This window comes from Vibrio sp. HENC-03 (genome assembly GCF_000305755.2).
GTDB lineage: Bacteria > Pseudomonadota > Gammaproteobacteria > Enterobacterales > Vibrionaceae > Vibrio > Vibrio owensii.
This window is the reverse complement of sequence record NZ_JH976132.1, coordinates 1-57,671: the sequence shown is the minus strand read 5'-3', so window position 1 is coordinate 57,671 and position 57,671 is coordinate 1. Positions and strand designations below refer to the sequence as shown.

51 protein-coding genes and 4 tRNA genes (1 of these 55 running past the window's edge) are annotated in these 57,671 nt (G+C 47.0%); 22 read left to right on the top strand and 33 right to left on the bottom strand.

Annotated features, from left to right (window positions below; translation table 11 throughout):
* Positions 1–112: the 5' portion of a DUF294 nucleotidyltransferase-like domain-containing protein gene (locus VCHENC03_RS01290; RefSeq protein WP_009707872.1), read on the bottom strand. 1,715 nt of this gene lie to the left of the window's left edge; 112 of the gene's 1,827 nt are visible here — the first part of the coding sequence; its start codon is at positions 110–112; its stop codon lies off the left edge, out of view.
* Positions 113–353: 241 nt separating this feature from the next.
* Here VCHENC03_RS01290 and VCHENC03_RS01295 point away from each other — a divergent pair, with 241 nt between their 5' ends.
* Both VCHENC03_RS01295 and VCHENC03_RS01300 read left to right on the top strand, forming a co-directional pair.
* Positions 354–1,544 (top strand): 3-phenylpropionate MFS transporter, encoded by a 1,191-nt coding sequence (locus VCHENC03_RS01295; RefSeq protein ID WP_009707871.1) that lies wholly within the window; start codon positions 354–356, stop codon positions 1,542–1,544.
* A 143-nt stretch (positions 1,545–1,687) separates the two neighbouring features.
* Positions 1,688–5,119 (top strand): hybrid sensor histidine kinase/response regulator, encoded by a 3,432-nt coding sequence (locus tag VCHENC03_RS01300; protein WP_009707870.1) that lies wholly within the window; start codon positions 1,688–1,690, stop codon positions 5,117–5,119.
* A gap of 56 nt (positions 5,120–5,175) precedes the next feature.
* Here VCHENC03_RS01300 and VCHENC03_RS01305 read toward each other — a convergent pair whose 3' ends face one another.
* From VCHENC03_RS01305 to aspA, 10 genes are all read right to left on the bottom strand, one after another.
* Positions 5,176–6,561 carry a class II fumarate hydratase gene (locus VCHENC03_RS01305; protein WP_009707869.1) on the bottom strand — a complete coding sequence of 462 codons (1,386 nt, stop codon included), beginning with the start codon at positions 6,559–6,561 and terminating at the stop codon, positions 5,176–5,178.
* Positions 6,562–6,577: 16 nt separating this feature from the next.
* A complete protein-coding gene (locus VCHENC03_RS01310) occupies positions 6,578–6,958 on the bottom strand; it encodes a hypothetical protein (RefSeq protein ID WP_005440416.1) in 381 nt (126 codons plus the stop codon).
* 215 nt (positions 6,959–7,173) lie between these two features.
* The gene (locus VCHENC03_RS01315; protein WP_009707868.1) at positions 7,174–7,659 is read right to left on the bottom strand and encodes a hypothetical protein; all 486 of its coding nucleotides are present in this window, start codon (positions 7,657–7,659) and stop codon (positions 7,174–7,176) included.
* A 94-nt stretch (positions 7,660–7,753) separates the two neighbouring features.
* A complete protein-coding gene (locus VCHENC03_RS01320; protein ID WP_005448271.1) occupies positions 7,754–9,481 on the bottom strand; it encodes a sodium:solute symporter family protein in 1,728 nt (575 codons plus the stop codon).
* A gap of 12 nt (positions 9,482–9,493) precedes the next feature.
* Entirely contained in the window at positions 9,494–9,757 is a 264-nt protein-coding gene (locus VCHENC03_RS01325) for a DUF4212 domain-containing protein (RefSeq protein ID WP_005448273.1), read from the bottom strand.
* 200 nt (positions 9,758–9,957) lie between these two features.
* A complete protein-coding gene (locus tag VCHENC03_RS01330; RefSeq protein ID WP_009707867.1) occupies positions 9,958–10,584 on the bottom strand; it encodes a MarC family protein in 627 nt (208 codons plus the stop codon).
* 128 nt (positions 10,585–10,712) lie between these two features.
* Positions 10,713–11,348 (bottom strand): response regulator, encoded by a 636-nt coding sequence (locus VCHENC03_RS01335; RefSeq protein ID WP_005440424.1) that lies wholly within the window; start codon positions 11,346–11,348, stop codon positions 10,713–10,715.
* A gap of 195 nt (positions 11,349–11,543) precedes the next feature.
* Complete coding sequence (locus VCHENC03_RS01340; RefSeq protein ID WP_009707866.1) at positions 11,544–13,379, bottom strand: protein-disulfide reductase DsbD; 1,836 nt, start codon at positions 13,377–13,379, stop codon at positions 11,544–11,546.
* Positions 13,380–13,540: 161 nt separating this feature from the next.
* Positions 13,541–14,848: an anaerobic C4-dicarboxylate transporter gene (locus VCHENC03_RS01345; RefSeq protein ID WP_009707865.1), complete on the bottom strand. Its 1,308-nt coding sequence runs from the start codon at positions 14,846–14,848 to the stop codon at positions 13,541–13,543.
* 176 nt (positions 14,849–15,024) lie between these two features.
* Positions 15,025–16,476 (bottom strand): aspartate ammonia-lyase, encoded by a 1,452-nt coding sequence (gene aspA, locus VCHENC03_RS01350; protein WP_009707864.1) that lies wholly within the window; start codon positions 16,474–16,476, stop codon positions 15,025–15,027.
* 424 nt (positions 16,477–16,900) lie between these two features.
* Here aspA and VCHENC03_RS01355 point away from each other — a divergent pair, with 424 nt between their 5' ends.
* Positions 16,901–17,419, top strand: a complete 519-nt coding sequence (locus VCHENC03_RS01355) for an FxsA family protein (protein WP_005448278.1) — start codon at positions 16,901–16,903, stop codon at positions 17,417–17,419.
* Between the two features lie 69 nt (positions 17,420–17,488).
* Here VCHENC03_RS01355 and trmL read toward each other — a convergent pair whose 3' ends face one another.
* The 4 genes from trmL to VCHENC03_RS01375 all read right to left on the bottom strand — a co-directional run bounded on the left by trmL (position 17,489) and on the right by VCHENC03_RS01375 (position 20,872).
* Positions 17,489–17,968, bottom strand: coding sequence for a tRNA (uridine(34)/cytosine(34)/5-carboxymethylaminomethyluridine(34)-2'-O)-methyltransferase TrmL (trmL, locus tag VCHENC03_RS01360; RefSeq protein ID WP_009707863.1), 480 nt, complete (start codon positions 17,966–17,968; stop codon positions 17,489–17,491).
* Between the two features lie 130 nt (positions 17,969–18,098).
* A complete protein-coding gene (locus VCHENC03_RS01365) occupies positions 18,099–18,707 on the bottom strand; it encodes a superoxide dismutase (RefSeq protein WP_009707862.1) in 609 nt (202 codons plus the stop codon).
* Between the two features lie 72 nt (positions 18,708–18,779).
* Positions 18,780–20,183: an envelope stress sensor histidine kinase CpxA gene (cpxA, locus tag VCHENC03_RS01370; protein WP_009707861.1), complete on the bottom strand. Its 1,404-nt coding sequence runs from the start codon at positions 20,181–20,183 to the stop codon at positions 18,780–18,782.
* A complete protein-coding gene (locus VCHENC03_RS01375) occupies positions 20,183–20,872 on the bottom strand; it encodes a response regulator (protein WP_009707860.1) in 690 nt (229 codons plus the stop codon). Before VCHENC03_RS01375 ends, cpxA begins: the two co-directional genes overlap by 1 nt.
* 191 nt (positions 20,873–21,063) lie before the next feature.
* Here VCHENC03_RS01375 and VCHENC03_RS01380 point away from each other — a divergent pair, with 191 nt between their 5' ends.
* From VCHENC03_RS01380 to pfkA, 3 genes are all read left to right on the top strand, one after another.
* Positions 21,064–21,573: a CpxP family protein gene (locus VCHENC03_RS01380; RefSeq protein WP_005440450.1), complete on the top strand. Its 510-nt coding sequence runs from the start codon at positions 21,064–21,066 to the stop codon at positions 21,571–21,573.
* Between the two features lie 123 nt (positions 21,574–21,696).
* Entirely contained in the window at positions 21,697–22,605 is a 909-nt protein-coding gene (gene fieF / locus VCHENC03_RS01385) for a CDF family cation-efflux transporter FieF (protein WP_009707859.1), read from the top strand.
* A 285-nt stretch (positions 22,606–22,890) separates the two neighbouring features.
* On the top strand, positions 22,891–23,853 hold the full coding sequence (gene pfkA / locus VCHENC03_RS01390) for a 6-phosphofructokinase (RefSeq protein WP_009707858.1): 963 nt from the start codon (positions 22,891–22,893) through the stop codon (positions 23,851–23,853).
* 106 nt (positions 23,854–23,959) lie between these two features.
* On the opposite strand, the gene VCHENC03_RS01395 is transcribed toward pfkA, so the two are convergent.
* Complete coding sequence (locus tag VCHENC03_RS01395) at positions 23,960–25,339, bottom strand: MATE family efflux transporter (RefSeq protein ID WP_009707857.1); 1,380 nt, start codon at positions 25,337–25,339, stop codon at positions 23,960–23,962.
* A gap of 228 nt (positions 25,340–25,567) precedes the next feature.
* On the opposite strand from VCHENC03_RS01395, the gene VCHENC03_RS01400 reads away from it, so the two are divergent.
* The 3 genes from VCHENC03_RS01400 (at position 25,568) to VCHENC03_RS01410 (ending at position 28,618) form a co-directional block, all read left to right on the top strand.
* Positions 25,568–25,858, top strand: a complete 291-nt coding sequence (locus tag VCHENC03_RS01400) for a co-chaperone GroES (protein WP_005440461.1) — start codon at positions 25,568–25,570, stop codon at positions 25,856–25,858.
* A 73-nt stretch (positions 25,859–25,931) separates the two neighbouring features.
* Positions 25,932–27,578 carry a chaperonin GroEL gene (gene groL, locus VCHENC03_RS01405; RefSeq protein WP_005440463.1) on the top strand — a complete coding sequence of 549 codons (1,647 nt, stop codon included), beginning with the start codon at positions 25,932–25,934 and terminating at the stop codon, positions 27,576–27,578.
* Between the two features lie 476 nt (positions 27,579–28,054).
* Positions 28,055–28,618 (top strand): VC2662 family protein, encoded by a 564-nt coding sequence (locus VCHENC03_RS01410; RefSeq protein ID WP_005425048.1) that lies wholly within the window; start codon positions 28,055–28,057, stop codon positions 28,616–28,618.
* Positions 28,619–28,715: 97 nt separating this feature from the next.
* Here VCHENC03_RS01410 and VCHENC03_RS01415 read toward each other — a convergent pair whose 3' ends face one another.
* Together VCHENC03_RS01415 and epmB are read right to left on the bottom strand one after the other, a co-directional pair.
* Positions 28,716–29,213 (bottom strand): MgtC/SapB family protein, encoded by a 498-nt coding sequence (locus tag VCHENC03_RS01415; RefSeq protein WP_005440468.1) that lies wholly within the window; start codon positions 29,211–29,213, stop codon positions 28,716–28,718.
* A gap of 94 nt (positions 29,214–29,307) precedes the next feature.
* Positions 29,308–30,330 carry an EF-P beta-lysylation protein EpmB gene (gene epmB, locus VCHENC03_RS01420; RefSeq protein ID WP_009707856.1) on the bottom strand — a complete coding sequence of 341 codons (1,023 nt, stop codon included), beginning with the start codon at positions 30,328–30,330 and terminating at the stop codon, positions 29,308–29,310.
* Between the two features lie 32 nt (positions 30,331–30,362).
* On the opposite strand from epmB, the gene efp reads away from it, so the two are divergent.
* From efp to VCHENC03_RS01435, 3 genes are all read left to right on the top strand, one after another.
* Complete coding sequence (gene efp / locus VCHENC03_RS01425) at positions 30,363–30,929, top strand: elongation factor P (protein ID WP_005440472.1); 567 nt, start codon at positions 30,363–30,365, stop codon at positions 30,927–30,929.
* Positions 30,930–31,202: 273 nt separating this feature from the next.
* Entirely contained in the window at positions 31,203–32,606 is a 1,404-nt protein-coding gene (locus VCHENC03_RS01430; RefSeq protein ID WP_005440474.1) for an SPFH domain-containing protein, read from the top strand.
* A 243-nt stretch (positions 32,607–32,849) separates the two neighbouring features.
* Positions 32,850–33,533, top strand: a complete 684-nt coding sequence (locus tag VCHENC03_RS01435; protein ID WP_009707854.1) for a nitroreductase family protein — start codon at positions 32,850–32,852, stop codon at positions 33,531–33,533.
* 91 nt (positions 33,534–33,624) lie between these two features.
* On the opposite strand, the gene frdD is transcribed toward VCHENC03_RS01435, so the two are convergent.
* Genes frdD through frdA form a run of 4 tightly spaced genes read right to left on the bottom strand, consistent with a single transcriptional unit; the run spans position 33,625 to position 36,979 of the window.
* A complete protein-coding gene (gene frdD / locus VCHENC03_RS01440) occupies positions 33,625–34,002 on the bottom strand; it encodes a fumarate reductase subunit FrdD (RefSeq protein ID WP_009707853.1) in 378 nt (125 codons plus the stop codon).
* A gap of 12 nt (positions 34,003–34,014) precedes the next feature.
* Positions 34,015–34,398: a fumarate reductase subunit FrdC gene (gene frdC / locus VCHENC03_RS01445; protein ID WP_005440480.1), complete on the bottom strand. Its 384-nt coding sequence runs from the start codon at positions 34,396–34,398 to the stop codon at positions 34,015–34,017.
* 2 nt (positions 34,399–34,400) lie between these two features.
* Positions 34,401–35,159 carry a succinate dehydrogenase/fumarate reductase iron-sulfur subunit gene (locus VCHENC03_RS01450; protein ID WP_005440483.1) on the bottom strand — a complete coding sequence of 253 codons (759 nt, stop codon included), beginning with the start codon at positions 35,157–35,159 and terminating at the stop codon, positions 34,401–34,403.
* Positions 35,159–36,979 carry a fumarate reductase (quinol) flavoprotein subunit gene (gene frdA / locus VCHENC03_RS01455; RefSeq protein WP_009707852.1) on the bottom strand — a complete coding sequence of 607 codons (1,821 nt, stop codon included), beginning with the start codon at positions 36,977–36,979 and terminating at the stop codon, positions 35,159–35,161. Before frdA ends, VCHENC03_RS01450 begins: the two co-directional genes overlap by 1 nt.
* Positions 36,980–37,428: 449 nt before the next feature.
* Here frdA and epmA point away from each other — a divergent pair, with 449 nt between their 5' ends.
* The 4 genes from epmA to VCHENC03_RS01475 all read left to right on the top strand — a co-directional run bounded on the left by epmA (position 37,429) and on the right by VCHENC03_RS01475 (position 40,584).
* Complete coding sequence (epmA, locus tag VCHENC03_RS01460) at positions 37,429–38,400, top strand: elongation factor P--(R)-beta-lysine ligase (RefSeq protein ID WP_009707851.1); 972 nt, start codon at positions 37,429–37,431, stop codon at positions 38,398–38,400.
* A 9-nt stretch (positions 38,401–38,409) separates the two neighbouring features.
* Positions 38,410–38,784, top strand: coding sequence for a VanZ family protein (locus VCHENC03_RS01465; RefSeq protein WP_009707850.1), 375 nt, complete (start codon positions 38,410–38,412; stop codon positions 38,782–38,784).
* Between the two features lie 21 nt (positions 38,785–38,805).
* Positions 38,806–39,441 carry a TetR/AcrR family transcriptional regulator gene (locus VCHENC03_RS01470; protein WP_005440488.1) on the top strand — a complete coding sequence of 212 codons (636 nt, stop codon included), beginning with the start codon at positions 38,806–38,808 and terminating at the stop codon, positions 39,439–39,441.
* 186 nt (positions 39,442–39,627) lie between these two features.
* The gene (locus VCHENC03_RS01475) at positions 39,628–40,584 is read left to right on the top strand and encodes an acetyltransferase (RefSeq protein ID WP_009707849.1); all 957 of its coding nucleotides are present in this window, start codon (positions 39,628–39,630) and stop codon (positions 40,582–40,584) included.
* A 96-nt stretch (positions 40,585–40,680) separates the two neighbouring features.
* Here the strand turns inward: VCHENC03_RS01475 and VCHENC03_RS01480 are convergent, their stop codons facing one another.
* The 5 genes from VCHENC03_RS01480 to VCHENC03_RS01500 form a co-directional block, all read right to left on the bottom strand.
* Positions 40,681–41,829: a murein hydrolase activator EnvC family protein gene (locus VCHENC03_RS01480; protein WP_032803124.1), complete on the bottom strand. Its 1,149-nt coding sequence runs from the start codon at positions 41,827–41,829 to the stop codon at positions 40,681–40,683.
* Positions 41,830–41,855: 26 nt separating this feature from the next.
* Positions 41,856–42,677, bottom strand: coding sequence for a serine O-acetyltransferase (gene cysE / locus VCHENC03_RS01485; RefSeq protein WP_005440502.1), 822 nt, complete (start codon positions 42,675–42,677; stop codon positions 41,856–41,858).
* A 78-nt stretch (positions 42,678–42,755) separates the two neighbouring features.
* A complete protein-coding gene (gpsA, locus tag VCHENC03_RS01490) occupies positions 42,756–43,793 on the bottom strand; it encodes an NAD(P)H-dependent glycerol-3-phosphate dehydrogenase (RefSeq protein WP_009707847.1) in 1,038 nt (345 codons plus the stop codon).
* A 205-nt stretch (positions 43,794–43,998) separates the two neighbouring features.
* Positions 43,999–44,463, bottom strand: coding sequence for a protein-export chaperone SecB (gene secB / locus VCHENC03_RS01495; protein WP_005440506.1), 465 nt, complete (start codon positions 44,461–44,463; stop codon positions 43,999–44,001).
* Positions 44,464–44,664: 201 nt separating this feature from the next.
* Positions 44,665–45,099 carry a rhodanese-like domain-containing protein gene (locus VCHENC03_RS01500; RefSeq protein WP_005425033.1) on the bottom strand — a complete coding sequence of 145 codons (435 nt, stop codon included), beginning with the start codon at positions 45,097–45,099 and terminating at the stop codon, positions 44,665–44,667.
* A 486-nt stretch (positions 45,100–45,585) separates the two neighbouring features.
* Here VCHENC03_RS01500 and gpmM point away from each other — a divergent pair, with 486 nt between their 5' ends.
* Positions 45,586–47,118, top strand: a complete 1,533-nt coding sequence (gene gpmM, locus VCHENC03_RS01505) for a 2,3-bisphosphoglycerate-independent phosphoglycerate mutase (RefSeq protein WP_009707846.1) — start codon at positions 45,586–45,588, stop codon at positions 47,116–47,118.
* Between the two features lie 136 nt (positions 47,119–47,254).
* Here gpmM and VCHENC03_RS01510 read toward each other — a convergent pair whose 3' ends face one another.
* The 6 genes from VCHENC03_RS01510 to rsgA form a co-directional block, all read right to left on the bottom strand.
* Positions 47,255–48,142 (bottom strand): DMT family transporter, encoded by an 888-nt coding sequence (locus VCHENC03_RS01510; RefSeq protein ID WP_009707845.1) that lies wholly within the window; start codon positions 48,140–48,142, stop codon positions 47,255–47,257.
* 122 nt (positions 48,143–48,264) lie between these two features.
* On the bottom strand, positions 48,265–50,145 hold the full coding sequence (locus VCHENC03_RS01515; protein WP_009707844.1) for a methyl-accepting chemotaxis protein: 1,881 nt from the start codon (positions 50,143–50,145) through the stop codon (positions 48,265–48,267).
* Between the two features lie 286 nt (positions 50,146–50,431).
* Positions 50,432–51,847, bottom strand: coding sequence for an SLC13 family permease (locus tag VCHENC03_RS01520; RefSeq protein ID WP_032803123.1), 1,416 nt, complete (start codon positions 51,845–51,847; stop codon positions 50,432–50,434).
* A gap of 173 nt (positions 51,848–52,020) precedes the next feature.
* Positions 52,021–54,075 carry a carboxypeptidase-like regulatory domain-containing protein gene (locus VCHENC03_RS01525; RefSeq protein ID WP_009707842.1) on the bottom strand — a complete coding sequence of 685 codons (2,055 nt, stop codon included), beginning with the start codon at positions 54,073–54,075 and terminating at the stop codon, positions 52,021–52,023.
* Positions 54,076–54,336: 261 nt separating this feature from the next.
* Positions 54,337–55,194, bottom strand: a complete 858-nt coding sequence (gene asd / locus VCHENC03_RS01530) for an archaetidylserine decarboxylase (protein ID WP_009707841.1) — start codon at positions 55,192–55,194, stop codon at positions 54,337–54,339.
* Between the two features lie 116 nt (positions 55,195–55,310).
* Positions 55,311–56,375, bottom strand: coding sequence for a small ribosomal subunit biogenesis GTPase RsgA (gene rsgA, locus VCHENC03_RS01535; protein ID WP_009707840.1), 1,065 nt, complete (start codon positions 56,373–56,375; stop codon positions 55,311–55,313).
* Positions 56,376–56,504: 129 nt separating this feature from the next.
* Between rsgA and orn the strand changes: the two genes are divergently transcribed.
* The 5 genes from orn to VCHENC03_RS01560 all read left to right on the top strand — a co-directional run bounded on the left by orn (position 56,505) and on the right by VCHENC03_RS01560 (position 57,615).
* Positions 56,505–57,050, top strand: coding sequence for an oligoribonuclease (orn, locus tag VCHENC03_RS01540; protein ID WP_005443758.1), 546 nt, complete (start codon positions 56,505–56,507; stop codon positions 57,048–57,050).
* A 156-nt stretch (positions 57,051–57,206) separates the two neighbouring features.
* Positions 57,207–57,282: transfer RNA gene (locus VCHENC03_RS01545), tRNA-Gly, on the top strand.
* Between the two features lie 43 nt (positions 57,283–57,325).
* Positions 57,326–57,402, top strand: a tRNA-Met gene (locus VCHENC03_RS01550).
* An 18-nt stretch (positions 57,403–57,420) separates the two neighbouring features.
* Positions 57,421–57,496 (top strand) — tRNA-Gly (locus tag VCHENC03_RS01555).
* A gap of 42 nt (positions 57,497–57,538) precedes the next feature.
* Positions 57,539–57,615, top strand: a tRNA-Met gene (locus tag VCHENC03_RS01560).
* Positions 57,616–57,671: the final 56 nt, after the last annotated feature.

Sequence of the window (57,671 nt, the reverse complement as noted above, 5' to 3'; positions counted from 1 at the left end):
TGACATCTCGCGTTCGGTAGTACGCCACATCAAGAGACGAGCGCAGTCGATTTTGCTGTGCGTCAGTCAGGCGATCGAACGGTGGAGATTGCATATTAAATTTGTCAGGCATGAGAGCACCTAAATTTGGTGGGAACACATTCTAAGTCTGACAAATTTCCCTGCCGAAGCCAGACGACTTTGGTCTAAATCGTCACAATCTAATTTTGCATTTCGAGACCCTGTGCCATTGAGGAAACGGTAAGTTGCCGATTCTTCCCTTTTTCTATTACGCATTGCGATCCATAATTCCGCGTCCCAAACGTTTACGTGGCGGAAGTCGTTAGTTTTTGTCGTTTTTTAGGATGTCAGTGATGTTGAAACCCTCTCCGTATGGCTGGATTTCCCAGTACTTTCTCGGATTCTTTTTTGCGTATGGCGTGTATCTGCCATTTTGGTCGTTGTGGTTTAAAGAGCAGGGCGTTTCTCCAACAGATATTGGTCTGTTAGTGGGTCTAGGTTTAGCGACGCGTTGTGTGGCGAACATGGTGCTTACCCCACGTTTGCATAAAGTCGAACACCTAATGCCTGCATTGCGCTGGTTGAGTTTTGCTGCCCTTATATTTGTTGGTTTCCACTTTTTCACTGGCGGCAACTTCTGGTTAATGGCGCTTGCCACTGTCTTGTTCAACTTGTGTTGTGGTCCTGTAGTGCCTCTGTCTGATGCGATGGCGAACTACTACGCTCGTTTGAAAATGCTCGATTACGGTCGTACCCGTTTGTGGGGCTCGGTTGCATTTATTGCAGGCTCGACTGTGGTGGGCTACTTGGTGGCAGAGTTTGGTTCTGACATGATTTTGTACACGGCGATGGTCGGTGTGTTTGTCTCGCTCTTATTTGCAATGCGTAACACCAATCCAATGCCAGTGACACGCGAAGGTCAACATTCTGAGCGTCCAAAACTCTCAGCGTTACTGACGGATAAACCGGTCGTGAAGTTCCTTGTGCTGATGGCGTTAATCCAAGGCAGCCATGCGGCGTACTACGGTTTTAGTGCGATTCACTGGAAAGCGGCTGGTCACTCAGAAGATGTGATTGGTTACTTGTGGAGCTTGGGCGTGGCAGCTGAAGTTGCTGTGTTTGCTCTGAGTAAGCGTCTATTCGCTGGCTGGTCTTTGCGCACTCTGTTTGTGGTTGCGGCTGGTGGTGTGATGCTACGTTGGGGAATGACTGCGTCTACGACCTCTATTTTGGCGTTGGTGGTAGTGCAAATGCTTCACGGCGTGACGTTTGCAATGGCGCACATTGCTGCCATTCAATACATCCAGAACTCAGCAGAGAACAAGATGGTGGCATTGCAGGCACTATATAACGCAATTCCACTGGGTGCGTTTATCGCGTTGATGACAGTGATCAGTGGTTGGGGCTACGAGCACTGGGGGGCGAATATCTTCTGGTTGATGGCGGCGATGGGCTTTATTGCACTGTTTATCAAAGTTGATCCTCAAAATGATGAAAGTAATGTGGTTGATCTCTCAGCCAATGCGCCTGAAGCACAGAATTAAGCTTCTGTGACAGAGATTAAAAACTAACCTTTGTCTCTGTTGTGAAAGCAGTGTTAAATGAAACCTCTCCCTTATGGAGAGGTTTTTTTATTCCTTGCTTTAAAAACAGCAAGAAAGGCAAGAAAAGTAAGAAAGGATATCGGATGCAAGGATGGCTAGTGATTCCCGTTTCTTTGGCGTATTTGGGAATCCTGTTTTTAATCGCTTGGTACGGTGACAAACAAAAGAGATGGTTAGCGCGTTGGCGACCATGGATCTACAGTTTGTCGATTGCGGTGTACTGTACGTCGTGGACCTTCTACGGCACGGTCGGACAGGCGAGCAACAATCCTTGGTCCTTCTTACCCATCTATATCGCGCCGATCATCGTGTTTACCATCGGCTGGCGCGTCCTCGCTCGGCTGATCTTGATTACCAAGCGCGAGCACATCACCTCCATTGCCGATTTCATTGCCGCCCGCTATGGTAAATCGCAAGGCTTGGCGGTGGTTGTCACCTTAATCGCGGTGGCAGGCATTCTTCCGTATATCGCTTTGCAATTGCGCGGCATCACCATGGGATTGGAGATCATCGCACCGGACTTGGCATCTGATCTCAGTTATCAAAACTACAGCGTATCTTGGTTTGTGGTTGGGGCGATGGCGATCTTCACCATGCTGTTTGGTACGCGTCATATCGATAACACCGAACATCACCGCGGCATGATGATGGCGATTGCGTTTGAATCAGTGCTCAAGTTGGTGGCGTTTTTAGTTGTGGGTGTGTTTATTGTTTGGCTCGCGATGGATACCGAGAGCTTCCACCTCGCTGATATCGCCGCTGAAACCTATGACTCACCCAACATTCCGACCTTGCTGATTCATACCATTCTGACCATGCTGGCGATTGTCTGTTTGCCACGTCAGTTCCACACCATGGTAGTCGAGAATGAACGCGCGCAAGACTTACACGTCGCACGTTGGTTATTCCCGCTGTATCTGATTCTGATGGGTATTTTCGTTCTGCCAATCGCATGGGTAGGGCAAAGTCTGTTGAGTGGCAGCCCTGCCGATACGTACGTGATCAGCGTGCCGATGGCGGTGGGCGCGAATGACATCGCCTTACTGGCATTTTTGGGCGGTACTTCCGCGGCAAGCGGCATGGTCATCGTCTCGACCATTGCTTTAGCGATCATGGTATCTAACGATTTGGTGATGCCGCTGATTCTGCGCCGAATGAAGTTATCAAAACGCAATCATCACCATTTCTCTACGCTGTTATTACGTATACGTCGCGGGCTTATTCTGCTTCTTTTGATTGGTGCATGGGGCTTTTATCAGGCTTTAGATAGTATCCACTCACTCTCTGCGATAGGTTTTCTCTCGTTTGCAGCGATTACCCAGTTCGCTCCCTCTCTGCTTGGCGGTATGTATTGGCGTCAGGGCAACAAGAAAGGCGTGTATGTCGGTCTGCTGGTGGGTTTCACCATTTGGTTGATTACTTTGATGAGCCAAACCGACATGCTGGCGGGTGACGCAAGCAACAACTTGCTGATTTGGTTGATCACTCCGCCTGATTTATTGGCAGGCTTTGGTATTGCTGTTTCCGACTGGGGCATGATCCTCAGCGTGGTGGCGAATACCGCGTGTTTTGTTGCGGTATCACTAGCTACGCGCCCAAGCATAAGTGAACGCTTACAATCGGCGTCATTCGTTGGTACGCCGTTGCCTGAGAGTGAAAACATCAGCTTGTATCAGAGCCGTGTAACGGTCAGTGAACTGGAGATGTTAGCGTCACGATTTGTGGGACGCACGCGAGTGAAATCCGCCTTTCAAACCTATTGGAGTCAGCAACGCGAGGAGCTGCTTCCCAACCAACAAGCTCCCTCTACCTTGATTCGACATACCGAGCGCGTACTTGCCGGTGTGTTTGGTGCCTCTTCAGCTAAGTTAGTACTTACTTCTGCTTTGCAAGGCAGAAATATGCAGCTTGAGGAAGTGGCGACCATCGTTGATGAAGCCTCAGAGCTGTACGATTTCAGTCGTGGCTTATTGCAAGGTGCGATTGAACACATTGGGCAAGGCATCGCAGTGGTCGACAAGCAACTAAGGCTGGTGGCGTGGAACCAACGTTATCTGGAGTTATTTGTTTTCCCGCCGGGTTTGATTCAGGTCGGGCGTCCGATTGCGGATGTGATTCGTCATAATGCTGAGCAAGGTTTATGTGGTCCGGGTGACCCTGAAGACCACGTTCGTCGCCGTGTTTATCACCTTGAGCAAGGGACACGACATACCTCTTCCCGTGTACGTCCTGACGGTCGCGTAATTGAAGTGCAAGGTAACCCGATGCCAGGTGGCGGCTTCGTGATGAGCTTTACCGATATCACCGTGTTCCGCGATGCAGAGCAAGCTCTGAAAGACGCTAATGAGACACTAGAAGAACGCGTTCGTGCCCGTACTCGTGAGTTGGAACAACTGAACAAACAACTGGTAGCAGCAACCCAACGCTCTGAGCATGAGTCGCAGTCCAAGTCGCGTTTCTTAGCTGCGGTAAGCCATGACTTGATGCAGCCGTTGAATGCTGCGCGGCTGTTTGCTTCTTCCTTGTCGGAAGTCGCCAAAGACAGTGAAACCCAAAAGCTGTCGACCCACATTGAGAGTGCATTAGGCGCAGCAGAAGATTTGATTGGTGATTTGCTGGATATTTCGCGTTTGGAGTCAGGCAAGTTGGACGTTAATGTGCATGGTTTTGCGGTCAATGATGTGTTGGCAAACTTGAATGCGGAATTCAGCGCATTGGCGAAACAACAAGGCATTGAGTTCACCATGATCCCATCGTCTTTGATGGTGAAGTCTGACCCGAAATTGCTACGCCGCGTGGTACAGAACTTCCTTACCAATGCGTTCCGATATAGCCCGAATGGCAAAGTGGCGCTAGGTGTGCGTCGCGTACAAGGGCGAGTGCGTATTGATGTATGGGACAACGGCATGGGCATCGAAGAAGAGAAGCAACAAGAGATCTTCGAAGAGTTTAATCGCGGTACTCAAGTTCGTTCTGACCAAGGTTTAGGGTTAGGCTTGGCTATTTCGAAAGGTATTGCTCAAGTGCTGGGGCATGAAATCTCGATGCGTTCTTGGTTTGGTCAAGGCAGCGTGTTCTCGATTACCTTAGATAAAGCAGAGAAGGTGCACATTCCGGCAGTCAAAGCAGTGAAGAGTGCACAATCTGACTTGAGCCATATTCGTGTGCTGTGTGTCGATAATGAGCCGGATATCCTAGTTGGAATGGAGAATCTACTCTCACGCTGGGGCTGTGATATTCGCATTGCGACCGATATCGTTGAGAGTCTGAAAGCGATCGAAGACGATTGGCTGCCGGATGTGATTTTCTCCGATTATCGTTTAGACAATGGTCGAACAGGATTAGAAGTGTTGCAGCAATGCCGCTTGCGTCTGGGTAATCGCTTTGAGGGGGTGATCATCAGTGCCGACCGAACCGATGACATGATGGAAGGCATTAAAGCCAATGGGTTTAGTTTTATCGCCAAACCTGTAAAGCCTTTGAAGCTGCGCTCGGTTCTCAATCGAGTCGCCTAGAAAAAAAGACCTCCGATTGGAGGTCTTTTGCTTTAAGGGGGTGATCGGTCGGTGGCTTATTCTGCAACGCCGCCTTGAGTCAGTTTGGCTGGATCGAGCAATCTTTCTAATGTTGCGCGATCTAAGTCCGTTTCTTCTTCCGCGACATCAATGATAGCGCGACCTTGTTTGTAGGCTTTCTTCGCTACTTCGGCTGCTTTTAGGTAGCCAATCACAGGGTTAAGTGCGGTGACCAGAATCGGGTTCTTCGCCAGTGCCACATCAAGGTTGTCTTGGCGCACTTCAAACGTCGCGATGGCTTTGTCTGCCAAAGCAACGGCGCTGTTCGACAGCAGTTCAATGCTTTCTAGTACATTGTGAGCAATCACTGGCAGCATCACGTTAAGTTGGAAGTTACCCGATTGACCTGCAACGGTAATTGTCGCGTCGTTACCAATCACTTGTGCCGACGCCATGGCCGCTGCTTCTGGAATCACAGGGTTCACTTTGCCCGGCATGATAGAAGAGCCCGGTTGTAAGCCTTGCAGTTCGATTTCACCTAAGCCGGCTAGTGGACCTGAGTTCATCCAACGAAGATCGTTTGCGATCTTCATGATCGCAACTGCTGTTGTTTTGAGCTGTCCCGATAGGGCGACGATCGCATCCTGACTGCTGAGATTGAAGAAGAAGTTTTTGCTTGAAGCAAACTCGATGCGCGTTGATTGGGTTAGGTTATCGGCAAAAAGATCGGCGAAGCGTGGATCGGCGTTGATCCCAGTCCCCACCGCTGTTCCGCCTTGGGCTAACGCTTTCACAGCTGGCAGTGTTTGCTCAATGGCTTGTTTAGCGTGTTCGATTTGGAACTGCCAGCCACCAAGCTCTTGGGCGAAGGTAATTGGCATCGCATCCATGAGGTGCGTACGACCTGTTTTCACTACATCTTTCAGAGCTTGCTGCTTAGTCTCTAGTGTTTCACTTAGGTGGGACAGTGCAGGCAGTAGCTGTTTTTCAATCGCAATTGCCGAGCTAACTTGAATCGCAGTAGGCACTACGTCGTTACTGCTTTGACCCATGTTGACGTGATCATTTGGATTGACCGTTCCGCCTAGGTGCTCAGACGCCAATGTTGCAATCACTTCATTGGCATTCATGTTGGAACTGGTGCCTGACCCGGTTTGGAATACATCGATAGGGAATTGGTTGAGGTGTTTACCATCAATAATTGCTTGCGCGGCATCGGCGATGGCATTGGCAATATCACCTTCTAGCAAGCCAAGTTGAGCATTGGTAAGCGCTGCGGTTTGTTTGATGTGAGCGAGTGCTTGGATAAACCCTGTCGGCATGGTGTGTTTGCTGAAAGCAAAGTTATCGACAGCGCGTTGAGTTTGGGCTTGATACAAAGCGTTGGCTGGGACTTTGACTTCGCCCATGCTGTCCGCTTCGATACGGAATTCCGTGGTCATGGTAGGTTCCTTTTGTTTAATCGAGTGGCGTCTGTATCAGACGTAATTGTTGTTGTAATGAGAGAAATTTCACATCGCCATCCTCAAATTGGTAGTAGTAACGTTTGAGACAAAGTAGCGGAGTGTGAATAGAATCGAGGCAGACTCGGCGGAAGATGCGACTACGAGTAGGGTCTTGAATCGCGTCGAGTAGATGGAAGTAGACTTGGCGCAAATACAGCTCGCACAGCAACAGGTTTTCGTGCTCTGCATCGTGATCGTAGATGGACGACAGCACCATACCCCAATGGATGTAATCATGAATCACATCGGGTTCGAAGCCGCTTGGCGCATACACATGAAGGAATCGGTCTTGCGCTTTAAAAAAGGCGTTGTAGATGGCTTGGCTGCTGTCCATAGTTACCTCGATATTTAGGATAATGATAATTATTATCAATTAATTGTCGATTAGCAACCACAGCTTTTTTGAGGAAATAACACAACAAAAAAAGCCGATACTCGGACTCAGTATCGGCTGAAGTGGGAGAGCTCAATCCCTACAATTAAGCTCGGTATTCTTTCGCGAGATAAGGTCGGCTCAAATGCGCCTTCAAGCCTTATGGAGCAGGTAACTTATTTGTCCGTAAACAGGGTTTCGTATTTCACAAACGCCGTTTGCGTTTCTCCGTAATAGAGTGTGCCTTCAGATTGAATCGCAACACGCAACCAGCTCTCGGCTGATGCAGGCTTAGGCAAAGTGATGGTCCAGTTTTGTCCGGCTTGATCCGCTGGCGTCATGTCAATTGGCTGTGCGTTTTGCTCTTGGCTATCCACGACGGAAACTTTCACCCCTTCCAGTGGATAAGCCGCATGTAAAGACAACTCTAGGCTATCTTGCGTCAGCTTTTCTGAGCGAAACTTCACTTTAAAGTCGCCGTTCTCCATATCACACAAGCCACTGGTATAACGGCAATTCGACTTGCTGGCCAGTTTGTAGCTTTCCCCTTCTTTAGCTGCATGAGGCTTTTCACTCAGAGCCATGTCTGTACCGAAATAAGCGATCAAAGACAGAATTGGGGCGATCAACAGAGCGATAATAAAGTGCTTGTTTTTGAACATGTTGGCTTCCTTGCTACAACTTCATAAGGTTAAATTAACCTAATCTAGCGAATAAAAAAGCCCCAAGCGGGGCTTTTGTGGTTTGCGTTATATTTTAGTGGTCTACCGCACCGCCAGCGCCTGCTGGTACACGTACGTGCTCGACTAGGTCTTTTACTTCTTGTGGTGTTTCTGCCGTTACTTTCGATACAGCGAATGCCACGATGAAGTTGAACACAGCGCCAATTGCACCAAATGCGTTTGGTTCGATGCCTAGGAACCAGTTCTGACCCCAGCTTTGTAGGTAAGTCCAGTCAGCAACAAATAGGATGCCTTTGTGCTGGAATACGTAGAATAGCGTGATACTGATACCTGCAATCATACCTGCGATTGCGCCTTCTTTGTTGATGCTCTTACTGAAGATACCCATCATCAACGCAGGGAAGATGGAGGATGCCGCCAGACCGAAGGCGAGCGCTACCGTACCGGCTGCAAACCCAGGCGGATTCAAGCCTAAGTAACCGGCGACTGCAATGGCAACTGCCATGGAGATTCGGCTCGCGAGCAGCTCTTTCTTCTCGGATATGTTCGGATTTATCACGCCTTTGATTAAGTCATGGGATATCGCGGACGAAATCGCCAGTAGTAGACCTGCAGCCGTCGATAGTGCTGCCGCCAGACCACCTGCTGCGACAAGTGCGATAACCCAGTTAGGTAGCTTAGCAATCTCTGGGTTTGCTAGTACCATGATGTCACGGTCAACTTTCAGTTCATTAGTTGCTGGGTTTGACGTGTACTCAATCAGACCGTCGCCGTTCTTATCATCAAAGCCTAGTAGACCTGTTTTCTCCCAGTTCTTGAACCAGTCAGGACGTTCATCATAAGCAAGGTGCTGACCCGGAGCTGGGTTAACGGTATCCATTAGGTTTAGACGCGCCATAGCAGATACTGCAGGTGCTGTTGTGTAAAGGATAGCGATGAAAACTAGAGCCCAACCTGCTGATGTACGTGCATCACGAACCTTAGGCACGGTAAAGAAACGGATGATTACGTGTGGTAGACCCGCCGTACCGATCATCAGTGACATGGTGTACACGAACATGTTTAGCGTGTCGCCACGGACTTGGGTGGTGTATTCACTAAAACCGAGCTCGGTGACCACTTGGTCGAGCCTATCGAGTAGATAAACATCGGTGCCTTGTATGGTACTACCTAAGCCGATCTGTGGTAGTGGGTTACCTGTTAGTTGCAGAGAGATAAAGATTGCAGGAATAGTGTAAGCAAGAATGAGTACGCAATATTGAGCAATCTGCGTGTAGGTAATGCCTTTCATGCCGCCCATTACGGCGTACATGAATACGATACACATACCGATCAGTAGACCTGTTGAGTAATCCACTTCTAGGAAACGACCAAACGCCACGCCCACGCCTTTCATCTGACCGATAACGTAAGTTACTGATGCGATGATAAGACACACAACCGCTACGATACGTGCTGCGTTAGAGTAGAAACGCTCACCTACGAATTCTGGCACAGTAAACTTACCGAACTTACGTAGGTATGGCGCAAGCAGAAGTGCAAGTAGTACGTAACCGCCTGTCCAGCCCATCAGGAATACCGAACCGCCGTAACCCATGAAGGCAATCAAGCCTGCCATTGAGATGAACGATGCTGCTGACATCCAGTCTGCTGCGGTTGCCATGCCGTTAGCGATAGGGTTGACACCGCCCCCTGCTACATAGAATTCTTTGGTTGAGCCCGCACGAGCCCAAATCGCAATACCGATGTAGAGGACGAACGTCGCGCCAACCACCAGATAGGTAATAGTTTTCAAATCCATCTGAGTTACTCCTTACTCATCTACGCCGAATTCACGGTCGATTTGGCGCATTTTCCACGCGTAGTAGAAAATAATACCTAGGAAGGCATAGATGGAGCCTTGTTGAGCAAACCAGAACCCGAGTTTGTATCCACCTAATTGAAATTGATTAAGTACGTCGACAAATAAAATGCCGCAGCCGAAAGACACTACGAACCAGATGACCATCAGGGTAATCATGAGCTTCACGTTCTTGTCCCAGTAGGCTTTGGCTCTTTCTTCGCTTTCAAATGCCATTGCCGTCTCCTTACGATTGGTATTGTTGTTAAAAAAATGTTTCAGCATGTACATTAGCAAGGCACTGGCAAGAACTCTTTTCAACTTTAGTCGGGACGCTAAAAAGCAAAAACGCCCGTTTTTAGGGCGTTTGAGAGGAGGTGGGAATAAAAGTGTGATGTTAATTTGATGTTAAATTAGCCAAAGGTCTAAGAGTTTTATCAATTAACATAGAAATCTTTTATACCAAGCAGCAAATTATTCAGTGCAACAGCAGCAAGGATAAGCCCCATTACGCGGCTGATGATGGCTGCGCCTACGTTACCAATCACTTTTTGAATCGTGTTTGCACCTAGTAACAAGAATAAGGTCACCAGAAGTACCGCAATCATGACGCCTGCGGTCATTGCTTGGTCGACAAAAGAGTATCGGTTGTTATCGGTGAGCATCACGATAGCCATCATTGCACCCGGCGATGCAATCGAAGGGATCGCAAGAGGGTAAACGGCTAAGTCAGCGAGATCGGAGTGGCTGACGTCTTCGCCCAGTTTTTGCTCTTGTTCTGGCTTGCTCTCACCAAAAATCATCGACAATGCAAACAGCAATAACACTAAGCCACCAGCGGCTTGGAACGCGGGCAACGGGATTTGCATTGCTTCCAGCAACAACTGACCGGCAATAAGAAAGAACAACAACACACCCATTGAAATGGCGATCGCTTTCAACGCGACGAGACGACGCTGTTTTGCCGTGAGGTGTTGAGTTTGTGATAGGTAAACGGGTACTGAACCAATCGGGTCGATGACGGCCCAGAGTACGACGAATTGAGTGACGAGAATACTTAGCAAAGTATGACCTCCCAGAGTTAGCGGTTTAACAGAGGGATGAAAAGGCTGTGTGTGACAGCCTTTTTATTTTAACGTCTGTTGTTCTTTTTGCGTCATATAAATGTGAATTAGATATATTTACTAACACATTACTGCTCGGGTTCCATTTGCTGCAATAGGATGACGGCTTGAGTTCGGTTCTTCACGCCCAGTTTGCGGAAAATTGCCGTCATGTGGGCTTTGATGGTGGCCTCAGAGACATTGAGCTCGTAAGCGATTTGCTTGTTGAGTAAGCCATCGGAAAGCATACCCAACACTTTGTATTGCTGGGGGGTAAGTGCGGCAATTTTCTCTGCCAAGTCATTACAGGCTGCGTTATTGGTGATCAAGCCTTCTGGGAAGTATGGGTCGCCATTAAGAACTTGGTTAAGGGCATTGACCAGCTCGCGCATGTCGCTCGATTTCGGAATAAATCCGAACGCACCGTGGCTCTTCACTTGTGTGACCACACTAGGCTCTTCACTGGCAGATACCACCACCACCGGAAGATCTGGGTATTCAGCACGAAGGTGAATCAAGCCCGACATGCCATTGGCGCCCGGCATCTTGAGATCTAACAACACCAAATCTGGCTCTTCTTCTTTTTCCAGCAACGCGAGTAGAGCGTCCAGCGTATCCGCTTCGAGAAGGTTGGCACCACTCACAGCCATGTGTACCGATTGGAACAAGGCATTGCGGAACAGCGGATGATCATCAGCGATGATAATGGTGTAGGTCGAATCCATGACGTTAAACACTTTTGACTATTTCGTTAATGGAATTATTGTCCACCTTTAAGAATGTGGACAATATTTATCCGCTAAAAGTCTGAACTAAATCGACTTTTATTAGAAAAATTGCATATAAACGCAACTTTCTTGGTTTTATTGAGACAACAAAAAACGCCAGTGAAAAATCACTGGCGTTTGAAAGATTCATCATCAGAATCGGTTGATATGCTCTAAGAAAGGCTCGGCTTGCATAAAGCCCGTCAAACGAGCGTTTGAAACATGTTCGCCATTGGCATCCCAGAACTCAATCGTTGGTAAACCAAGTACATTCATATGTTTAAGCAGCTCGATGTCTTGCACTTGGTTCTTAGTTACGTCCGCTTGCAGAAGAACGAAGTCTTGCAGTTTGGCTTCGACGCTTGGGTCATGGAAGGTGTACTTCTCGAACTCTTTACACGCCACACACCAGTCGGCGTAGAAATCCAGCATCACTGGTTTGCCGGCTTGTTTCGCTTGAGCAAGTGCAGCCTCAAGTTCAGCCACGTTAGCGATACGGGTAAAGCTCACTGTTGCTTGCTGAGTTTGTGTAGTGGTATTACCGCCAAACCAGTAGTTCAGTGCTGGTTGAGCAGAAGCAAACAAACCAAGCACAGCAATGATGCCTACTGCGCTTTGCTTCCAACCGCCAAATTCTAGGCTGTTTTTGATGTGGTATAGCCAACCAAAAGCCGCGATACCCAGTGCTGACCACAATGCCGTAGCCCACATGTCTGGCAAGATGCGCTCAAGTAGGAAGATAGGAGCTGCCAGTAGAATGAAACCGAACAGCGTCTTAACGCGATCCATCCAACCTCCTGCTTTTGGCAGAAGTTTGTTGCCGAATACTGCAACAAGAATGAGTGGAATACCCATACCCATTGCTAGTGCATAGAGCGCGATACCACCTGTCAGTAAGTCACCGCTTTGTGCAACGTAAAGTAGCGCACCAGACAGAGGAGCTGTGGTGCATGGGGAGCACACCAGACCAGAAATCGCACCCATGGCGAATACACCTGCGCTGCTACCACCTTGTTGTTTGTTGCTGAGGTTGTTTAACCACGTTTGTACGCCGCTTGGCAGTTGCAGGTTATAAACGCCAAACATAGACAATGCGAGTGTCACGAACAGCACACTCAAACCAATCAGCACATAAGGGTGTTGCATCGCTGCTTGGAATTGCATGCCCGCAGACGCCACCACAAGGCCCAGTAGGGTATAAGTCAGCGCCATGCCTTGTACGTAGACAAACGACAAGCCTAGCGCGCGGCGTTGGCTCAGTTTGCCACTGCCAAGCACGATGCTGGTCAAAATTGGGTACATCGGCAGCACACATGGTGTAAACGCCAAGCCCACACCAAGCGCCAAGAACAGAAGTGGCGTCCACCAATTATCAGCTAGGTTGGCGGCAAGGCTATCTTGTTGTGTTACTGGAGCCGATGATGTGTCGCTAGAACTAGATGATTGCGCCGCTGGTGGCGTTGCTTTTGGTGCTTGCTCTGCTTTTGGTGTTGTCGTCGCCGCTGTTGAATCTGAGCTCGACGAAGTAAACGCGCTGATAGGAATCACGCGAGTTTCTGGTGGGTAACAGAAGCCTGCTTTCGCACAACCTTGGTATTGCACTACCACGCGTGCACCGTCTTGCCAGTCGTGCATTGGGACGTTAACAAACAGAGGCTGAGTGTAGATATGTACGTCACCAAAGAATTCATCTTTATGCGGCGTTCCGTCTTCCATTTGCAGTTCGCCTAGCGATACTTTCTCACCCGCTACCGATAGGCGTTCTTGATACAGGTAGTAACCATCACGTACCTGCCAATCCAACATTAATTTGCCGTCTTGCTGGTAGTAGTTGAATGGGAAAGCCTGATCTACAGGTACAAAGGTATCGTTGCTGCTGCCAAAAGCGTTGCTTTGACTGTTGTTTAACTGATCATTGCCAAACAGCGCAAAAGAAGGCGCAGAAAAGGTAATAAGCCCTAAGAGTAAGACGGAAAATAATGCACGCATAAAAGGATCAATTCATCTTAGATAGTTGCCGTTAGTGTAACTCAATCAGACCTGCTGGCTAGCCAATAAGTTTCATGGAAGTGAAGATTTGTTAAGCGCTATCCAATGCGACAGACAATAAAAAAGGGAGCCGAAGCTCCCCGAGTAAGACTCTGTTTCTACTAGATCAGTAGACCACCAAATGCGAAGCCAAGTGCTACCGCTGAAGCGATGGTCACCACACCTGGTACGAAGAATGGGTGGTTGAATACGTACTTACCGATACGAGTTGAACCCGTGTCGTCCATCTCAACCGCTGCTAGAAGCGTTGGGTAAGTTGGCAGTACGAATAGCGCACTTACTGCTGCGAAAGACGCAACCGCAGTAAGAGGTGCCACACCGATTGCTAGTGCTGCTGGCATAAGCGCAACGGTAGTTGCACCTTGCGAGTAAAGCAGCATTGAAGCGAAGAATAGAACAAGTGCTAGCATCCATGGGTAGTCTGCTAGTAACGCACCAGCCACTTCTTTAATGCCGTCAACGTGCGCGTTAACGAACGTAGAACCTAGCCATGCCACACCAAGAACACACACACACGCTGTCATACCAGAGCGGAATGTTGCTGCTGCTGGGATTTTGCCAGCGTCGATTTTACAGCTCATTACGATAGCTGCCGCAGCTGCTAGCATAACCGTCATGATTGCTTCGTTACGACCTAGAGCAGGGTTCTCGATAAGGCCAACAGAGCCAGAGATTGCTGCTGCGTAACATACTACGAATGCGATAGCGCCTAGGAAGATGAAAGTTGCTTTCTTCGCTGTTGGTAGGATTTCACGCTTAGATTCTGTGTTTAGCTTGATCAAGCCTTTTGCTAGACGGTCTTGGTATTCAGGATCGTCTTTAAGCTCGCTACCCATGAAGTTCGCTACGAATGCACCGATCATACAAGCGATGAACGTTGTTGGGATACAGATTGCTAGTAGCGTTAGGTAATCAACACCAAATGGGTGAAGCATTGCTGCGAACGCTACAACAGCCGCAGAGATTGGCGACGCTGTGATAGCGATTTGCGATGCTACTACCGCAATTGACAGTGGACGAGAAGGACGAACACCTTGGCCTTTCGCTACTTCTGCAATAACAGGAAGAGTAGAGAATGCCGTGTGACCAGTACCCGCAAGTAGTGTCATTAGGAATGTCACGATAGGTGCGTAAAAGGTGATGCGTTCGGGATGTTTACGCAAAAAGTCTTCCGCAACCTGAACCATCCAGTCCAAACCACCCGCTACCTGCATTGCAGCGATAGCAGTAATTACAGACATGATGATCAGTATTACATCGACAGGGATGAAAGACTGGCTTGTCGGGACACCTAGGATTAAAGACAATGCAATTACCCCAGCACCACCAGCAAAACCAATGCCGATACCACCGATTCTTGCCCCCAAATAAATGAAGAGCAGAACCACGAAGAGTTCGACCATTACCATATTGATACCTCTTTTAGTTTTTAATGATTCTGATTTTTTGAGCACTCAGGAACAGGAGTAAGTGTTCAGAAAATCAGAACCCGAGCGGCTTACGGCAATAAAAAGCGCATAAAAATTGTGGTTAACCGTATTCGAGCCTAAAAAAGGGCCCCGTTAGGGACCCCTTTCACATGCGATTACTCGTAGCGTTTCGCTTTATAAGTCGGATGCATGAAGTTTTCAACCGATAAGATGTCATCTAGCTCTTCTTCAGTTAATAAACCGCGTTCTAGAACTACATCACGTACACTCTTACCTGTTTCTGCACAGATCTTACCAACGATATCGCCTTCGTGGTGGCCGATGTATGGGTTTAGGTAAGTTACGATACCGATAGAGTTGTAAACGTAGTTTTCGCAAACTTCTTTGTTCACAGTGATGCCATCGATACATTTATCGCGTAGGTTCACACATGCGTTGTGTAGTAGAGAGATAGACTCAAACACGCTTTGTGCGATAACTGGTTCCATTACGTTTAGCTGTAGCTGACCGCCTTCTGCTGCGAAAGAAACCGTGTTGTCGTTACCTAGAACTTTGAAGCAAACTTGGTTTACTACTTCTGGGATAACTGGGTTTACTTTAGCTGGCATGATTGAAGAGCCTGCTTGCATTTCTGGTAGGTTCAGTTCGTTAAGACCTGCACGTGGACCAGAAGAAAGTAGACGAAGGTCGTTACAGATCTTCGATAGTTTCACTGCTAGACGTTTCAGCGCACCGTGCGTCATTACGTAAGCACCACAGTCAGAAGTCGCTTCGATCAGGTCTTCTGCTGGTACCACTTCTAGCCCCGTTACTTCTGCTAGATGTTTTACTGCTAGCGCTTGGTAACCTGTTGGTGCGTTTAGACCAGTACCGATTGCTGTTGCACCTAGGTTGATTTCTAGTAGTAGCTTAGACGTGTAATCTAGAGCACGAATTTCTTCGTTTAGTGTTACAGCCCATGCGTGGAACTCTTGACCCACAGTCATAGGAACCGCATCTTGCAGCTGAGTACGACCCATCTTCAAGATGTCTTTGAATTCTTGTGCTTTAAGCTCGAATGCGCCTTTAAGGTATTCGATCGCTTCCATCAACTGATGAACACTGTTGTAAACCGCGATACGGAAACCCGTTGGGTACGCACAGTTTGTTGATTGGCTCTTGTTTACGTGATCGTTCGGGTTGATGAACTCATATTGGCCTTTTTCCTTGCCCATCAGTTCAAGTGCAACGTTCGCGATAACTTCGTTAGTGTTCATGTTCACTGACGTGCCTGCACCGCCTTGGAATACGTCTGAAGGGAACTGATCCATGCACTTACCTGTTTCAAGGATCAAATCACACGCTTCTAGGATGTAGTTAGCAACGTCTTTTGGAATTGCGCCTAGCTCTTTGTTTGCTAGTGCAGCGGCTTTCTTAGTCATTACCATGCCACGTACAAATTCAGGTACGTCAGAGATGGTAGTGCTTGAAATGTTGAAGTTTTCGATAGCGCGAAGTGTGTGGATGCCGTAGTAAGCATCGGCAGGGACATGACGTTGGCCTAATAGATCTTCTTCAATACGAGTGGCTTGGTTTGCTGTCTTTGGAGCATCAGATAGTGTAGCCATAACAGGATCCTTAGATAATAATTCTGATATTTAAGTTATTTATTAGCCATTTCTGCAATCTAGAATCCATTCATCAGAGTTTTTGGCTGGAAAAACCGTCCTGACTTATGTGGCACATCATACTGCACCTAGCGCATAAAAATAGTAAGTGGATCACCTTTTTCGCTTTTGATGCGTCAATATTTTGCAAAGTATGAACGGGATATTAATAACCCTTTATGGGTAGGCGATTTTCCTCGACAAACATGGATATTAAGAGTCCGAAAATAGCACTTTTCAACGACCAATTTTTGTATATGCACCTTTATTCAAAGGGCGTTTTTTGCACAACGCATTCTCCCTAGTATGAACACGCTTTTTTACAACGATTCGTTTGAGCTTAGTAGGCTTTTGCCATTACACTGAAATCAACAAAGGAGGGCGTGTGTTTCCTATCTTATTATTGGCGTTTATTTTCGTCCCGATCATCGAAATCGGCCTATTTATTCAGGTGGGAGGCTTCTTAGGTCTCTGGCCTACGATTGCTTTAGTATTGATTACTGCATTTGTTGGCGCGTCTTTGGTGCGTAGCCAAGGCATCCAGACATTGATGTCAGTGCAAGGCCGCTTAGAGCAAGGTGAGCTTCCGGCTCAACAGATTTTTGAAGGTGTGATGCTGGCAGTTGCAGGCGTATTGCTGTTAACACCAGGTTTCATGACAGACGCATTGGGTATGTTGGTGTTGTTGCCAGCACCGCGAGCTGCGATTGCGAAATACCTAATGAGCAAGATGGTGGTGAAGACCATGAATGGTGGCGGCTTCCAAGGTGGCTTCTCAAATCAAGGTCCATTTGAGCAAGACCCATTCCGTCGTGACCCATTTGATTCTCAATCGGATAATGGCAACACCTTCGAAGGTGAATACGAGCGTAAAGACGACAATGATCGTAACAAGCTCAACTGATTCAATCGGTAAGTAAGAAAAGCAAAAGGGCGCATCAGCGCCCTTTTTAGTATCTGTTATTTGCAGTGCTTACAACGCGCCTTCAAAGCCCATTTGACGCCATGCTTCAAACGCAATAATCGCAACGGCGTTAGAAAGGTTCAGGCTGCGCGCATCCGGCATCATCGGAATGCGAATACGTTGTGCCATTGGCAGGCTATCAATCACGTCTGCTGGCAGGCCACGTGTTTCTGGACCAAACATCAAAACATCGCCTTCTTGGTATTTTGCATCGACGTGATGACCTGTGGTCTTTGTCGTACATGCAAACAGGCGGTAGTTGCCTTGTTTCTCTTTCTCTAAGTATTCCAAGAATGCTTGATAATCTTTATGACGCGTCACGCGAGCCAAATCGTGGTAATCCAAACCTGCGCGGCGGACTTTCTTCTCTTCTAGATCGAAACCCAGTGGCTCAATCAGGTGGAGATTCGCACCACAGTTAGCACATAGGCGAATGATGTTGCCGGTGTTCGGCGCGATTTCTGGTTCGTATAGAGCGATATCAAACATGGTATTGAATTAGATTGGTCAAAACAGGCGAGCAGTATATACCCAAGTCACCATGAGAAGCGAGATTCAACACAATGACGGGTTATAGAAGAGGGCAACCACTTCATTGTGTTGCCCTCATTTAGATAGATTAACTCAGAGCGCGAGTGTAGTTCTCTTCCACTGCGCGCCAGTTGACCACATTCCACCATGCGTCGATGTATTCAGGGCGACGGTTTTGGTAGCTGATGTAGTAAGCGTGCTCCCACACATCCAATGCTAGAACTGGCTCACCTTGTACTGCAGCAACGTCCATCAGAGGATTGTCTTGGTTGCTGGTGGAGGTAATGTGAATCTCACCATCTTTTACGACTAGCCAAGCAAAGCCTGAGCCGAAGGTATTGATAGCCGCTTGGGCAAACTCGTCTTTGAATTTTTCGAAGTCACCAAACTTTTCGTTGATGGCCTCTGCAAGAGCACCTTGAGGCTCACCGCCACCATCTGGTGACATGCAGTTCCAATAAATGATGTGATTGTAGTAACCGCCGCCGTTGTTACGGATAGCTGGGCTGTGTTGAGAAATGCTAGCGAAGATGTCATCGAGGCTTTGGGTCTCGAGAGCGCTGCCTTTTGCGGCAGCCATGAATTTATCGTAATAGGTTTTGTGGTGTTTGCTGTAGTGAACTTCCATGGTTTTCGCATCGATGTAAGGCTCTAACGCATCGTAGCTGTACGGAAGCTCTGGGAAAATGTGCGACATTGTAAATCCTCCTTTATGGAGGACTTACTTTAATGTTAATGAAAATCATTATCAACTTTGATCTTTGTGGGGTTATTTTGCCTCACTGATCAACGGCAGGGTAATGGTAACGCGTAAACCACCCAATGGGCTGCGACTTGCGATAATCGAACCACTGTGCTGACGAATCGCACTTTCGGTGATGGTTAAGCCTAACCCTGTACCACCAGAATGGCGGTCGCGCGCGGTCGACACTCGATAGAATGGACGGAAAATCGCTTCCAACTCTTCCTCAGGTACGCCTTCACCGTTGTCATCCACCACAATGCGTAGCGTATCGAATGAATCCTGAATGTTGATTTTCACTTCGTCTTTGCCGTAGTAAATCGCGTTGCGGATGATGTTCTCTACCGCACTCATCAACAGTTTTGGGTTACCCGAGATACTGCGCTCAGGGAGATCTGAGTAGCTCAGCGTTTTACCCATTTGTTCCGCTTCGAACTGTGCGTCTTTAATGATCTCTTCCCATAAGCTGGCAATCGGCTGAGTTTCACGCGTCATGTGACTGTTCACTTGCATGCGTGACAATTCAAGCAGCTCGGCAATCATCTGTTCTAAGCGTTGAGCTTCAGTATCAATACGAGTCAGCTCTGGGCTTTCACCTTGCTTACGCGTCGCTAATGCACTTGCCATGCGCAGACGAGTGAGGGGAGAGCGCAGCTCGTGAGAAATATCCGAGAGTAAACGCTGCTGACCAGAAATCATTTGATTCACCGCTTCAACCATTTGGTTAAAGCTGGTACCTGCTTGGCGAAACTCTGTGGTGCCTTTTTCCAGATTCGGGTCGATGACAAACTCACCTTTGGCAACGCGTTGTGCCGCGGTTTCCAGTCGTCGAGCTGGTTGGCTCAATGCCCATGCTAGCCACAGCAGTAGCGGTGTACTCACCAACATGACGGCGAGCAGCAATTGCAATGGATGATCGAACAGGCGCAACATGATCGGCGGCGGTTCATTCCATTTAAAACCCACATACATCAGTAAGTCAGAGTTGGCGATCTTGATCGGGACTGGGCCTGCGATCATGTAGCGGCCGTAGAGTTTTTGTTTAGGCTGCGACTGATCTTCAATGCTGGTGACAAAGTTTTGCAGCGCACGCAATTTGAAGTCTTTGTGGTTCGATGTGGTTAAGACATTGCCTTCGTGATCAGAAAAGAAGATACGCGGACGCGGATCATGCTTGCTGCGTCGCTGACCTTCGATGCTGAACAAAATCTTGCCGAGGTTATCTTGCTTGCGATACTTCTTCTCAATGCCGTCGCGTATGTCAATCATACGCTGATAGTGGTCTTGTGGGATGTCGCGTGCTTTCCGTGGGTCAAGGTGTGGCAATGACAGCACTGCCATCAAAACCAAGAACATAGTGAACCAAAAGATGGCAAAGATGCGTCCATACAAGCTGTTTATCTTCGGCAGTTTGAAGCGTGGTGCTCGCATTAATCCTCCTCAATCAACATGTAGCCGCGCCCTCGTAGGGTTTTAATGCGTGGCTTACCGTTGTTTTGGTCTGGCAATTTTTTACGTAGGTTGGAGACGTGCATATCGATCGCACGGTCAAAGGCTGCAAGGCGCTTACCAAGCACATCAAGGCTGAGGGTTTCTTTCGTCAGTACTTGGCCTGGGTTCTGCACAAAGTGCGTTAACAGCGCAAATTCGGTCGTGGTTAAATCCAGTAAGGCTTCTTCACAGTACGCTTCTTGTTTGCCTGGGTAGAGTTTGATTTCTCGATACTCAATGCAATCGCTGTTCTTGGTGTTCTTTTGGGTACTGCTAGTGCGGCGTAATATAGCTCGAATACGTGCTAACAGTTCACGGTCGCTAAAAGGCTTCGGTAGGTAATCATCCGCGCCAAGCTCTAGGCCAATTACGCGATCGATCTCCTCACCTTTGGCGGTGAGCATCAATACTGGTGTCTCCCAGTTTTCACGCAGGCGTTTTAGGGTCTCCATTCCATTGAGTTTTGGCATCATGACGTCAAGCAGTACAAGATCGATCTCACTGTTAATCGCCAATAAGCCTGCTTCACCATCATTGGCTTCACTGACTTCGTACCCTTCAAAGCTCAGCACTTCTTTAAGTAGGCTGGTTAGCTCTGTGTCGTCATCAATCAAAAGAATGTTCGCCATTTGAATACCTATTTATCATTCGTGGTTGCTTTAATATTACATGGTAATGACGAGGAGGAATGAGTGTAAAAATCACTCTTTACGATTCTTTACGGTCTCTATACGTCGCTTTACCTAGTAGGTCGTATTCTACACTCAAGCGCTGTGAGAACAGCTCAGAAGAATCACTAACCTGTGTAAGGAATCGTATTATGAAAACTGCAAAGAAATTAGTACTAGCGGCTGTTGTTCTACCTCTAACTCTAGGTACAGCGAGTGCATTCGCATTCGGCGGTAAAGACCACAAAGGTCATCGCGGTGAGTGTGGTATGGGTATGGACCGCGGCATTATGCGTCAACTAGACCTAACTGATGCACAAAAAGACCAGCTAAAAGAAATGCGTGAAGCGAACAAAGCAGAAATGAAAGCGAAATTCGCCGACGGTCACGAAGCTCGCATGGCTGAGCGTCAAGCACACCACGACAAAGTACAAGCGCTACTATTGGCGGATAACTTCGATGAAGCAGCAGCAAACGACCTAGCGAAAGAAATGGTTGAGAAGCAAACTGAGCGTCGCGTTAAAATGATGGAGAAAAAGCACCAAATGCTGAGTGTTCTGACTCCAGAGCAAAAAACAAAATTTGTTGAGCTACAAAAAGAGCGTCAACAGAAGTGTGGCGAAAAAATGCAAAAACGCATGGAAAAGCACCACAACAGCTAATCGCTGAAAGATAAAGTAAAAGGGGTAGCCAGAGTGCTGCCTCTTTTTGATCTTGGCGATTTCATACTCATTAAATCATTCTCAAGGTATACTCAAAGCACGGTTTGAGTTAACTATTTGATTATGAAACAGCAATACGCACGTTTAGTGACGATGGCAGCTTGGACGGCAACCATCGTGGCGACGCTTCTTTTGATTGTCAAAGTCATCACTTGGTGGGTGACGGGTTCCGTCAGCTTACTTGCCTCTTTAATTGACTCCATGTTGGATATTGCCGCATCGGTAGTGAACCTTATTGTGGTGCGCTACTCCCTGCAACCGGCTGACAGAGAACACACTTTTGGGCACGGCAAAGCCGAGTCTTTGGCCGCGTTGGCACAAGCGATGTTTATCTCCGGTTCTGCGGTATTTTTGATCCTAAACGGTATCGACCGTTTCTTCCGTCCACATGAATTGAATGCTCCTGAACTGGGTGTGTACGTCTCTCTATTTGCTATGGTCGTGACCTTTGGACTTGTGATGTTCCAAAAACATGTCGTGCGAGTGACAGGCAGTCAGGCGATTGCCGCTGACTCATTGCATTACCAAACTGACCTTTATATGAACGGTGCCATTATGGTGGCGCTAGGCTTGAGTTATTTTGGTGTCACCCAAGCCGATGCGGTGTTTGCGATTGGTATTGGTATCTTTATTTTGTACAGCGCGTTCAAGATGGTCAGCGAAGCGATTCAGACATTGCTTGATAGAAAACTACCAGATGAAGAGCTAGAGCAAATTCGTCAAGAGTGTTTGAAGGTCGAAGGCGTCTTAGGTGTACATCAGCTCCGTACTCGCATGTCTGGCCCTACGCGTTTTATCCAATTGCATTTAGAATTGGATGATAACTTGCGTTTGATCGAAGCCCACCACATTGCTGACAAAGTGGAAGATAATCTACTTGAGTTGTTCCCAGAAGCGGATGTGTTGATCCACCAGGATCCGTTGTCGGTGGTGTTTGGCCCAGAGAAAGAGCAAAAAGCACAAGATTGGTAGCGGTCGAAAAATCAGACCAAGCCTGACGACAAATAGACGCTTATTGACTATCTTTCCATCACTACTTGCTAAGAATCGTGATCCTGATGTGAATCAACGAAGTTGCAAAGAGAAACTGTAATACTCTTACATAAGTAGAAAAGTTACATAAAAAAGTGTGTTTTCATTGGTATTCCTTTAGAGGAAATGTAACATAACGCACAGTTCTGGATTATGCAGGTTGCTTGGTAACAAGGGGCCTAAAAGAAAATTAAATAAATTGATTGCCAAAGATCGAGGGTGAGCATGATTAAGAAGATCGGTGTTTTAACAAGTGGCGGTGACGCACCTGGTATGAACGCTGCAGTACGCGGCGTAGTTCGTACAGCACTATCTGAGGGATTGGAAGTTTACGGTGTTTACGATGGCTACCTAGGTCTTTACGAAGACCGCATCGAAAAGCTAGATCGTTCTAGTGTTTCTGATGTGATCAACAAGGGTGGTACATTCCTAGGCTCTGCACGTTTCCCTGAATTCAAGGAAGTGGCAGTACGCGAACAAGCGATTGAGAACCTTAAAAAGCACGGTATCGATGCACTAGTTGTTATTGGTGGTGACGGTTCTTACATGGGTGCTAAGAAACTGACTGAAATGGGTTACCCATGTATCGGTCTACCAGGCACAATCGATAACGACATCGCGGGTACTGATTACACAATCGGTTACCTAACTGCACTAAACACAGTTATCGATGCAATCGACCGTCTACGTGACACGTCTTCTTCTCACCAGCGTATTTCTATCGTAGAAATCATGGGTCGTCACTGTGGTGACCTAACTCTGATGTCTGCAATCGCAGGTGGCTGTGAGTACATCATCACTCCAGAAACTGGTCTAGATAAAGAGAAGCTAATCAGCAACATCCAAGATGGCATCTCTAAAGGTAAGAAGCACGCAATCATCGCGCTAACTGAGCTGATGATGGATGCAAACGAACTAGCGAAAGAGATCGAAGCGGCAACTGGTCGTGAAACTCGCGCAACGGTTCTTGGTCACATCCAACGTGGTGGTCGTCCAACAGCATTCGACCGTGTTCTAGCATCTCGTATGGGTAACTACGCTGTTCACCTACTAATGGAGGGTCACGGCGGCCGTTGTGTTGGTATCGTGAAAGAGCAACTGGTTCACCACGACATCATCGATGCAATCGAGAACATGAAGCGTCCAGTACGCAACGACCTATACCAAGTTGCTGAAGAGCTATTCTAAGCCAGCTTGATAAAGTCAAAATCAAAAAAACCGCGGTTATCCGCGGTTTTTTATTGTCTGAAATTTGCCTGAGCTGAAGTTTGTTTGAGGCAGGCTCTGTGCCGAGTTAAGAACTCGTGTGCTCTGCTAACGTCAGGCGACGCTCGCGCAAGGCAAAGAGATAGCCTAACAACCCGCCTAGTGTGTTACCCAGAGCAATGCCAATAAACAAACCTTCGATGCTATAAAGCTGACTGCCTATCCATGCCGCTGGCAACGTAAAGACGAACAAGCGCATAAAGCTCCACTGGAAGGCGCGCAGCGGTTTGTGCATCGCGTTATAGCCACTCACCAACATCATCACAATCCCTTGGAAGCCGTAGCTGAATGGCACGACTAAGAGGTAATGCCACAGCAAGTCTTTTACCGCTGCTTCTTGAGAGAAAAGCGCAGCAAGAGGAATGCTGAGAGGCACCATCATCAAAAAGATAAAGCCTTGGAAGACCACCGCAAAGCGCATGCTCAGGAACCAGCCAGAGAATGCACGAGCAGGATTATTAGCCCCAAAGTTTTGCGCCATAAACGGGGTGAGTGCAGAGGTCAGCGACATCAGCACCAAAATCAAGATTGACTCAATACGCTGCGCTGCGCCATAAGCCGCGACCGCTGCGGTGCCGTGGCTAGACAAAATCATCATCAAAATCGCGCCCGATAATGGGTTCATTGCGTTCGATAGTGCTGCCGGTGTGCCTATTTTTAAGGTTTGTTGCCAGTCTTGCTTGATGAGCGACCAGTTCGGTGCGGCAAGTAATTTCTCGCGTTTCACCAATACATAGAAAGACCCGCAGAGCGCGCCAAACCAACTGAATGCACTGGCGATAGCTGCGCCCTGAATACCGAGTTCAGGGAAAGGGCCGTAACCAAAGATCAGCAGCGGATCGAGAATGCCGTTGATAAGCCCTGCGAGCATCATGATCTTGGCTGGGGTTTTGGTGTCGCCAGTCGCCCTAATAGCGCTATTGCCTGCCATTGGGATCACCAACAGAGGAATAGTCAAATACCAGACCTGCATGTACTGCTCAATCAGTGGAATCGAGTCTTCTTTTGCTCCGAGTAAGCTAAATAGTGGCTCAATAGTAAAGAAACCCAGCGTCGAGGCGATCGTGACTAAAACAACGGCGAGCAGTAAACCATGGCTGGTAAAACGTGCTGCTTGAGATGCATGCCCTTGACCAAGCAGGCGGCCGATATTGGTCGACAGTCCCATACCAATGCCCATGGTGATGCAGTTCACCGCAAAGGTTACTGGAAAGGTATAACTGATCGCCGCGAGCGCTTCGGTACCTAATAACGAGATGAAGAAGGTATCGACCAAGTTAAACATCAAAATCGCGATCATGCCCATGGTCATGGGTACGGTCATTTTGCGTAAGGTGTCGGGAATGGGGGCGGTCAACAAACCATGTTTGTCTTCGGCCTGGTTGCCCGGCTTATTCTTTTCCAACATTTTTGACGTCTATCTGGTGAGGGAAGGGCAAGGATACAAGAAAGCCATTGCCTCGGCGAGCGAGCATTTCGCACGCAAACCGTTGCTTAGCTGCTGGTTATTTTAACTAAGTCACAAAAATTTCACGTCTACCCCTTGGGATCCTTAGCTTTGCCCTTATATACAGATCACGTGCCCCTGAGCGGGCAATTATCAAATAATCATGGAAATTTTCAGGAGAGACGACCGATGAACATTCGTCCATTACATGACCGAGTTATCGTTGAACGTAAAGAAGTTGAATCTAAGTCAGCTGGTGGCATCGTTTTAACTGGTTCTGCTGCGGAAAAATCGACTCGCGGTGTTGTTCTAGCTGTGGGTAAAGGCCGCATCCTAGAGAACGGCACAGTGCTACCGCTGGACGTTAAAGTTGGTGATACCGTTATCTTCGCTGAAGGTTACGGCACTAAGACTGAGAAGATCGACGGCAAAGAAGTTCTTATCATGTCTGAAAACGACATCATGGCTATTGTCGACTAATAGCAATCGTTGAGTAATTTTTTGCTCTGATTCAAAACGCAATCAAAAACAGAATTTAGAAAGGAAATCAAAGATGGCTGCTAAAGACGTTAAATTTGGTAATGACGCACGAGTTAAAATGCTAGAAGGCGTAAACGTTCTAGCGGACGCAGTGAAAGTAACACTGGGTCCTAAAGGTCGTAACGTAGTTCTAGACAAATCTTTTGGTGCACCAACAATCACTAAAGATGGTGTATCAGTAGCGCGTGAAATTGAGCTGGAAGACAAGTTCCAGAACATGGGCGCACAAATGGTTAAAGAAGTTGCGTCTAAAGCAAATGACGCAGCGGGTGACGGTACAACAACAGCAACCGTACTAGCGCAAGCAATCGTAAATGAAGGTCTAAAAGCAGTAGCAGCGGGTATGAACCCAATGGATCTTAAGCGCGGTATCGACAAAGCAGTTATCGCAGCGGTTGAGCAACTAAAAGAGCTGTCTGTTGAGTGTAACGACACTAAAGCAATCGCACAGGTTGGTACTATCTCTGCAAACTCTGACTCAAGCGTAGGTAACATCATTGCTGAAGCAATGGAAAAAGTTGGCCGTGACGGTGTTATCACTGTTGAAGAAGGTCAAGCGCTACAAGATGAGCTAGACGTTGTAGAAGGTATGCAGTTCGACCGCGGTTACCTATCTCCTTACTTTATCAACAACCAAGAAGCAGGCAGCGTTGATCTAGAAAACCCATTCATCCTTCTGATCGATAAGAAAGTATCGAACATCCGTGAACTTCTTCCAGCACTAGAAGCAGTAGCAAAAGCATCTCGCCCACTACTGATCATCGCTGAAGACGTAGAAGGTGAAGCACTAGCAACACTAGTTGTGAACAACATGCGTGGCATCGTTAAAGTAGCAGCAGTGAAAGCGCCTGGTTTCGGTGACCGTCGTAAAGCAATGCTACAAGACATCGCTATCCTAACTGGCGGTATCGTGATTTCTGAAGAAGTCGGTCTAGAGCTAGAAAAAGTAGCACTAGAAGACCTAGGCCAAGCGAAGCGCGTTGCAATCACAAAAGAAAACACAACCATCATCGATGGCGTGGGTGAAGAAGCAATGATCCAAGGTCGTGTTGCTCAAATCCGTCAGCAAATCGAAGATGCAACTTCAGACTACGACAAAGAGAAACTACAAGAGCGCGTTGCTAAGCTAGCAGGCGGTGTTGCAGTAATCAAAGTTGGTGCAGCAACTGAAGTTGAAATGAAAGAGAAGAAAGACCGCGTAGAAGACGCACTACACGCGACTCGCGCAGCGGTTGAAGAAGGCGTAGTTGCTGGTGGTGGTGTTGCACTAATCCGCGCTGCATCTAAGATTGTTGACTTAGAAGGCGACAACGAAGAGCAAAACGTTGGTATCCGCGTTGCACTACGTGCAATGGAAGCGCCAATCCGTCAAATCACGAAGAACGCAGGTGACGAAGAGTCAGTAGTAGCGAACAACGTGAAAGCGGGTGAAGGTTCTTACGGCTACAACGCAGCAACAGGCGAATACGGCGACATGCTAGAGATGGGTATCCTAGACCCAACTAAAGTAACTCGTAGCGCACTACAATTCGCAGCATCAGTAGCGGGTCTAATGATCACAACTGAAGCGATGGTTACTGACCTACCACAAAAAGACGGCGCAGGTATGCCTGACATGGGTGGTATGGGCGGTATGGGTGGTATGGGCGGCATGATGTAATAGCCAGCCTATCTCTTTGCTCTAAGGCTTGATAACGGCGTCGAGCATGCTCATTTACTAGCGTAAACTGCGCGTGCTCTCCTTGTTCTAAAACCTTATAGCGGTGAGCTAGACTACCGATAAAGTTCGAGAAGCCGAGGCGAATGCCTCGGCTTTTTTGTGTCTGTTACTTTGGGACTGAGCCTTCTGTGTGTGAGTTTGTAGGTTTGTTCTTACTTTTTCTTTTTAATCTGATAGTTAGCGAGTAATTATTACGCTTAATTTTTATCAGGTTAATTGGTTTAAAAATACGCAATTGTGTGGCTATTGTGCGCAAACGGTCAGGGAAAATGCAGAAAAATAAGTTTGATGAATCAATTGCTTTATTCTTCAAGTGGTTAAATATGACTTACAGCTAACATTTATCGAGTTAAAATGGCGCAAAATCTGTACATTACACTATGTTGTAAATAAACAATCCCCCAATGGAGATGAAAATGAAAAAGCTAATGACGTCACTGGCTGTTGCAGCCGCTATTGCTTCACCTGTTGCTCTTGCTGACAGCACGCCAGTTATGTTCTCAACTATCGACAACACTAACGCACCTTCTAACTCTTCTGTTGGCGGTGTTCGTCTTGCGGTTCTTCACGGTCAAGTGAACGAAGTAAAAGGTGTCGATTTCTCTCTACTAGGTATGTCTGAAACAGACCGTACTACTGGTGTGAACTTCGGTCTTTTCTTTGGTGCGTCTAAAGTAAACCAAGAAATGAAGGGTGTTTCTCTAGGTCTATTCAACTGGAACCAAGGTCAAACAACGGGTCTTAACCTAGGTGCGGTAAACGTGACTAACAACGTTGAAGGTCTAAACTGGAGTGCTGTGAACTACTCTGAAGGTTACACAATGGCAGACATCGGTCTGGCAAGTATCTCTAAAAAATCTAACTTCCAGCTAGGTTTCTTCAACATGACTGACCAAATCGACGGTGTTCAAATTGGTCTTCTAAACTGTGCGGACAACGGCTTCTTCAAGTGTTTCCCAATCGTGAACTTCGCTAAATAATTAGCGAGCTTCGCAAAAAGTTAAGTCACCTTCCTAACTTAACGCCAGATACAAAAAGACCCCGGCATGATGTCGGGGTCTTTTTTATTGTGTTTGATTACTTAACTAAACGCGTTGATGTTTTTCGTTGCTGCATTTTCTGGTGCACACCACGGCGCAATGCTTTGACGCGGTTTTCCGCCTTGTCCACACCGAGTAAAACGGTCAGTGCCAATACGGTAATGATGATCGACTGTGATAAGTAACCCAAGCCAATCATCAAGCCTAGCCCCGCCAACACCCAAATGACGGCCGCTGAAGTCACGCCGTGGATTTTACCGTCTTGAGTCATCATCACACCGGCACCTAAAAAGCCGACGCCAGTAATGATCTGACCAAGTACTCGGGCTTGATCTAATGTATTTGGCGAGAGTGATACCGCCATCGACATAAATAGGTAAGTACCTGAGATAACTAAAATTGCGGTACGAATACCAACGGGTTTACCGCGAGTTTGACGCTCAATGCCAATCATCAAACCATTGATGGCACAACAAAGCAGCGCAGCCCAACTAAAAGGGCCAAGATCGAAAAGGTGTTCAAAAGTTGCTTGCATCTTAACCTCCAAATTTGCGGAGTATGCATAGATAAGACCGCCTGATCGAACAAAAGCTTTTGCTCGTAACGACAATCTTTATACGGCAAGCAACTTATTCTAGATGCAGATCCAGTGGTGTTTTACTTGGGCGACCACCAATTTCACGGGTGAGCTTTGGCACTAGGTAGCCAGAAACTCGCGTGATCACACCGCGCATGATTTCTTTGGCTTCTTCATCGGAAACAAAGTAGTGCGCCGCACCTTGGACTTTATCCAAAACGTGCAAGTAGTACGGCAAAATGCCAGCATCGAATAACGCTTCGTTCAGCGCAACCTGTGCTTCAACGCTGTTATTAACGTCTTTCAGCAGTACACCTTGGTTAAGCAGAGTGACACCAGCTTGCTTTAGCTTCGCCATTTGAGCAGCAAACTCAGCATTGATTTCGTTGGCGTGGTTAATGTGCGTCACCAATACGATCTGTAGGCGAGAAGCGCGAAGTAGGTGACATAGTTCATCAGTGATACGTGCAGGGATCACCACAGGCAAACGACTATGAATACGCAGGCGTTTGATGTGTGGGATTTTTGCGATGTGTTCAAGCAGCCAGTGAATTTCATCGTCTTTCGCCATCAAAGGATCGCCACCAGAGAAGATCACTTCATTGAGTTCTGGTTGCTGTGCCATGTACTCCAAGCACTTCGTCCACGCCTGTTTGCCACTCTTATTCTCTTGATATGGGAAGTGGCGGCGAAAGCAGTAACGGCAGTTCACCGCACAACCACCTTTCACAATCATCAATGCGCGATTGCGGTATTTGTGTAGTAATCCAAGAAGTTCGTTGTCTTGCTCTTCCAAAGGATCATTGGAATAACCGTCATGTACCTCAAACTCTTCGCTCAAAGGTAATACTTGGCGCAAAAGTGGATCGTAAGGATTGCCTTTTTCCATCCTATCGACAAAACTTTGCGGTACACGCTGTGCAAACAGCTTACGCGCAGCGAACCCGTCCTGCCACGGTGAAGGATCGATTTCCAACATTTCCAGCAATTTTGCAGGATCGGAGATCCCATTCGCTAACTGTTTGAGCCAGTTTTGCTCAACAGATTCGACTTTTCGGGTTATTATGTGCGGCATTGAATTTAGCTCTAAGAATGTAAGAGGAAAAAATGGCTACAGTTAGCACCAATGAATTTAAAGGCGGCCTTAAGTTAATGCTTGATAACGAGCCTTGTGTAATTCTGGAAAACGAATACGTTAAACCAGGTAAAGGCCAAGCGTTCAACCGCGTTAAAATTCGTAAACTTCTTTCTGGTAAAGTGCTAGAGAAAACATTCAAGTCTGGTGACACTTGTGAAGTGGCAGACGTAATGGATATCGACCTAGATTATCTATATTCAGACGGCGAATTCTACCACTTTATGAACAACGAAACTTTCGAGCAGATCGCTGCTGACTTGAAAGCGGTTGGTGAAAACGCTAAGTGGTTGGTAGAAAACAACACTTGTATGATCACGCTTTGGAACGGTAACCCAATTACTGTTACTCCACCAAACTTCGTTGAACTAGAAGTTACTGACACAGATCCTGGTCTGAAAGGTGATACTCAAGGTACAGGTGGTAAACCAGCAACACTATCAACTGGCGCTGTAGTACGTGTACCACTATTCATCGCAATCGGCGAAGTGATCAAAGTTGACACTCGTACTGGTGAATACGTAGGTCGTGTGAAGTAATTCACCTTAGACTTTCTGATTGAAAAGGTCGCTTCGGCGGCCTTTTTTATTGCCCGCTATTTTCCTCCCTTTGACGCCTCTGTGCAAAACATCGATATTCTCCGCAAATTTCTGATGATTTTGTATTATTCGTAAAAATCTTATTTATTTCATGAATCTTTCGATTATTTCTTAATGTAACAATTTGATACATTAGACCTCGTTGTCAGCGAGTTGCATAGCAATTTGATTTTTATCGATTTAACTCAATGACAATCCAAAAAGGAGAACAAAATGGAAAGCAGAGGCTTAGGACGAGGTTTAAAGGTGGAAGAGAGACGTCAGTTACTACATAAAGGATTGAAAGCAGCCGTATTTGGTATTCCGCTGCTGGCAATAGGCTTAACGATTAACAGCTCAGTGCTGATGACCGATGCGGGTTACAGCTATGTGCATCAGAACAACATTACTGGTGAATTGGACGTATTCACAGAACCGGGCATTCACTTTCGTATGCCGTTTCTGTCCAAGATTACCAAGTATGACCAAGTGATCACCGTGTCATTTGGTAACAGCAAGGGCGAAGATTTTTATCAACGCCTTGATGCGATTCAGGTTCGCTTTGCCGATACCTACATTGGTCAGATCCCAGTGACATTCCGCTTCAAGCTCAGCAATGACCCTGAAGCGGTTAAGAAGATGCATAAAGAGTTCCGCAACAACAGTAACCTAATTGATGCATTGTTGGTGAAGAACGCACGTAACGTGACGGTGATTACCGCGACTCAATACACGGGGGAGGAGTTCTTCCAAGGTGGTTTGAACCAGTTCAAATCCAAATTGGGAGACCAACTGCGTGAAGGTATTTATCTGACTGAGCGTCGTCAGGTAGAAGTGGAAGAGCTAGACCTAGCTCCGGTGGGTGCGAATCAGTCGAACGCGAACCAACTGCAACGCACGAACCAACTGGTTTGGAAGACGGTTCCGGTCGTTGATAACACTGGCCAACCAATCCGTCAGGATAACCCGCTACAGCAATACGGTATTCAAGTGACGCAGGTGACCATCGGTGATCCACAGCCAGAGAAGCAGCTTGATCAATTGCTAGCAGATAAAAAGCGCTTAGTAGCAGACCGTATCCGTGCGATTCAGGAGCAAGAGACCTCCAAAGCACAAGCAGAGACTGAGCAGTTACGTAAAGAGATTCAACGTACCCGTGAAGTACAAGATGCTCAACGTAGTAAAGAGCTCGCGATTATCGCTCAGCAAAAAGAAGTCGAAGTTGCACGTCAGATTGCGGAGCGTGAAATCGTCGAGGTTGAGAAAACCAAGCGATTGGCTGAGGTGGAAAAAGAGAAAGAGCTAGCGATTGCTGAAGCGAACCTAGCGATTCAAAAAGCCAATGCTCTATCAGCGGAATTTGAAGCAAAAGCGATTCTTGAAAAAGGCCGTGCAGAAGCGGAAGTCTTGAAAGCGAAGTACGCAGCACTGGGTGCAAACCGAGAAGTGTACTTGGCAGAGTTGAACCGAGATGTGGCGAACTCGCTGTACAACAACCTGCAAAACTTCCAAGTGCAGATGCCACAAAACTACATCGGTGGTGGTGAAGCGACGGGTCTGAAAACTAACCTCGATGTGATTACTGGCTTTGGCGCGTTGGGCTTAATGGACCAAACTAAGAAGGTCACACAGCAATAAGATCATGGGTGGTCAAAAGCTCAAAAAGCAAAAAGATCATAGGTGACCAAAAGCTCTGGTAGCTGTACAAACTAGAGTAATGCAGAGGCTGATACGTGTTATCAGCCTCTCTTTTTTGTTGGTGAAATGCGGCTGAATATTTGCGCTTTATCTCAATATCACATTGATTTTATGAAGATAAAAAGGCGAGGGCGAAATTTGTGGCTATAGTGAATCAACACCCAACAAGCGCAAGGAAGCACTATGTCGACTCAAGAACAACATCACCCACTCGCTGATTTTGTTGAATACCCTCCACAGGAAATGGCAGCAAGAGCTGTACATAATTTTGAGCAACTCCAGCGCCGTCATTCGATTCGAAGTTTCTCAGAGCGCCCAGTGGCGAAAGAAGTGATTGAGCACTGCATTCGAGCGGCAGGTACAGCTCCGAGTGGGGCAAACCATCAACCTTGGCATTTTGTTGCGATTAACAGTGCAGAAGTGAAAGGGCAGATCCGTCAAGCCGCTGAAGAACTAGAACGCTCTTTCTATGAAGGTCGAGCAGGGCAAGAATGGTTAGATGCACTGAAGCCACTTGGCACGAATGCCAGTAAGCCGTATTTAGAAAAAGCGCCGTGGCTGATCGCGGTGTTTTCGCAAAAGAAAGGCGGTATGAGCAACGATGGGGAACAAACCAACTATTACGTGCACGAGTCAGTCGGGATTGCCACAGGCTTTTTGCTTCAAGCACTGCACAATGCAGGTTTGGGTACGTTGACTCACACGCCAAAGCCGATGAGTTTCTTGAGTAAGATTTGTGGGCGAGACAACGATGTTGACCGTCCGTACATGTTGATTGTGACCGGTTATCCGGAAGAAAACGCAACCATTCCAGAACATGCAATGCACAAAAAGTCACTGGATGAAATCGCGACCTTTATTGAATAGTGCCTGAAACGAATAGCGCTGAAGATAAACATAAATAACAGGCAATAAAAAAGCTGGCGATATGCCAGCTTTTTTCATTTCCGTCCGTATCTTAAATCATGAAGATAAAGATAACGGCTAGTGCAGAGATAAGACCTGCAAACGCGTAACATGCGATCTTACCTACCACACCCGTGTGGAATTTAAGGTCGTGCATGCCGTGGTGTACACGGTGCATCGCATGCCACATTGGCAGTGCTAGCGTACCGATGATGAACAGTGCGCCAATGATGCTAGTCGCGAATTCAGATACGCGCTCGTAGCTCATTGCTTCTGCATCAATGATGCCTAGTGGAACTAGGATACCCAGTACTAGTACCGTGATTGGCGTGATCATCGCAAACCAAGTACCACCGGCACCAAATAGACCCCACCAGATTGGCTCATCAGAACGTTTCGGTGCTGTATTAACACTATAATTCGGTTTCATTACTCAAGCTCCTTACATCACGATGAGAACGATCAGTGAGATGAACGCTACCGCTGCCCACTGAGTCAGAACGATGATCTTCTTATCCACTGGTTTGCCTTTCAGACGAATTGGCATTACCTGTGGCATCATGCTGAAGAAAGTTTGTGCGTGGAATAGGCTACCTAGCAGTGCAACGATGTTGATCGCTACCACGATAGGGTTTGCCATGAACTCCAACCAACCTTGCCAAGCTTCTGGGCCTTTCACTAATGAACCTAGACCGAAAGTCAGGAAAATAGTGAATAGGATCAGAGGAAGCACCGTTGCTTCACGTACCATGTAGAAGCGGTAGAAAGGATGGTTCTTCCACCATGTGCGTTTTATTTCACGAACGTAAGGTTTACGGTTGCTCATCCTTATGCCTCCACTTTTTTTGGTGAACCATCAGGTTTCAACATCGCAATTACGAAGTCCATAGAAGACTCCACTTTGCCTTGGTTTACTGCCGCTGCTGGGTCAACGTTCTTCGGACAAACTTCAGAACAGTAACCTACGAACGTACAACCCCAAGCGCCGTTTTCACCGTTGATCAGCTTCATACGCTCATCTTTACCGTTGTCACGGCTGTCTAGGTTGTAACGGTGTGCCAGAGTCAGTGCTGCAGGACCGATGAACTCAGGGTTCAAACCGAACTGAGGACAGGCTGCGTAGCAAAGACCACAGTTGATACAGCCAGCAAACTGCTTGTATTTCGCCATTTGCTCTGGTGTTTGTAGGTTCGTGCCGTCTTCTGGTTTGCGGTCGTTGCCAATGATGTAAGGTTTGATTGCTTCTAGGCGCTCGATGAACGGCGTCATATCAACGATCAAGTCTTTCTCGATTGGGAAGTTTGCTAGTGGCTCGATAGTTACGCCATTCGGGTAATCACGTAGGAAGCTCTTACAAGCTAGCTTAGGCACGTTGTTTACCATGATGCCGCAAGAACCACAGATCGCCATACGACAAGACCAGCGGTAAGACAGATCTTTATCTAGGTGATCTTTGATGTAGCCAAGTGCGTCAAGTACAGACATGGTTTCATCAAATGGAACTTCGAATGTTTGCGTGTATGGTTCCGCGTCCTTCTCAGGGTCGTAACGCAGAATGTCTACTTTTTGAATGCGGTTTGCTGACATTATGCTTGCTCCTCTGCGCTCTTCGCTTCTGCTTCAGCGGCTTTTTCAGCTGCTGCTGCTTTCTCTGCTGCTTCACCGTATAGACGCGCTTTAGGCTGTGACTTTGTAATCGTCACGTTGCTGTAGTCGATACTTGGTGCTGCATCTTCTTTGAAGAAAGCAAGCGAGTGTTTCAGGAAGTTCACGTCATCACGCTCTGTACAACCATCGTCTAGACGTTGGTGGGCACCACGAGATTCTTTACGCAGGATTGCAGAGTGAACCATCGCTTCTGCTACCTCTAGACCGTAGCCCACTTCAATAGCGTAAAGAAGGTCAGTGTTGAACACTTTGCCTTTGTCTTTGATGCTGATTTTCTTGTAACGCTCTTTCAGCTCAGTGATTTTCTCGATGGTTGCTTGCATCAAGTCTTCTTGGCGGTAGATACCACAACCTGCTTCCATGGTGTGACCCATTTCAGTACGGATATCTGCCCAGTTTTCATCACCTTCTTGGTTCATTAGAGCGGCAATGCGGTCTTCAACTGCTTTCACCTGAGTCGCGATAGACTCTTCGTTCCAGCCTTTGAATTCTGCAGCACGTTTCACCGCTTGTTCACCCGCAACGCGACCAAATACCACGAACTCAGCCAGCGAGTTAGAACCTAGACGGTTTGCACCGTGAAGACCAACAGACGCACATTCGCCAACCGCGAATAGACCTTTAATGCGAGTTTCACATTCGCCGTTAGTCTCAATACCACCCATGGTGTAGTGAACCGTTGGACGAATTGGAATTGGCTCTTTTGCAGGATCAACGTTCACGTAAGCTTTCGCTAGCTCACAAATGAACGGTAGACGCTCTTGTAGATACTCTTCACCTAGGTGGCGAAGGTCTAGATGCACCACATCACCAAGAGGGTGTTTGATGGTGTTGCCTTTCTGTTGTTCGTGCCAGAAAGCTTGAGAAACTTTGTCACGTGGACCAAGTTCCATGTATTTGTTCTTAGGTTGACCCACTGGAGTTTCTGGGCCCATGCCGTAATCTTGTAGGTAACGGTAACCGTCTTTATTGACGATGATACCGCCTTCACCACGACAACCTTCAGTCATTAGGATACCCGTGCCAGGAAGACCTGTTGGGTGGTACTGAACGAATTCCATATCACGTAGAGGAACGCCGTGACGGTAAGCCATCGCCATGCCGTCGCCCGTTACGATACCGCCGTTGGTGTTACAGTGGTAAACGCGACCTGCGCCACCTGTTGCTAGTACGACAGACTTCGCTTTAATCGTAACTAGTTCACCTTCAGACATGTGGATTGCAATCAGACCTTGTACTTCACCTTCATCAACAAGCAAGTCGACAACAAAGTACTCATCAAAGCGCTTGATGTTGTCGTACTTCATCGACGTCTGGAATAGCGTGTGAAGCATGTGGAAGCCAGTTTTATCTGCAGCGAACCAAGTACGTTCAACCTTCATACCACCAAAGCGGCGTACGTTGACTTCACCGTTCTCTTTACGACTCCATGGGCAACCCCACTGCTCCATTTGGATCATTTCGCGAGTCGCGTTCTCTACAAAGTATTCAACAACGTCCTGTTCACATAGCCAGTCACCACCGCCAACAGTGTCGTTGAAGTGGTTGTCTAAGCTATCTTCATCCTTGATAACTGCTGCTGAGCCACCTTCTGCAGCAACCGTATGGGAGCGCATTGGGTAAACTTTAGAAATAAGCGCTACTTCTAAGTCCGGGTTTGCTTCAGCCGCTGCAATAGCAGTACGAAGACCAGCGCCGCCTGCGCCGATGACTGCGATATCTGTGGTGATAGTTTGCACAGTTATCCTCCAGTGTGTGATTGCGGAAATCCGCTTGTTATTGTGAGTGTGAGGGCACCGTTTTTAGGCTATCCCTCAAAAGTAGTAGGGTTAGTGTAGGGGAGCCTTATGGCAGAAAAATTGATGTATTTGGGTTTTTTCTCCGGTAATGCACACGAGAGCATAGAAATTCTAGGTTATGTGACTGCTATCACGGCACGAAACAGTTGAGGGATAAACGTAAAGCTGCTCAATGTTACACAGGTGTTGCACGACATTACCCTCATTGATAATAGGGTAAGTTGTGAGTGTTTTTTGTACTGTAGAACGTGGAATGCTTGCTTCAATTTTGATCGAGTTTTATTCGTATTTAGACCAATACAATTAAGATGAATCCCCCCTCGCCGAGCTAGGCAAAGCGTGACAAAATTGCTATTTTCCTCGCTCACTTATGTATTGAGAGTCTTGTTATGCAAACGACCTGGCAACCTACTGCTTCTATGGAACAACTTCGTCAACGAGCCGCGTTGATCACCGCTATTCGTCAATTCTTTGCCGAGCGACAGGTGATGGAAGTCGACACGCCAGCCATGAGTCACGCCACCGTGACCGACATTCATTTGCATACCTTCCAGACCGAGTTTGTTGGCCCAGGCTATGCCGATGGCAGCAAGCTGTTCTTTATGACCAGTCCTGAATTCCACATGAAGCGCTTACTAGCGGCAGGCAGTGGCTGTATCTACCAAATCAACAAAGCGTTTCGTAATGAAGAGAATGGTCGTCACCACAATCCTGAATTCACCATGTTGGAGTGGTACCGCATCGGCTTTGATCACCACAAGCTGATGGACGAAATGGATGATCTGCTGCAACTGGTATTGAAGTGCGGCGCTGCCGAGCGCATGACTTACCAGCAAGCTTTTATTGATGTACTTGGCGTGTGCCCGTTAGAAGGCTCGATGCAAGAGCTAAAAGTGGTGGCGGCAAAGCTGGGCTTGAGTGACATTGCCGAGCCTGAAGAAGATCGCGATACTTTGCTGCAACTGCTATTTAGCATCGGTGTGGAAGCGAAGATTGGCCAGCAAGTGCCGGCATTTGTTTATGATTTCCCTGCATCGCAAGCCGCATTAGCGAAGATTAATCCACAAGACAATCGCGTTGCTGATCGCTTTGAGGTGTACTTCAAAGGTATTGAGTTGGCGAACGGTTTCCACGAGCTAGATAACCCGAAAGAACAATTGGCGCGCTTTGAACAAGATAATGCTAAGCGTCTTGAAATGGGTTTGAAGCCACAGCCGATCGACTACCACTTGATTGGTGCTTTAGAAGCAGGCTTGCCAGATTGTGCCGGTGTGGCGCTCGGCGTTGATCGCCTGATTATGTTGGCTCTTGGTTGTGACCATATTGACCAAGTGACTGCTTTCCCATTCCCAATTGCTTAAGGATTGACGATGAATCTGACCGCTGCGCGTTTGGTGCTGCTGAGTTACGCGACATTAATTGCTTACCTATCTTTGAGCTCTGGAGAGTTGCAAGATTGGGGGGATATTGCGTACTTAGATAAGATGCAGCACGCGATGGCGTACAGTGGTTTTGGCTTCTTGGGCTGTTTCTGTGTAGCAAGTTGGCGTCAGCGTTGGACGGTGGCACTGGGTATTCTTTTATTCAGCGCTGTGATTGAAGTTTTACAAGGTTATGTAGGACGCCAAACCTCTTGGCACGACTTGATTGCGAACTCGATTGGCATTCTAACTGGTCTGCTATGTTACCGTATTTGGAGCCTCTATCGACCTAGGTTGGTGAAGTCGCTATACTCGATTCGATAATGAAGAGGGAATACGATAACCATGAAAACGCGCGACAAAATCGTTTATGCCGCACTGGAGTTGTTTAACCAACATGGTGAGCGCAATATCACAACTAACCACATTGCTGACCATATTGAAATTAGCCCAGGCAATCTTTACTACCACTTCCGCAACAAACAAGAAATCGTGCGTGAGATTTTCGCGCTTTACTCTGCGGAACTGCTAGAACGCTTTACTCCAATTCAAGGTTCTCAAGAGAGCCTGACCATGCTGAAAAGCTACCTCGATTCAATCTTCACTCTGATGTGGAAGTACCGTTTTTTCTACGCGAACCTGCCAGAAATCCTTTCTCGAGACGAGCAACTGCATGATGAATACATTGATGTTCAAGAGAAGCTGCAAGCCAACCTCATTGCAATCATGCAAGAGTTTGTGTCGCTGAAGCTGTTGAATGTCGACCAAGAGCAGTTGAAATCACTGGTTTGCACGCTGCATCTTATTGCGTGTAGTTGGTTAGCTTACCAATCGGCGATGTCATCAAAGACCGATATTACTGAGCTAATGGTGAAACAAGGCATGTTGCAGATGCTTAACGTGGTGAAACCCGTGGCGACCGAGCAGGGCATGGAACAGTTGCTTTTGCTTGAAGAAGCAGTAAGTCGTCTGCACAGTTAATACTATTTTCCCTCCTTATTCATTTCAGAAAATGAGAGTATGGCTCAACGCTTAAGGTTTAGAGCGCAGCTCTCATTTTCAACTCCTTCCTTGAGTTGACTTGCTGTGCTCATTTCGCACAATAGAACTCATGCTCTTCCATACTTTCTAGTGGAAGATGATTCTCGATAAAGGAACTATCGTTCAATGAATTACGACATTTTTAATGGCGATGCCGACGGCATCATCGCATTGCTGCAATTGCGCTTAGCGGATCCTATCAACGCTGAGTTGGTGACAGGCGTAAAGCGCGACATCAAACTGGTGGAAAAAGTGGGTGTGCAAGCCGGCGATGAGCTGACAGTGTTGGACATTTCAATGGAAAAGAACATGGTAGGTCTAGAGCAAGCTTTGGCTCAAGGCGCGCATGTTTTCTACGCCGATCACCACAAAGCAGGCGAGATTCCTCAGCACGGTAATTTGGACGCGCACATCGATCTCGATGCCAACATGTGTACTGCGTTGATTGTCGATAAACTGCTTGATGGCCGTTTTCATACATGGGCGATCACCGCTGCTTATGGCGATAACTTGATCGCTAAAGCGGATGCATTGGCAGACAAAGCAGGATTTAACCAAGAGCAGAAAGCACAACTAAAAGAGCTTGGCACCTTAATCAACTATAACGGTTATGGCTCTAAAGTAGGCGACCTTCATTTTCACCCTGCGGACTTGTACCAAGCGTTAAAACAATACGTTTCACCATTCGATGCGATTGCAGATAAAGCGTCACCTTACTACCAATTGCAATCGGCTTATCAACAAGATATGGATGCGGCGCAAGCGGTTCCTGCTACTCACGAGAGTGCGAAGCTCAAGCTATTTGAACTGCCAAACAATGCAGCATCACGTCGAATTAGCGGCGTTTATGGCAACTGGCTTGCAAACCAAAACCCAGACTCTGCGCATGCGGTATTAACAGAAAATGCAGACGGTACTTACACGGTTTCTCTTCGCGCGCCACTGAATAACAAGCAGGGAGCTGTGGCAGTGTGTGGACAGTTCCCTACAGGTGGTGGTCGAGAGGCTGCGGCGGGTATCAATGCGCTAAGCAAAGATGATGTTAGTGCCTTTATTGATGCGGTTGAGACCTACTACGCATAGCATTTTCCAAAATAGACATACAACAAAGGAGCCGAGTGGCTCCTTTGTTTTTTGTGTCGTGATAGTGCTGATTAGAACTGCGATGATAAACGGCAGCTACATACGCTTTAACCAAGATTTCGGGTTTTGCGCTTCACTGTTACGGCGAATTTCGAAGTACAGTGAAGGTCTATCTTGACCACCGGTATCACCTGCAAGGGCAATTACTTCTCCGGCCGTTACCTTATCGCCTTCTTTCTTGGTCAATGCTTGGTTGTAACCGTAGAGCGTCATGTCGCCTTTACCATGGTCGAGCAGAACGACTAGACCATAACCGCGTAAGTATTCGGCGAATACAACGGTACCTGGGTAAACGGCTTTGACTTGTTGACCGTAGCTTGCTGAAAGCACCATGCCTTTCCAGTTTACTTGGCCAGTTTGTCTGGTGCCGAAGTTATGCAAGACTCGACCTTTGAGTGGCCAAGGCAGTTTGCCACGTTGTTTCGCAATGCCATCCATCGGTACAGCGTTACGTTTTGCGGCTTTCGCAATTTCCGCTTTTAGGCGGGTTTCGTTGCGTTGCAGTTCTGAAAGGTAACGTTTGTCGTCTTTGATGCTTTTCTGAATCTTGCTTAGCGTGCCTTTACGTTTCGATTGTGTGCTTGCCAATGACGAGCGCTTTTCCGATTGCTGCTTAAGCAAGGTTTCTATCTGTTCTTTTTCCAACTCAAGTTGGTTTTTATTGTGCGCCAACTCTTGAGTGGTTTTAGTAATGGCATCAATCACCTCCGCACGTGCTTTCGCTAAGTGCTGGAAATATTGACTGATGCGATCCTCTTCAACCCCTTCATTGAGCAGATGTCCATTGGCTTTGGCGCGTTCCGTCACGTAGTAGGTTTGAATGAGCTGTTTTAGCTCTTCCTCTTGCGCTTGGCGTTGGCCTTCTTGCAGTGCAATTTTCTCTTCCAACTTATTAATGTTCTGATCGGCTTGCGCTAATTCTGCCTTAGTTTGCTTAATTTCTCTTTCTAGTTTGGAGATACCAAGCTCTTGGTCTTTAAGCGACTTTTGCAGATCGTTAAGTTGTTTTTCTTGAGAAGTGAGCGATTTACGCTGACGGCTGATTTCGCTAGAAACACCTTTTAACTCTTGCTGACTGGCGGCGGAAGAGGTGAGGGGATATGTGGCAGATAAAGCACAAGTTAATAAAATAGCCGAGCGTAGCACTGGGTGATTTTGTTTTCGCACTTGAGAGTTACCTACCACATTATTGTCAAAGGATCAGATGACGATTAAATACCATCTCCATGGATAAAGCTTTGCGATTTGCCATTAAAGCCTTGATCCATATCGAGAGAAGGTTTGTCCGTTTTCGGACGACCAACGATTTTTGCAGGCACACCAGCCACAGTTGTGTGGGGTGGCACTGCTTGCAATACCACAGAACAAGAGCCGATTTTCGCCCCTTGACCGACTTCAATATTGCCAAGAATCTTTGCACCTGCACCGATCATTACGCCTTCGCGAATTTTCGGGTGACGGTCACCGCACTCTTTGCCGGTACCACCAAGGGTGACGTCCTGCAAAATAGACACGTCGTTTTCCACGACAGCCGTTTCACCAATCACGATGCCAGTTGCATGGTCGAGCATGATACCACTACCGATGCGCGCTGCAGGGTGAATATCGACCTGACACGCCACAGAAATCTGATTTTGTAGATATGTCGCAAGAGCGTGACGACCTTGCTTCCACAACCAGTTTGCTACTCGGTAGCCTTGCAGAGCATGGTAGCCCTTTAAGTACAATAATGGCATTGAGTACATAGAAACCGCAGGGTCGCGATTGACCGTGGCACAAATATCACAAGCTGCGCCGTCCGTGATAGTAGGATCGGCAGCAAATGCCTCTTCAACCACTTCACGCACTGCCATAGCAGGCATCGATGCAGTGTTTAATTTGTTGGCCAGAATATAGCTCAATGCGGCACATAGGCTGTCATGCTTAATAATGGTCGCATGATAAAAGCTCGCCAGCATAGGCTCTTGCTCTGACATCTCACGGGCTTCTGAAACGATTTTGTTCCAGACTTTTTGTTTTTCGCAGTGTTTCATTCTCAATATCCTGAGTGGTTCTTCCGTGACCCGACAACTTCTATTCTTCTCAGATGAGGTGCAAAGGGAGCTAGGGTGCTACTTTCCTTCGGCTTTTTTGTCACGAGCAAGTAAATCTTGCGCTGCCAGGCGTGCATCTTTTCCTTGATACAATACTTGATAAATTTGGTCAACAATTGGCATCTCTACGCCCATGCGCTGAGAGAGCATCCAAACTTCTTTGGTGTTGCGGTAGCCTTCCACGACTTGACCGATTTCTTCTTGCGCAGTGTCGACGTCTTTACCTTGACCTAGTGCTAAACCAAAACGGCGGTTACGCGACTGGTTATCGGTACAAGTCAAAACAAGGTCGCCCAAGCCAGCCATGCCCATAAAGGTTTCTGGTTGTGCGCCCAGAGCTGCGCCAAGACGACTCATTTCAGCCAAACCACGTGTAATCAGTGCGGTACGAGCATTGGCACCAAAGCCGATACCATCAGACATACCTGCGCCAATCGCGATAACGTTCTTCACCGCACCGCCAAGTTGCATGCCGATAAAGTCGTTGTTTGCGTAGACTCGGAAAGTTTTGCTGCAGTGAATTTTCTCTTGCAGGTCAGCAACGAAGTCTGCGTCTGGAGAGGCAACAGAGATGGCAGTAGGCATGCCCATCGCAAGCTCTTTAGCAAACGTAGGGCCAGACAGTACCGCTAGTGAATAGCTGTCACCGATGATGTCGAACGCCACTTCTTTTAGTAGACGACCGGTTTCTGGCTCAAGACCTTTGGTTGCCCAACAGATGCGAGAATCTTCACGTAGGAAAGGCTGACAGCTTTTTAGTACGATGCCGAAAACGTGGCTAGGAACCACAACTAACAAGTCACGGCTCGCTTGAACGGCTTTTTCTAAATCCGACTCAATGATCAAGCTCTCTGGGAAATCAATACCAGGTAGGAATTCGTGGTTGGCACGGTCTGCTTCAAGGCGTGCCATGTGCTCTGGCTCGTGACCCCAAAGGATGACGTTCGCGCCGTTGCGAGCAAGGGAGATTGCCAAAGAAGTGCCGTATGAGCCAGCACCGATCACAGTCATTGCGATGTCTTTACCGTAAGCATTGTTTGTATTTGCTTGTGTCATGCTACCGCCTAATTGTCTTTCTACTAGTAGAATCTAGTTCATAATCGCTAGAGTTTACGCTCTCAAGGGGTTAGGAACTAGGAACTTTTATCAGAAATAAAAAATGCACATTGCATCGCAGAGAGGACGCTTTGTGCATTTTCTTCAGGTATGTGACGTGTGCTCATTCTCTATGAAGGACAACACGTCACTTACAAAACGTGAATTACGCTTCAGCTTCGCCTTGTTGAGCTTGCTGTTGTAGGTAGTTCATGAATAGCGCGTCGAAGTTAACTGGCGCTAGGTTCAGTTGAGGGAACGTACCTTTAACCACTAGGCTTGAGATAGTTTCACGAGCGTATGGGAATAGGATGTTCGGGCAGAATGCGCCTAGGCAATGTGCAAGTTGACCTGCTTCCATTTGCTCAGCAGTGAAGATACCACCTTGTTGAACTTCACATAGGAACGCTGTTTCTTCTTCGTTCTTAACAGTAACAGTTAGACGTAGAATTACTTCGTAAACACCTTCACCAAGCTCACGGCTTTGAGTGTCTAGGTCTAGTTTAACGTCTGGGTTCCACTCTTTTTGGAAGATTACTGGAGAGTTAGGCGCTTCGAAAGAAACGTCTTTTAGGAAGATGCGTTGAATTGCAAAGTTTTGTTGTGCGTCTTGTGGTGCTGCTTCAGCCATTTTTAAATCCTTAATAAACATTTGTTGGGTCTAGGATTATCTAAACCCAGAAATATGGTTTGTCCTGAGACTAACTGAGCAAATCTACCTTGACTAGATGAAGCGCTTATTACGTGCAAAGCATCACAACTTAGTGCTTCAACTGCTTTCAATTTGCTCAGTTTATATAAACGAGGCTGGCAAAATTGTTTTACCGCGACCTTATTTCTTACCACGTACTAGTGGAAGGTTCGCTTCGTTCCATGCAATCAAACCGTTTTTCAGTAGACTTACGTTTTCGAAGCCTGCTTTCGCTAGTAGGTTTGCACTTTCTTGAGCGGTTTGACCCGTTTTGCATACCACAATGATTGGGTCTGATTTACGGTTTTCAAGGCTACCAAAGTTACCTGCTTTGATATCAGACGGTAAAATGTGAAGTGCGTCGGTGATATGACCTTGTTTGAACTCATCTTTAGAGCGGATATCCACCACAACGCCGTTTTCACGGTTCATAAGGTGAGTCAATTGGTTTACGTTAATCTCTTTGTATGCGGCTGTCGCTGATTTCACGAGGTTCATGATAAATGCGACAAGAAGACCTACCCAAACCAAAGATAGAATCATGTTCTGTTGGAAAAAATCAATGTACTCTTGCATGTCTTGAGCTCTTGCAATGTTGGCGGAAAAATAAAGCAGGAGTATAGCGGGGTTAGCCGTCTTAGGCGAGAGGGTTAAAATTTTCTAACGAATAATTGAGATCTACGCGCTTGCCCCAAGGCTTTTCTGATGCGCTATTCATGCAATCTTATTATCACTTCCTCCTATCAATTCAATCGGCGTAATTGACTTCACTTCTGGTCGAAAAAGCGCACAATGGGTCACAACAAAAAGTTTTTCACCAAAGTATTTCGGTGGTCGTACAAAGCGTCTTGAAAGTGACTATGCTTGTGGAACACGTTTGCTGACTGAGTCGGATTGCTTGCTAACTTGTAAGATAGCAACAATAAATCGCAAACATTATTTGATCTTAACCTACAGTTTTGGTTAAAAAGTGTAGTAAAATTACGCTAGTTTTGTTTCAAGGTTAGATAGAGCAGCGAAGCTCTACACCGAAAGTTACTTAAATTTGATGAGGTCATCACTATGTCTGCTAAGAAGCCATTGGCTCTAGTTATCCTTGACGGTTACGGTTACCGTGAAGACACAGCAAGTAACGCAATTGCAAATGCTAAAACACCAGTAATGGATGCACTAATTGCGAACAACCCTAACACTCTAATCTCTGCTTCAGGCATGGACGTTGGTCTACCTGACGGTCAAATGGGTAACTCAGAAGTTGGTCACACCAACATCGGTGCAGGTCGCGTTGTATACCAAGATCTAACTCGTATCACTAAGTCTATCGCTGACGGTGAATTCGCTGAAACAGCAGCACTAGTTGAAGCTATCGACTCTGCAGTAAAAGCTGAGAAAGCAGTACACATCATGGGTCTTATGTCTCCTGGTGGCGTTCACTCTCACGAAGACCACATCTACGCAGCGGTTGAAATGGCAGCAGCTCGTGGCGCTGAAAAGATCTACCTACACTGCTTCCTAGACGGCCGTGACACGCCACCACGTAGTGCTGAAAACTCACTACAACGTTTCCAAGACCTATTTGCGAAACTAGGTAAAGGTCGCGTTGCTTCTCTAGTGGGTCGTTACTACGCAATGGACCGTGACAACAACTGGGATCGCGTTCAAGTTGCTTACGATCTTCTAACTCAAGCGAAAGCTGAGTTCACAGCAGAAACGGCAGTTGCAGGTCTAGAAGCGGCTTACGCTCGTGAAGAAAACGACGAATTCGTTAAAGCAACAGCTATCAAAGCGGAAGGTCAAGAAGACGCAATCATGCAAGATGGCGATGCAGTTATCTTCATGAACTACCGTGCTGACCGTGCACGTCAAATCACTCGTGCATTCGTTCCTGCATTTGACGGCTTCGAGCGCGCTGTATTCCCAGCAATCAACTTCGTGATGCTGACTCAATACGCAGCTGATATCCCTCTAGCTATCGCATTCCCACCTGCGTCTCTAGAAAACACTTACGGTGAGTGGCTATCTAAGCAAGGTCAAACTCAGCTACGTATCTCTGAAACAGAGAAATACGCGCACGTAACGTTCTTCTTCAACGGTGGTATTGAGAAAGAATTCGAAGGCGAAGAGCGTCAACTTGTTGCTTCTCCAAAAGTAGCAACTTACGACATGCAGCCAGAAATGAGCTCTCCAGAGCTAACAGAGAAGATGGTTGCGGCTATCAAGTCTGGTAAGTACGACACTATCATCTGTAACTACCCGAACGCAGATATGGTTGGTCACACTGGTGTTTACGAAGCGGCTGAGCAAGCTATCGAAGCACTAGACGAAAGCGTTGGTAAAGTGGTTGAAGCAATCAAAGAAGTTGGCGGTCAAATGCTAATTACTGCGGACCACGGTAACGCAGAGATGATGATCGACCCAGAAACGGGCGGCATCCACACTGCTCACACTAACCTACCAGTACCTCTAATCTACGTAGGTGACAAAGCGGTTGAGTTCAAAGAAGGCGGTAAACTGTCTGACCTTGCACCAACAATGCTTTCTCTAGCAGGTCTAGAAATCCCTGCAGAAATGTCTGGTGAAGTGCTAGTTAAGTAATTAACTGACGATTCAGAATGATAAAAAGCCCGAGCTCGACTCGGGCTTTTTTATGTCTGTAATTCTGTGTTCGGTAAGGCGGTGAGTTACGAAGCTCAACAATTACTAAGGTCAACTGCCCCTCATTGAATCTGAGCTATTGCACTAAGATACCAGTACCAATAACCGCCAGTGCTGCGCCAAACCAAGCGAATCGATTCGGACGTTTCTTGGTGTAAATCCATAACAATGGCAGCAACATGATCGGCGTTGTTGAAGAAAGCAGAGCCACCATCCCGACGTTACCTTCACGCAGGGCATAGAGAATCAACGTCATACCCACCGCCATGGCCAAAAAGCCATTTAATGCAGTAATGCCGAACACTTTCCATGTGATAGTTTGAGTCGCGCGCGCGACTTTTGCACCAATTAACCAGAGTGCGCAATGTGCGACGAAAGCACTGATCATACGAATCGCGGAAGCGGCGACAGGATCGACACTGGTTTGCATAACAGGTTTAGCAATAATGCCGCCCAGTGCCTGACACATAGCGGCAGTTAAACCGAGCCCGACACCAATCCAAACGTTACCTTTTATCTCTTCTAGCGTGTTACTGGCTTGTCCGCGTCGGCCGTAGAAAATCGCCATTACGACACCGCTAAAAACTAAGGCTGCTCCAATCAGCTCCATACCCGTCATGCTTTCGCTAAATAGAAAGTAACCTAAAATGGCAGAGAAAACGGCGTGACAAGAAAACAGTAAACCTGCTTGGCGTGGCCCCATGCGGTTCAAACAAGCGAATAACGCGGTATCGCCAATAAAGATACCAATCAAACCGGACGCCATCATCGGCGTAATGTGTTCCGCCGAGACACTCAGCCAACCACCCGTTATCCACGCCATCGTGGAAAGGATTACTGCGGTACAGCCCATACGCCAACGGCTATAGGCAAACGCACCAAGATGCTGAGCGGGAACAACAGAAATTAAGCTAGAAACAGCCCATAGGAAAGCAGCGCATAGCGCCAGCCATTCATAACCCATGATTGCGAGACATCCTTGTAGAGCAGGGTAAGGTTCTAATATGCATCAATTTATAGAGATGTAAAAGAGCATCTTATCGCTAATAAAAAAGCAGCTCGTTGAGCTGCTTTTGATAGGGCGCGTTACACTTTAAAGCGACTGATGTTCTCACGCATGGTATTGGCGGTATCGTACATCTGGCGTGCGCCTTCACTGCTCTTAAGCGATTGTTCGGCAATCATGTCGGCATCGTCTTTAATGCCTTGTGTGTTGCGGCTGATGTCTTCGCTTACCGCGCGTTGCTCTTCTGCAGCGCTGGCGATTTGCATTGCCATGTCGTTGATCTCAGTGATCGAGTTAGTAATGCTGGTTAAGCTGTCGTGTGCTTGCTGAGCATAATCCACGCTAGTATCTGCCAAACTGGTACTGGTTTGCATGCTATTGACCGCCAGCTTGGTGTTGTTTTGCAGTGTTTCGATCATGGTGCGGATTTCTTCCGTTGAACCATGAGTGCGTTGGCTAAGTACGCGTACTTCATCAGCAACCACAGCAAAGCCGCGACCTTGCTCACCAGCACGAGCCGCTTCAATTGCTGCGTTAAGTGCTAACAAGTTGGTTTGCTCAGCAATGCCTTGGATCGTCGATAGGATTTGGTTGATGCTTTGCGTGTTTGCTTCTAGCTCTGAAATCACGCTGGCAGCATCACTGACTTGTTCAGCCAGTTCGACAATCGCTTCACGGTTTTTCTGGATGACGTTTTGCCCTTCCATACAAGCAGATGCGGAGTTTTGCGAAGCGCTTGCTGTTAGCTCTGCATGACTTGCTACCTCAGCAGCGGTTGCTGACATCTCATGAATGGCTGTAGCAATTTGGTTGACGTCATTTTGCTGATGTTCAACACGGCCCGCAGCCATCGCAGATAGCTCATTTGCTTGATTCGCTTGTTCCGAAAGTTGCTCACTGTTTTCAACAATACTCTTCAACATGGTCTGCATTTGAGCAAGGAACTGGTTCACGTGAGTGGCAAGTTCGCCAATCTCATCCATGCGCTCGATCTTGATGCGTTGAGTAAGATCACCTTCGCCCTGAGAAAGTTCTGAAAGTGCATCAGACAATGTTTGAAGTGGTTGCAGTAGGCGAGTGATGATGTAAGTGCTGATTGCAGCAATAATCAGGTACAACACGATAGAAGCGATAGCCGTAAATGTCACTTGCTCAGAGACAGAAGCAAACGCCATTTGTTTGTCTTGCACAATACCTAATGACCAATCGGTGTTCGGCACTTTAGCCACGTAAATCAGCTTGTCGCCTTGGCTCGGCCATTGAATGGTGTCTAGCTTCGCATCGCCAGCTAGCGTCATCATCGTGCTATGAGTTAAGGCTGGGTTGAGTTCTGTCAGCGGTTTTTGGCTGAGCTTTTCATCTTTGTAAGCCACTAAGTTGTTGTTGCCATCAACTAGGAACGCGAAACCGTCATTATCAAGCTGAATGTTAAGCACTTCAGTGATGATGTCGGTTACCGCCAAGTCTGCAGCAAGCACGCCTTTCTTGCCTTGATTAAAAGCTTTGGCAAAGCTAACTACAATGCTGCCATCGAAGTCTTGGTATGGTTCTGTGATGATCAACCCCGATTTCGCCATTGCATCTTGGTACCAAGGGCGAGTGCGAGGATCGTAGTCAGAAGGCCAAGATTCAGACTTATCACCGTAGGCAATTGAGCCGTCAGAGAAGCCAGCGTAGACCGATAAAAACTTACCAGCTCGCTTGGTCAGTAGCATCTCGCGATCGGCGTTATCAGTGCCAGCGATGATGTTTTCATTCGCGAGCATCATGTCGCTGCGAATCGCTAGCCAATCGCTGATGTAACGGTTGGTCGATTGAGAGATGTTTTGAATTTCTCGATTAAGGGTAGAAGTGGTTTCTTCGCGTAATTGATTGACGGAAACCCAAGCTTGAACGCCACTAACAATGGCGATAATGACTGCAATCGCAATCTGTATTTTTAGTTTGATGGTATTTCTCATTGCCTTACCTTCATAAAACAGACAAAAAGATCAATGTCACGAGCCGTGACTTCAAAGGGTGTGAGACGATTCAAGCACTGAAAGTTACATGAAAGGCTGTAGCTAATTTATCGACGTTTTACGTGAAAATTTGAGATAAATAGCGTGATTTTTATTCAATATGTTGATTATAAAAGTGAATTTTCTAGATTCGAAAATCGATATAGATTTCGCAAATATCGCTGTGGATTGAAAGTGCTTGAAGGAAAGAGTCTGGGGTGGCGTGAACCACCCCGAAGTTAGTGTGTTAGAACAAGATAATCACAGCGCCATAGACAATGAACAGGCCAACCAAGCCGATAATCAACCCGACTTTTGCCATGTCTTTGCTTTCAATTAATCCTGTTGAGTAAGCAAGTGAGTTAGGTGGTGTAGAGACTGGCAAAATCATACCGAGCGATGCCGAGAAGGCGACCACAACCAACAAGCCTTGTAGGCCACCGATAGCAACCAGACTCGGCATAGAAGCCCCAATCGCTGCTGCAATCGGCATCAACAAGTTCGCGGTGGCAGTGTTGGACATAAAGTTTGCCATTAGCCAACACACGACCGATAGCGCAACGACGACCGCAAATGGAGACAGAGACTCATAATCTATTGCGTGAGCGAGGGCTTCTGCCAAGCCAGTTTTATCTAGTGCAATACCAATGGCGATACCACCGGCAACCAGCCATAACACATCCCAGTTGATAAGCTTGAGCTCTTCTTTACCCATGATGCCTGTTAGCGTGAATACGGCGAGTGGAATAATGGCGACGACATAAGTATTCATGCCGTGCACTTTGGTTGTCATCCACAGCAGAATGGTCATGGCGAAGGTCACGTAAACCACGATCGCGCGCCAACTCTTCTTGAACTTGCCATCCAGACGCAGCTTCATTTCTGGTTCGCTAGAAGGGAAGAGTTTTTGCAATAAGAACCAAGCCAGCGTCAATTGCACTAAGACAAAAGGCAAGCCCATCATCATCCAAGATAGGAAATCGATGCTGTTTTCTCCGGTTAAGTATTGCAAGGCAATTGCGTTGGGTGGGGTACCGATTGGCGTCGCGATACCACCCGTGTTAGCGGCGATAGGAATACACAAAACCAGCGCTTTGATCCCTAAGTCTCCTTTTGGTGCTGAGGCAACAATGGGGCCAAGGAGAGCTAGCATCATAACGGTCGTCGCAGTGTTCGACATAAACATCGAGAACACGGCGGTGATCAGCATTAAGCCCAGCATGATGAACTTAGGTTGAGTGCCAAACGGCTTTAGCAGTACACGAGCAAGGTTGTTATCAAGCTCGTATTTAGAGGCAGCAATAGCGAGTGCGAAACCACCCATGAAAAGGATAATGATGGGAGAGGAGAAGGCGGAGAAAATATCGGTGTAAGCAATCAACTCACCCAAATCATGTCCCGCTGGTGGATTGCGAAATAGGTGTAATCCCTTGTCCGATATCATGATCAATTCAAGTGCGATGATAAGAATCGAAGTAGCGAATACTGGAACCGGTTCTAAAACCCAAAGTAGTGCAGCAAGAAGAAAAATAGCCAGAAGACGATGCTGAATTAAAGTGAGATCGTCAATTGGAATGGCATCTATCGGCATCATTAAGACGCCGAGTGGAATCAAAAAACACACCAGTAACTTGACCAGTGTGTCCGCACTCATCTTTGGCATTGGCAGCCCCTTTTATAATCATCCCTCAACGCAGAATAATTGATTGCGCTTTTAGGTACTTAGAGGCAAGTACGAGTTTGAAAAAGAGAGGCGAAATTTCGAACAGAGTTTTGCTTTTTGTCAAAAAAGCCTCCGAAGATTAATAACGTCGGAGGCTAGGGGAAGAGGAAAATCTACTCGAGGATAGATCCCTTATCTTTACTTCGCTGATAAGCCTCTGCATAGCTAGAGAGATCAATAGGTTTTAGTACATTGATGCGAGGGAAAATCCAGTAACCTTCCTCAAAGCTCTCTTGATCATCGGTGTAACCTTGGCGCATGTTTGACTGCTCCAGAACAAGGTGGCGTCCATTTTCTAGAGTACTGATTGTCGTCCATGTGCGTTCTCGCTCTCTCATGTAGCCATACATGTCACTGGTACCTTTAAGAACGTATTGATGCTCTTCAGGTGATGCCCATTGTTGGAAGCTAGTGTATTCCGTTATGAAGTACGGGTTATCTTCTTCGTCATAACTTGTCCAGGTCCAGGATGCTTGGCCACTTTGTGTAAATGTATAACCATAAACGGTATTGATATCCGGCAACCCTGCATTACTCTCGCTGGCCTTCCAACTGTTAACCCAAGCGCCGAGTACATAAGGCATTTCTTGGAGAAAATCATCTTTAAGAGTGCTTTCTTTTTGAGAGAAAGGCGCTAACCAATTGATGGTGCTTTGCTCTTTACTGTCGACACTTACCGTGACCAACGCACTAATTAAACCCTCCTCAGAGCGATGTGGTAAGTATGTCACTTCCCAACCTTCAGAAGCTTTTATCGATAGCTCACCCGACTCAAAGTGCCACGTTCCTAGATTGTCTCCGTCTGAATCTAAAACAGTTGAGTTATCTTCTAACGTCACTTGTTGATGAACTAAGTAATCTTGTGCTTGTTCATCGTAAACTCCTTTCATGCCAGCAATGATAGGCAGTGCCCATGTGCCATTAGGGGCTTCTTTCCAAATCTCATTTTCGTGATTGGTTTTACTCAACACTGCGGTTGAATCCACCTCTGTGGTGGCAGTTAACAATGCTGAACCCGGAACATCAAGAATGTGTTGGTAAGTGAATGTCGTCGCGACTTTGCTTTCAGTGCCTTTGGTTAATTTGGTTAGAGTGATGCCTCTTAGTGTTTGCTTCACCTCCAGCCATGTATCGAGACTTGGTAACACCTCTTTCGCTTCATCTCCGAACAGTTGAACGATGTCTTCTCCAGACATAAAGCTAACGCTTTCAGAGCTGTTCAAGGTAGATATGTAGAGCTTTCCCGTTGGAGTTAGGTTCCAGTGCGAATCCTTGTCTGACGAAAGTTGATAAGGTGTCTGAGAATCACTTAGCCAGGCTTGGTTCTCTTCATCAATGCGAATGACCTCACCATACCCCGCAACCCATCCATTGGCGACTGAACTGTGCAGAAGGTAAGTGCCTTCAAGACCAACAGCATCAAAGCTTGGAGTCACGAGAGGATCATCGATAGTTTGTTGTTTTGCTTCTTCAATAGCTTTAGAAAACTCAGGAATAAGCTCGCCTGATTCATCCAAAAGTTGATTGTTAGCGAAGTACTCTTCAAGCGCCTTTTCGACCCCTTCTTCTGATGAACTCAGAATATCCAGAATACTGCTTTCTTCCTCTGGCGTATAATCTGGGTTGTCAGCCAGAACTTTGATGATGGCACTTATTTCCAGTAGTTCCTCAACATCGACTTGCGATTCTGCAGCCACTAAAGCTTCGTCATTGGAAAGCTCTTGTCCTGATTGCTGACTTAAAAAGTGCATCGCAGTGCTAATTTGGGTAATAGCTGTTCTGGATGATTCCTCTTGCTGCAGCGTGTTATCGTCTCCTGCTTGCTCTAATAACATGTTAAAAGAGCCCAGTTGACCGATGAGTTCGATGTGTGATTGTTGACCTTCACCTTTCGCTGTTACTTCAACCATCTCAGTCCCCGCCAGCGAGCCTTCGTCATATTCGAAATCTAATGAGTAGTTTCCTGTCTCATTTGCCGTCGTTGTAACGGTTCTATCGCCAATTTTTGCTGTTATTAGCGCATTAGCGATAGGGGCATCGGTTGCAATACCTTGGATGGAGAAGTTAAGTTTCGCGGGTGTGGAGGCCGAAGACGTCGAGTCGTCATCGCTACAACCACTCGCCAAAAAAGCAGTGATCACTGCTAAGCCAACTTTGGTTAATCGCATTTTATATTCCTTGTTAGTGTGTCTTCCTTGTCATGAAGCTTTTGCTCCACTGATGCTTGATTTCCCAAGCAAAAGAGCAACCACTCTAAAAAGCAATTTGGTTTATATCAACCGTATGAATACTTGGTTTGTTGATTATTTGATCTGCGATCTTAACTTTTTTGTAACTTTGTTATTGTGTACATTTGGATAGGGATGGGGTTTAAGATACAAAAAAGCCCCCGCGAGCGGAGGCTTTAAAATCAGTTTGAGCGGAAAAGCTTACTGCTGGTGGGCGTAAGGAGTACCCATTACGGTTGGCTTACCATTTTCCATGCTTTCATCGAATGCGATAGCATCTTTTGCGAACAGGTTGATAACGGTTGAGCCAAGCTTGAAGCGACCCATTTCTTCGCCTTTCTTCAAGATAACTGCTTTATCACCTTCTGCAGGGTAATCCCATTTGTAAACCGAGTTTCCACGTGGTGGCGTGATAGTGCCAGCCCATACTTGTTCGATGCTACCTACGATGGTTGCACCAACCAGTACTTGTGCCATTGGACCAAACTCAGTATCAAAGATACATACCACGCGTTCGTTACGTGCGAATAGGTTTGGCACGTTCTCTGCGGTTAGTGGGTTTACCGAGAATAGGTCACCAGGTACGTAAATCATCTGACGCAACGTGCCGTCACATGGCATGTGTACACGGTGGTAATCACGAGGTGATAGGTACAAGGTTGCGAAAGAACCGTCTTGGAACTCTTCCGCTAGTTTTGCGTCACCGCCAAGTAATTCTTGTGCCGAGAAGTTATGATCTTTAGCTTGGATAAGTTGACCATCTTCAATTGGACCGAATTGGCTTACACACGCGTCCGCAGGGTGAGTGATCACGGCATCGCCTTCAGCAATTGGGCGTGCGCCTTCCTTTAGCTCACGTACAAAGAACTCATTGAAGGTTTTGAAGTGTTTAGGATCGGAGTGCTTCGCCTCATCCATGTTCACGTTGTATTGCTTGATAAACCAGCGAATGATTGCTGTTGTTAGACCGCCAGCCTCAGCTGAAGCCAGTTTGCCCACTAGGCGTGTTAACCCATGTTGTGGGATCCAGTACTGCAGTCCAACTTTAATCTTGTCCATCTTTAATTCCGATACTTCTGTTTGATTCTCGCTTTAGGGCGCGTGATGTTACTGAAATTTAATCTGCTTGTCAGTATTAGGTGATGATTTCTTACACAGTTGCAGTCTTAACTCAGCTACAGATCCGCTTTCTTGCTGCGTGAGTACTGACGGTTTGCTTTGTTTTCACTCATGCTTTCTAGGATGCGATGGTAGTTTTCAAAACGGACTTCACTCACTTCGCCTTTTTCCACGGCTTCTCGCAAGATACAGCCAGGATCGTCGTTGTGCTTACAGTCGCGGAACTTACACCCACCAAGATAAGGACGGAATTCAACGAACGCTTTGGTCACTTCTTCTGCTTCTAAGTGCCACAAACCAAATTCACGTACTCCTGGTGAGTCAATCAGATCGCCACCAGTAGGGATGTGGTACAAGCGAGCAGCCGTTGTAGTGTGTTGACCCAAGCCTGAGTTCTCAGAGATCTCGCCTTCTTCCACTTCTTGCTCAAGTTCTGGCATTAACGCGTTCACTAGACTTGATTTACCTACACCAGATTGCCCAACGAAGATGTTGATACGGTCGCGTAGTTGCTCTTCAAGTTCTGCAATGCCCTCGCCTGATTGTTTACTTACAAACAGTACTTTGTAGCCGATACGTTTGTATTCTTCTAGCCACTCTTCGTACATTGCTCGATCTTCATCAGCAAGCAAGTCGATTTTGTTGAGTACCAATAGCGGGGCAATGTTCAGTGTTTCGGACGCCACTAGGTAGCGGTCGATGATGTTAAGTGAAAGCTCTGGCAAAACCGAAGAAACGATCACCATTTGATCGATGTTCGCGGCGACGGGTTTCAAACCATCATAGTAATCAGGGCGAGTCAGCATGGATGTTCTAGGTTCAACGGCTTCAACAACACCAGAAATACCAGCCATTGACTCAAGACCTTCGCGCCATAGCACGCGATCGCCTGATACCAGTGATTCGATACCACGACGAAGGTTACAACGCTGCACCTCACCGGTTTCTAGATCTTCGATGTCAGCGTGCTGACCGAAACGAGTGATAACGAGACCCTGTTTACTTGCGCCTAGCATGTTCTCATCCCACTGGATAGACTCTTCTTGCTTCTTTAGGCGTTTTTGTTGGTTGCTGCGTACGCGGCGCACCTGACCTTTGGTTAACTTTTTCTTTTTTGCCACAATCTTGTACTTAATGTGAGTTAACTCAACTGATTGAGCACGCTTTCGGCTCAAACTCGTGAGTATCGTGTTTCAAGTATTTTCAGGTATAGTACCTCTTTTATCGATAAACAAATAGGCGGCGTAATCATGTCCTTTAGCGATCAAAACCTGATTTGGGTGGATTTAGAGATGACAGGGCTCGATCCTGAAACGCATAAAATCATCGAAATTGCTTCTATCGTCACGGATAGTGAATTGAATATTTTGGCTGAAGGTCCTGTTCTTGCTGTCCATCAGCCAGAAGAAGAATTGGCTAAGATGGACGACTGGTGTACCAATACACATACGGCAAGTGGTTTGGTTGAGCGTGTTCAAAACAGCCAAATTTCAGAGCAAGATGCTGTTGCGCAGACCATTGAGTTTCTCGAAAAATGGGTACCAAAGGGTGTTTCTCCAATTTGTGGTAACAGCATTGGTCAAGACCGTCGTTTCTTGTACAAGCATATGCCTGAGTTGGAAGAATACTTCCACTACCGCTATTTGGACGTGAGTACGCTAAAAGAACTGACTCGCCGCTGGAAACCAGAAGTGTTAGACGGTTTTTCGAAGCAGGGCACGCATCTGGCACTGGATGATATCCGTGAGTCGATTGCTGAGCTAAAGTACTACCGCGAAACGATCTTTAAGATCTAACTGTTAAGGCTGCGATCCAAATTGTTGTAATTAATGAGCGTTTTGCTTGCTTTTTCATCTGTTGGTAAAAAAATAAAGTTTTTTTGAACGAAGGACTTGCATCACAAAAAAATGCTCTTATAATTCGCAGCCCTGAACGACAGAAACGTTGTTGATGCGACACTAGCTCAGTTGGTAGAGCGCAACCTTGCCAAGGTTGAGGTCACGAGTTCGAACCTCGTGTGTCGCTCCAAATTAAAAGGCCTTTCATCATGCCTTAAATGGTGAGCTATGGACGCGGGATGGAGCAGCTTGGTAGCTCGTCGGGCTCATAACCCGAAGGTCGTCGGTTCAAATCCGGCTCCCGCAACCAATTCTCTTTCGAGAATATGCGACACTAGCTCAGTTGGTAGAGCGCAACCTTGCCAAGGTTGAGGTCACGAGTTCGAACCTCGTGTGTCGCTCCAAATTAAAAGGCTTTCATCATGCCTCAAATGGTGAATTACGGACGCGGGGTGGAGCAGCTTGGTAGCTCGTCGGGCTCATAACCCGAAGGTCGTCGGTTCAAATCCGGCCCCCGCAACCAATTCTCTTTTGAGAATATGCGACACTAGCTCAGTTGGTAGAGCGCAACCTTGCCAA

Bases quoted from the DNA above. Each gene is read 5' to 3' on its own strand.
- aspA (WP_009707864.1), bottom strand. From the start codon at position 16,476: ATGGCTACACTATCTGATGCTCCAAAGACAGCAAACCAAGCCACTCGT.
- epmB (WP_009707856.1), bottom strand. From the start codon at position 30,330: ATGCCGCACATAATAACCCGAAAAGTCGAATCTGTTGAGCAAAACTGG.
- VCHENC03_RS01475 (WP_009707849.1), top strand. From the start codon at position 39,628: ATGAATTACGACATTTTTAATGGCGATGCCGACGGCATCATCGCATTG.
- VCHENC03_RS01500 (WP_005425033.1), bottom strand. From the start codon at position 45,099: ATGCAAGAGTACATTGATTTTTTCCAACAGAACATGATTCTATCTTTG.
- VCHENC03_RS01315 (WP_009707868.1), bottom strand. From the start codon at position 7,659: ATGTTCAAAAACAAGCACTTTATTATCGCTCTGTTGATCGCCCCAATT.
- VCHENC03_RS01400 (WP_005440461.1), top strand. From the start codon at position 25,568: ATGAACATTCGTCCATTACATGACCGAGTTATCGTTGAACGTAAAGAA.
- cysE (WP_005440502.1), bottom strand. From the start codon at position 42,677: ATGAAACACTGCGAAAAACAAAAAGTCTGGAACAAAATCGTTTCAGAA.
- VCHENC03_RS01470 (WP_005440488.1), top strand. From the start codon at position 38,806: ATGAAAACGCGCGACAAAATCGTTTATGCCGCACTGGAGTTGTTTAAC.
- VCHENC03_RS01375 (WP_009707860.1), bottom strand. From the start codon at position 20,872: ATGGCGAACATTCTTTTGATTGATGACGACACAGAGCTAACCAGCCTA.
- VCHENC03_RS01410 (WP_005425048.1), top strand. From the start codon at position 28,055: ATGAAAAAGCTAATGACGTCACTGGCTGTTGCAGCCGCTATTGCTTCA.
- fieF (WP_009707859.1), top strand. From the start codon at position 21,697: ATGAAACAGCAATACGCACGTTTAGTGACGATGGCAGCTTGGACGGCA.
- VCHENC03_RS01395 (WP_009707857.1), bottom strand. From the start codon at position 25,339: ATGTTGGAAAAGAATAAGCCGGGCAACCAGGCCGAAGACAAACATGGT.
- frdC (WP_005440480.1), bottom strand. From the start codon at position 34,398: ATGAGCAACCGTAAACCTTACGTTCGTGAAATAAAACGCACATGGTGG.
- orn (WP_005443758.1), top strand. From the start codon at position 56,505: ATGTCCTTTAGCGATCAAAACCTGATTTGGGTGGATTTAGAGATGACA.
- VCHENC03_RS01365 (WP_009707862.1), bottom strand. From the start codon at position 18,707: ATGTCGCACATTTTCCCAGAGCTTCCGTACAGCTACGATGCGTTAGAG.
- VCHENC03_RS01300 (WP_009707870.1), top strand. From the start codon at position 1,688: ATGCAAGGATGGCTAGTGATTCCCGTTTCTTTGGCGTATTTGGGAATC.
- VCHENC03_RS01325 (WP_005448273.1), bottom strand. From the start codon at position 9,757: ATGGCATTTGAAAGCGAAGAAAGAGCCAAAGCCTACTGGGACAAGAAC.
- efp (WP_005440472.1), top strand. From the start codon at position 30,363: ATGGCTACAGTTAGCACCAATGAATTTAAAGGCGGCCTTAAGTTAATG.
- VCHENC03_RS01295 (WP_009707871.1), top strand. From the start codon at position 354: ATGTTGAAACCCTCTCCGTATGGCTGGATTTCCCAGTACTTTCTCGGA.
- VCHENC03_RS01515 (WP_009707844.1), bottom strand. From the start codon at position 50,145: ATGAGAAATACCATCAAACTAAAAATACAGATTGCGATTGCAGTCATT.
- epmA (WP_009707851.1), top strand. From the start codon at position 37,429: ATGCAAACGACCTGGCAACCTACTGCTTCTATGGAACAACTTCGTCAA.
- VCHENC03_RS01335 (WP_005440424.1), bottom strand. From the start codon at position 11,348: ATGGATTCGACCTACACCATTATCATCGCTGATGATCATCCGCTGTTC.
- trmL (WP_009707863.1), bottom strand. From the start codon at position 17,968: ATGTTTGATATCGCTCTATACGAACCAGAAATCGCGCCGAACACCGGC.
- VCHENC03_RS01345 (WP_009707865.1), bottom strand. From the start codon at position 14,848: ATGGTAATGGTCGAACTCTTCGTGGTTCTGCTCTTCATTTATTTGGGG.
- VCHENC03_RS01310 (WP_005440416.1), bottom strand. From the start codon at position 6,958: ATGGACAGCAGCCAAGCCATCTACAACGCCTTTTTTAAAGCGCAAGAC.
- gpsA (WP_009707847.1), bottom strand. From the start codon at position 43,793: ATGACACAAGCAAATACAAACAATGCTTACGGTAAAGACATCGCAATG.
- VCHENC03_RS01340 (WP_009707866.1), bottom strand. From the start codon at position 13,379: ATGCGTGCATTATTTTCCGTCTTACTCTTAGGGCTTATTACCTTTTCT.
- VCHENC03_RS01320 (WP_005448271.1), bottom strand. From the start codon at position 9,481: ATGGATTTGAAAACTATTACCTATCTGGTGGTTGGCGCGACGTTCGTC.
- VCHENC03_RS01525 (WP_009707842.1), bottom strand. From the start codon at position 54,075: ATGCGATTAACCAAAGTTGGCTTAGCAGTGATCACTGCTTTTTTGGCG.
- VCHENC03_RS01510 (WP_009707845.1), bottom strand. From the start codon at position 48,142: ATGGGTTATGAATGGCTGGCGCTATGCGCTGCTTTCCTATGGGCTGTT.
- VCHENC03_RS01450 (WP_005440483.1), bottom strand. From the start codon at position 35,159: ATGTCAGCAAACCGCATTCAAAAAGTAGACATTCTGCGTTACGACCCT.
- cpxA (WP_009707861.1), bottom strand. From the start codon at position 20,183: ATGCGAGCACCACGCTTCAAACTGCCGAAGATAAACAGCTTGTATGGA.
- frdD (WP_009707853.1), bottom strand. From the start codon at position 34,002: ATGAAACCGAATTATAGTGTTAATACAGCACCGAAACGTTCTGATGAG.
- asd (WP_009707841.1), bottom strand. From the start codon at position 55,194: ATGGACAAGATTAAAGTTGGACTGCAGTACTGGATCCCACAACATGGG.
- VCHENC03_RS01415 (WP_005440468.1), bottom strand. From the start codon at position 29,213: ATGCAAGCAACTTTTGAACACCTTTTCGATCTTGGCCCTTTTAGTTGG.
- secB (WP_005440506.1), bottom strand. From the start codon at position 44,463: ATGGCTGAAGCAGCACCACAAGACGCACAACAAAACTTTGCAATTCAA.
- VCHENC03_RS01380 (WP_005440450.1), top strand. From the start codon at position 21,064: ATGAAAACTGCAAAGAAATTAGTACTAGCGGCTGTTGTTCTACCTCTA.
- VCHENC03_RS01435 (WP_009707854.1), top strand. From the start codon at position 32,850: ATGTCGACTCAAGAACAACATCACCCACTCGCTGATTTTGTTGAATAC.
- VCHENC03_RS01465 (WP_009707850.1), top strand. From the start codon at position 38,410: ATGAATCTGACCGCTGCGCGTTTGGTGCTGCTGAGTTACGCGACATTA.
- VCHENC03_RS01305 (WP_009707869.1), bottom strand. From the start codon at position 6,561: ATGACCACGGAATTCCGTATCGAAGCGGACAGCATGGGCGAAGTCAAA.
- groL (WP_005440463.1), top strand. From the start codon at position 25,932: ATGGCTGCTAAAGACGTTAAATTTGGTAATGACGCACGAGTTAAAATG.
- pfkA (WP_009707858.1), top strand. From the start codon at position 22,891: ATGATTAAGAAGATCGGTGTTTTAACAAGTGGCGGTGACGCACCTGGT.
- VCHENC03_RS01520 (WP_032803123.1), bottom strand. From the start codon at position 51,847: ATGCCAAAGATGAGTGCGGACACACTGGTCAAGTTACTGGTGTGTTTT.
- gpmM (WP_009707846.1), top strand. From the start codon at position 45,586: ATGTCTGCTAAGAAGCCATTGGCTCTAGTTATCCTTGACGGTTACGGT.
- VCHENC03_RS01430 (WP_005440474.1), top strand. From the start codon at position 31,203: ATGGAAAGCAGAGGCTTAGGACGAGGTTTAAAGGTGGAAGAGAGACGT.